The sequence below is a fragment of the Sporosarcina sp. ZBG7A genome, assembly GCF_000813425.1.
Classification (GTDB): Bacteria; Bacillota; Bacilli; order Bacillales_A; family Planococcaceae; genus Sporosarcina.
Map to the genome: position 1 here is coordinate 1 of NZ_JWIB01000019.1, position 57671 is coordinate 57671.

56 protein-coding genes and 1 pseudogene (1 of these 57 running past the window's edge) are annotated in these 57671 nt (G+C 40.1%); 11 read left to right on the forward strand and 46 right to left on the reverse strand.

Going from position 1 to position 57671, the window contains the following annotated elements:
* Positions 1–325: 325 nt before the first annotated feature.
* The 9 genes from RL70_RS17270 to RL70_RS07990 all read right to left on the reverse strand — a co-directional run bounded on the left by RL70_RS17270 (position 326) and on the right by RL70_RS07990 (position 8518).
* Positions 326–1408: an S-layer homology domain-containing protein gene (locus RL70_RS17270; RefSeq protein ID WP_052245854.1), complete on the reverse strand. Its 1083-nt coding sequence runs from the start codon at positions 1406–1408 to the stop codon at positions 326–328.
* 713 nt (positions 1409–2121) lie between these two features.
* The gene (locus tag RL70_RS07955) at positions 2122–2670 is read right to left on the reverse strand and encodes a DUF2441 domain-containing protein (RefSeq protein ID WP_052245866.1); all 549 of its coding nucleotides are present in this window, start codon (positions 2668–2670) and stop codon (positions 2122–2124) included.
* 382 nt (positions 2671–3052) lie between these two features.
* Positions 3053–3751 carry a peptidase E gene (locus RL70_RS07960; RefSeq protein ID WP_039042890.1) on the reverse strand — a complete coding sequence of 233 codons (699 nt, stop codon included), beginning with the start codon at positions 3749–3751 and terminating at the stop codon, positions 3053–3055.
* A gap of 73 nt (positions 3752–3824) precedes the next feature.
* Positions 3825–4391 (reverse strand): NUDIX hydrolase, encoded by a 567-nt coding sequence (locus RL70_RS07965; RefSeq protein WP_039042891.1) that lies wholly within the window; start codon positions 4389–4391, stop codon positions 3825–3827.
* A gap of 129 nt (positions 4392–4520) precedes the next feature.
* The gene (locus tag RL70_RS07970) at positions 4521–5165 is read right to left on the reverse strand and encodes a hypothetical protein (RefSeq protein ID WP_039042892.1); all 645 of its coding nucleotides are present in this window, start codon (positions 5163–5165) and stop codon (positions 4521–4523) included.
* Between the two features lie 169 nt (positions 5166–5334).
* Positions 5335–5769 carry a hypothetical protein gene (locus RL70_RS07975; RefSeq protein WP_039042893.1) on the reverse strand — a complete coding sequence of 145 codons (435 nt, stop codon included), beginning with the start codon at positions 5767–5769 and terminating at the stop codon, positions 5335–5337.
* Between the two features lie 281 nt (positions 5770–6050).
* The gene (locus tag RL70_RS17275) at positions 6051–7127 is read right to left on the reverse strand and encodes an S-layer homology domain-containing protein (protein WP_052245855.1); all 1077 of its coding nucleotides are present in this window, start codon (positions 7125–7127) and stop codon (positions 6051–6053) included.
* A 98-nt stretch (positions 7128–7225) separates the two neighbouring features.
* Positions 7226–7798, reverse strand: coding sequence for a hypothetical protein (locus RL70_RS07985; RefSeq protein ID WP_039042894.1), 573 nt, complete (start codon positions 7796–7798; stop codon positions 7226–7228).
* Between the two features lie 195 nt (positions 7799–7993).
* The gene (locus tag RL70_RS07990) at positions 7994–8518 is read right to left on the reverse strand and encodes a hypothetical protein (protein ID WP_039042895.1); all 525 of its coding nucleotides are present in this window, start codon (positions 8516–8518) and stop codon (positions 7994–7996) included.
* Between the two features lie 275 nt (positions 8519–8793).
* Between RL70_RS07990 and RL70_RS07995 the strand changes: the two genes are divergently transcribed.
* Both RL70_RS07995 and RL70_RS18195 read left to right on the forward strand, forming a co-directional pair.
* Positions 8794–9843, forward strand: a complete 1050-nt coding sequence (locus RL70_RS07995) for an aromatic acid exporter family protein (protein WP_039042896.1) — start codon at positions 8794–8796, stop codon at positions 9841–9843.
* 564 nt (positions 9844–10407) lie between these two features.
* Positions 10408–10518 carry a putative holin-like toxin gene (locus RL70_RS18195; protein WP_231567254.1) on the forward strand — a complete coding sequence of 37 codons (111 nt, stop codon included), beginning with the start codon at positions 10408–10410 and terminating at the stop codon, positions 10516–10518.
* A 267-nt stretch (positions 10519–10785) separates the two neighbouring features.
* On the opposite strand, the gene RL70_RS08000 is transcribed toward RL70_RS18195, so the two are convergent.
* The 8 genes from RL70_RS08000 to RL70_RS08035 form a co-directional block, all read right to left on the reverse strand.
* A complete protein-coding gene (locus tag RL70_RS08000; protein WP_039042897.1) occupies positions 10786–11502 on the reverse strand; it encodes a bifunctional nitric oxide dioxygenase/dihydropteridine reductase 2 in 717 nt (238 codons plus the stop codon).
* 314 nt (positions 11503–11816) lie between these two features.
* Positions 11817–13307 carry an aldehyde dehydrogenase family protein gene (locus tag RL70_RS08005; protein WP_039042898.1) on the reverse strand — a complete coding sequence of 497 codons (1491 nt, stop codon included), beginning with the start codon at positions 13305–13307 and terminating at the stop codon, positions 11817–11819.
* A 282-nt stretch (positions 13308–13589) separates the two neighbouring features.
* Positions 13590–14252, reverse strand: a complete 663-nt coding sequence (locus RL70_RS08010; protein ID WP_052245856.1) for a lysoplasmalogenase — start codon at positions 14250–14252, stop codon at positions 13590–13592.
* 94 nt (positions 14253–14346) lie between these two features.
* On the reverse strand, positions 14347–16233 hold the full coding sequence (locus tag RL70_RS08015; protein WP_197054098.1) for a bifunctional UDP-sugar hydrolase/5'-nucleotidase: 1887 nt from the start codon (positions 16231–16233) through the stop codon (positions 14347–14349).
* Between the two features lie 109 nt (positions 16234–16342).
* The gene (locus RL70_RS08020) at positions 16343–17056 is read right to left on the reverse strand and encodes a GntR family transcriptional regulator (RefSeq protein WP_039042900.1); all 714 of its coding nucleotides are present in this window, start codon (positions 17054–17056) and stop codon (positions 16343–16345) included.
* Positions 17057–17118: 62 nt separating this feature from the next.
* Positions 17119–17733 (reverse strand): sterol desaturase family protein, encoded by a 615-nt coding sequence (locus tag RL70_RS08025; RefSeq protein ID WP_039042901.1) that lies wholly within the window; start codon positions 17731–17733, stop codon positions 17119–17121.
* 406 nt (positions 17734–18139) lie between these two features.
* Complete coding sequence (locus RL70_RS08030) at positions 18140–19303, reverse strand: MFS transporter (RefSeq protein WP_082003368.1); 1164 nt, start codon at positions 19301–19303, stop codon at positions 18140–18142.
* Between the two features lie 62 nt (positions 19304–19365).
* Positions 19366–20055, reverse strand: coding sequence for a FadR/GntR family transcriptional regulator (locus RL70_RS08035; RefSeq protein WP_039042903.1), 690 nt, complete (start codon positions 20053–20055; stop codon positions 19366–19368).
* Between the two features lie 397 nt (positions 20056–20452).
* Here RL70_RS08035 and RL70_RS08040 point away from each other — a divergent pair, with 397 nt between their 5' ends.
* Positions 20453–21088: a 2OG-Fe(II) oxygenase gene (locus RL70_RS08040; RefSeq protein ID WP_039042904.1), complete on the forward strand. Its 636-nt coding sequence runs from the start codon at positions 20453–20455 to the stop codon at positions 21086–21088.
* A 165-nt stretch (positions 21089–21253) separates the two neighbouring features.
* On the opposite strand, the gene RL70_RS18385 is transcribed toward RL70_RS08040, so the two are convergent.
* The 8 genes from RL70_RS18385 to RL70_RS08075 form a co-directional block, all read right to left on the reverse strand.
* Positions 21254–21556, reverse strand: coding sequence for a DUF2691 family protein (locus RL70_RS18385; protein ID WP_082003363.1), 303 nt, complete (start codon positions 21554–21556; stop codon positions 21254–21256).
* Positions 21526–21711 carry a DUF2691 family protein gene (locus RL70_RS18030; protein WP_039042905.1) on the reverse strand — a complete coding sequence of 62 codons (186 nt, stop codon included), beginning with the start codon at positions 21709–21711 and terminating at the stop codon, positions 21526–21528. Before RL70_RS18030 ends, RL70_RS18385 begins: the two co-directional genes overlap by 31 nt.
* A 123-nt stretch (positions 21712–21834) precedes the next feature.
* Positions 21835–22452, reverse strand: coding sequence for a hypothetical protein (locus tag RL70_RS08050; protein ID WP_039042906.1), 618 nt, complete (start codon positions 22450–22452; stop codon positions 21835–21837).
* Positions 22430–22945, reverse strand: coding sequence for an RNA polymerase sigma factor (locus RL70_RS08055; protein WP_039042907.1), 516 nt, complete (start codon positions 22943–22945; stop codon positions 22430–22432). The genes RL70_RS08050 and RL70_RS08055 overlap by 23 nt, the downstream gene beginning before the upstream one ends.
* 287 nt (positions 22946–23232) lie before the next feature.
* A complete protein-coding gene (locus RL70_RS08060) occupies positions 23233–23661 on the reverse strand; it encodes a hypothetical protein (RefSeq protein ID WP_039042908.1) in 429 nt (142 codons plus the stop codon).
* Positions 23662–23707: 46 nt separating this feature from the next.
* The gene (locus RL70_RS08065; RefSeq protein WP_039042909.1) at positions 23708–24397 is read right to left on the reverse strand and encodes a hypothetical protein; all 690 of its coding nucleotides are present in this window, start codon (positions 24395–24397) and stop codon (positions 23708–23710) included.
* A 381-nt stretch (positions 24398–24778) separates the two neighbouring features.
* Positions 24779–25540: an AAA family ATPase gene (locus tag RL70_RS08070; RefSeq protein WP_039042910.1), complete on the reverse strand. Its 762-nt coding sequence runs from the start codon at positions 25538–25540 to the stop codon at positions 24779–24781.
* A 46-nt stretch (positions 25541–25586) separates the two neighbouring features.
* Positions 25587–26207 (reverse strand): hypothetical protein, encoded by a 621-nt coding sequence (locus tag RL70_RS08075; protein ID WP_039042911.1) that lies wholly within the window; start codon positions 26205–26207, stop codon positions 25587–25589.
* Between the two features lie 423 nt (positions 26208–26630).
* On the opposite strand from RL70_RS08075, the gene RL70_RS08080 reads away from it, so the two are divergent.
* From RL70_RS08080 to RL70_RS08090, 3 genes are all read left to right on the forward strand, one after another.
* Entirely contained in the window at positions 26631–27167 is a 537-nt protein-coding gene (locus RL70_RS08080) for a hypothetical protein (protein ID WP_039042912.1), read from the forward strand.
* Between the two features lie 249 nt (positions 27168–27416).
* Positions 27417–28394 (forward strand): hypothetical protein, encoded by a 978-nt coding sequence (locus RL70_RS08085; RefSeq protein WP_039042913.1) that lies wholly within the window; start codon positions 27417–27419, stop codon positions 28392–28394.
* A gap of 174 nt (positions 28395–28568) precedes the next feature.
* A complete protein-coding gene (locus tag RL70_RS08090) occupies positions 28569–29417 on the forward strand; it encodes an aldo/keto reductase (protein ID WP_039042914.1) in 849 nt (282 codons plus the stop codon).
* Positions 29418–29721: 304 nt separating this feature from the next.
* On the opposite strand, the gene RL70_RS08095 is transcribed toward RL70_RS08090, so the two are convergent.
* The 6 genes from RL70_RS08095 to RL70_RS18200 form a co-directional block, all read right to left on the reverse strand.
* Positions 29722–30354: a vWA domain-containing protein gene (locus tag RL70_RS08095; protein ID WP_039042915.1), complete on the reverse strand. Its 633-nt coding sequence runs from the start codon at positions 30352–30354 to the stop codon at positions 29722–29724.
* An 80-nt stretch (positions 30355–30434) separates the two neighbouring features.
* Positions 30435–30941, reverse strand: a complete 507-nt coding sequence (locus tag RL70_RS08100; RefSeq protein ID WP_052245858.1) for a hypothetical protein — start codon at positions 30939–30941, stop codon at positions 30435–30437.
* 93 nt (positions 30942–31034) lie between these two features.
* Positions 31035–31454, reverse strand: coding sequence for a YkvA family protein (locus RL70_RS08105; RefSeq protein WP_039042916.1), 420 nt, complete (start codon positions 31452–31454; stop codon positions 31035–31037).
* Positions 31455–31587: 133 nt separating this feature from the next.
* Positions 31588–33636, reverse strand: a complete 2049-nt coding sequence (locus tag RL70_RS08110) for a transglycosylase domain-containing protein (protein ID WP_052245859.1) — start codon at positions 33634–33636, stop codon at positions 31588–31590.
* A gap of 349 nt (positions 33637–33985) precedes the next feature.
* The gene (locus RL70_RS08115) at positions 33986–34387 is read right to left on the reverse strand and encodes a DUF4362 domain-containing protein (RefSeq protein ID WP_039042917.1); all 402 of its coding nucleotides are present in this window, start codon (positions 34385–34387) and stop codon (positions 33986–33988) included.
* A 475-nt stretch (positions 34388–34862) separates the two neighbouring features.
* Positions 34863–34973 carry a putative holin-like toxin gene (locus tag RL70_RS18200; protein WP_231567255.1) on the reverse strand — a complete coding sequence of 37 codons (111 nt, stop codon included), beginning with the start codon at positions 34971–34973 and terminating at the stop codon, positions 34863–34865.
* A 305-nt stretch (positions 34974–35278) separates the two neighbouring features.
* Here RL70_RS18200 and RL70_RS08120 point away from each other — a divergent pair, with 305 nt between their 5' ends.
* The 3 genes from RL70_RS08120 to RL70_RS08130 all read left to right on the forward strand — a co-directional run bounded on the left by RL70_RS08120 (position 35279) and on the right by RL70_RS08130 (position 37247).
* A complete protein-coding gene (locus RL70_RS08120) occupies positions 35279–36130 on the forward strand; it encodes a DegV family protein (RefSeq protein ID WP_039042918.1) in 852 nt (283 codons plus the stop codon).
* Between the two features lie 138 nt (positions 36131–36268).
* Positions 36269–36883: a hypothetical protein gene (locus RL70_RS08125; RefSeq protein WP_039042919.1), complete on the forward strand. Its 615-nt coding sequence runs from the start codon at positions 36269–36271 to the stop codon at positions 36881–36883.
* An 88-nt stretch (positions 36884–36971) separates the two neighbouring features.
* Entirely contained in the window at positions 36972–37247 is a 276-nt protein-coding gene (locus tag RL70_RS08130) for a hypothetical protein (RefSeq protein WP_039042920.1), read from the forward strand.
* 492 nt (positions 37248–37739) lie between these two features.
* Here the strand turns inward: RL70_RS08130 and RL70_RS08135 are convergent, their stop codons facing one another.
* The 14 genes and pseudogenes from RL70_RS08135 to RL70_RS08200 all read right to left on the reverse strand — a co-directional run bounded on the left by RL70_RS08135 (position 37740) and on the right by RL70_RS08200 (position 56286).
* The gene (locus tag RL70_RS08135; protein WP_039042921.1) at positions 37740–39041 is read right to left on the reverse strand and encodes a hypothetical protein; all 1302 of its coding nucleotides are present in this window, start codon (positions 39039–39041) and stop codon (positions 37740–37742) included.
* A gap of 681 nt (positions 39042–39722) precedes the next feature.
* Positions 39723–40628: a restriction endonuclease gene (locus RL70_RS08140; RefSeq protein ID WP_039042922.1), complete on the reverse strand. Its 906-nt coding sequence runs from the start codon at positions 40626–40628 to the stop codon at positions 39723–39725.
* A gap of 219 nt (positions 40629–40847) precedes the next feature.
* Positions 40848–40964: pseudogene (locus tag RL70_RS18390) on the reverse strand (hypothetical protein); the annotation flags it as partial.
* 125 nt (positions 40965–41089) lie between these two features.
* Positions 41090–41971 carry a GIY-YIG nuclease family protein gene (locus RL70_RS08150; RefSeq protein ID WP_039042924.1) on the reverse strand — a complete coding sequence of 294 codons (882 nt, stop codon included), beginning with the start codon at positions 41969–41971 and terminating at the stop codon, positions 41090–41092.
* A 578-nt stretch (positions 41972–42549) separates the two neighbouring features.
* Positions 42550–43080 (reverse strand): hypothetical protein, encoded by a 531-nt coding sequence (locus tag RL70_RS08155; protein ID WP_039042925.1) that lies wholly within the window; start codon positions 43078–43080, stop codon positions 42550–42552.
* On the reverse strand, positions 43073–44071 hold the full coding sequence (locus RL70_RS08160; protein ID WP_039042926.1) for an ATP/GTP-binding protein: 999 nt from the start codon (positions 44069–44071) through the stop codon (positions 43073–43075). Before RL70_RS08160 ends, RL70_RS08155 begins: the two co-directional genes overlap by 8 nt.
* Before the next feature lie 97 nt (positions 44072–44168).
* Entirely contained in the window at positions 44169–47336 is a 3168-nt protein-coding gene (locus RL70_RS08165; protein WP_039042927.1) for a type I restriction endonuclease subunit R, read from the reverse strand.
* A 23-nt stretch (positions 47337–47359) separates the two neighbouring features.
* On the reverse strand, positions 47360–48523 hold the full coding sequence (locus RL70_RS08170) for a restriction endonuclease subunit S (protein WP_039042928.1): 1164 nt from the start codon (positions 48521–48523) through the stop codon (positions 47360–47362).
* Entirely contained in the window at positions 48513–50105 is a 1593-nt protein-coding gene (locus tag RL70_RS08175) for a type I restriction-modification system subunit M (protein WP_039042929.1), read from the reverse strand. Before RL70_RS08175 ends, RL70_RS08170 begins: the two co-directional genes overlap by 11 nt.
* A 248-nt stretch (positions 50106–50353) precedes the next feature.
* Positions 50354–51061: a Crp/Fnr family transcriptional regulator gene (locus tag RL70_RS08180; RefSeq protein WP_039042930.1), complete on the reverse strand. Its 708-nt coding sequence runs from the start codon at positions 51059–51061 to the stop codon at positions 50354–50356.
* 13 nt (positions 51062–51074) lie between these two features.
* A complete protein-coding gene (locus tag RL70_RS08185) occupies positions 51075–52961 on the reverse strand; it encodes a cation-translocating P-type ATPase (RefSeq protein ID WP_039042931.1) in 1887 nt (628 codons plus the stop codon).
* Between the two features lie 28 nt (positions 52962–52989).
* Positions 52990–53211 carry a heavy-metal-associated domain-containing protein gene (locus RL70_RS08190; RefSeq protein ID WP_039042932.1) on the reverse strand — a complete coding sequence of 74 codons (222 nt, stop codon included), beginning with the start codon at positions 53209–53211 and terminating at the stop codon, positions 52990–52992.
* A gap of 311 nt (positions 53212–53522) precedes the next feature.
* Positions 53523–54761 carry a serine/threonine transporter SstT gene (gene sstT / locus RL70_RS08195; protein ID WP_039042933.1) on the reverse strand — a complete coding sequence of 413 codons (1239 nt, stop codon included), beginning with the start codon at positions 54759–54761 and terminating at the stop codon, positions 53523–53525.
* A 364-nt stretch (positions 54762–55125) separates the two neighbouring features.
* Positions 55126–56286: a DUF3221 domain-containing protein gene (locus RL70_RS08200; RefSeq protein WP_039042934.1), complete on the reverse strand. Its 1161-nt coding sequence runs from the start codon at positions 56284–56286 to the stop codon at positions 55126–55128.
* Positions 56287–56423: 137 nt separating this feature from the next.
* On the opposite strand from RL70_RS08200, the gene RL70_RS08205 reads away from it, so the two are divergent.
* Both RL70_RS08205 and RL70_RS08215 read left to right on the forward strand, forming a co-directional pair.
* Positions 56424–56669 carry a hypothetical protein gene (locus RL70_RS08205; protein WP_039042935.1) on the forward strand — a complete coding sequence of 82 codons (246 nt, stop codon included), beginning with the start codon at positions 56424–56426 and terminating at the stop codon, positions 56667–56669.
* 222 nt (positions 56670–56891) lie between these two features.
* Complete coding sequence (locus RL70_RS08215) at positions 56892–57221, forward strand: hypothetical protein (RefSeq protein ID WP_156137952.1); 330 nt, start codon at positions 56892–56894, stop codon at positions 57219–57221.
* Between the two features lie 312 nt (positions 57222–57533).
* On the opposite strand, the gene RL70_RS08220 is transcribed toward RL70_RS08215, so the two are convergent.
* Positions 57534–57671 carry the end of a serine hydrolase gene (locus RL70_RS08220; protein WP_039042938.1) on the reverse strand. 897 nt of this gene lie beyond the right edge of the window, so 138 of the gene's 1035 nt are visible here — the last part of the coding sequence; its start codon lies off the right edge, out of view; it ends in the stop codon at positions 57534–57536.

Below are 57671 nucleotides of genomic sequence, written 5' to 3' on the forward strand. Positions count from 1 at the left end.
TTCTGTTGATTGTAGCGGAGGGCGGCGACTCCTGAGGGATCAGCGAAGCTTGAAGACCCTGGACTGAGCAAAGCGAGGGAAGCGGCTGAGAGCAAACCCCCTCGGAAAGCGTCCGCCCGCAGCGCAAATCAACTTTTTCTAGTTAATACTATTGTAAAAAAAAAAAAAAAAGACTGTAGGCAAACCCCGTGATTACTGGAGTTTGTCTACAGTCTGAAACCTTCTAACTAAGGGGTTAGAAGGTTTGAAAATCAAATTATTAGTAAAAATAACGGATGGATATTTGGTCGCCTAAAGAATATCCGACCGATGGTTAGACGTTCTTTTATCGAATTGACTTCAATTCACTTACCAATTTCCCAGTAGGGTCAACCGTCTTCACATGACCTACGCCTTTGACATAGTAATGTTTATATCCTTTCTCGCTCACTTCTACAGCATTTGTGAATGTTTTATATGGTGTTTTTATCGTTTTATTAACTCCTGTAATTTTAAAAGCATCAGTTTCAGATAGACCATAACCACTCCAAGTAGTCCCTACCTTCACAGGGTACTTCAGCGCTATTTCGTAATTGGAGAACGGATAAGATCCAATCAGCATCTCATCTGTTTCTTCTTGTTGTACGTACCAGATATCTCCCGATTTTGGACCTTGAATGACCCAGAAGAAGCCAGCATAGTGAAGTTCACCAAATTGCCCCATCGTTTTTTTGTACTCCATACGGATATCCCCATTTGGAGAGCTGAATACATATTTTTTAGTCATATCTCGAGAATAGCCATCCTTTTTGACCGTTCTTTGTTTATATTCAGGGCTAAGTCCCCGGGCTAGAAATGCAGAAAACTGTTCTCGAGTCACTTTGCTAGTCGGACGGAATGTGCCGTCTGAATAACCTGTTGTAATGAAATCCCCGGCTATATTTCGTATAGAAGAATATGCTTTCATCTGTTCACGGACATCTTTGAACTCCCTAATCGAGCCTGTCTCTATTTCAAATGCACGTGCTAAAAATATCGCCATATCGCCTCGTGTGATGTACTCATTCGGACGGAATGTGCGATCTGGATAACCCGAAATAATTCCATAGACGGCAGCTTCAGAAATATATCCACTTGCTCCGTTTTTAGCAGTAACATCTTTAAACCGCGTGGCACGTGGTCTTCCATCATAGCCTAGCGTACGGCCGATCATAATCGCCGCTTCTCCTCGAGTGACATTACGCTTTGGTTGAAACTTCCCATTGGAATAGCCGCTAATGATCTCTCTATTGACTAAGTACTGAATTTCATCATGGAATCGATTGTTTTCTGGAACATCAGGAAAACTAGTTGCCGCTGCGGCAGCAGGTTGTACAGCTAAAATACACACAATTCCCCATAAAACTAAAAATGATAGAATTCTTTTCATTGTACCTCTCCTTGTTATTGTAGATGTAAATTACTCTCTTGCTTGTGAAGACTCGTTCTATCTAGCATATGGAATAGTTTACAATTACATGACAGTTTTTTTTTAATATCGTTTCCCCCACATATACAAGAAGCATCGCCAGTGTATGGTACTACTTAAATTCAAATCAGAATGGTGTCCAAGTTATGCCATGCACAGGCATTGGTTTTTCCAACGTACAAATCCGACTCTGTTTTCATATTACAAATCTATCTCCTTCAGCATCTCATAAGCTCCCTTGGATTCTTTGGAACAAACGAACTGTAGTAAGGTCCTCAAAACAAAATTCATGTCTTTTTCTTCTAAGTAGACAGAGCTGTTTACTGTATTTATGCTAATTCCTCGTGTATTGCATTTTTTATTTTATTACACAGGAATCTCTTTTCATCTCTATCATGGCTCATTTACAAAGGAAATTTGTCGCAATAACCGATAAATTCCTAGGTATCTATTCCAGTCGCTGATGGTATTTTCATCAAAAAAATCCAGACCTGTTTTAATACTTTACAGTTCTGGACTCTATAGGTATTTGCTTACTTTTAACTTACAACTCTTCTTATACTATTTCAAATACAGCTTGAACTTTCATAATAGTCTCTCACACAGGTACATTCTGTGATATTTTACATACTGCGTACCATAATCCAATGCTTGTTGAGCGCACAGATAACTTTTTATAGTGTTAGAAACTCATCAATGATTTCCACAACCTCGATTTCCCCGTTAATTAGAAGCTCAGGAAGATCGTTTTTCACATTACCCTCCCAATACGCTCTTGCTTGTTCAACTTTTTGAGCAAAAGCAACACCATCTGTTTTCGGTAAAAGTTCTCCGTCACCCTCGAAATAATTCCCAACAACCTTTAGTTTAACAATCTGCAAGACGTTCCGATTGTACGAAACAAATAATTCTTTCCATTTGAGTGCTTCTTCATAGCTTTTCGCTGCGTATAAGCAAGATAGCCTTGATGGATACTTTGGAAATTCCTGCAGTCTGACCATTTCTGTTATCACTTCTCGAATAGCTCTAATCGTTTGATTTGCATAATCAACAACTACTTCTGCATTCTCTTTATCTAAGTCTAATCCTTTATCTGTAAAATGTTCGTACAAAATCTGCATAAAGTCTTCACCAGATGACGATAATCGTTCCTTTTCAAAAAAGAAGCGATATAAGGTGTTTTTTTGATCCTCGTCAAAACAAAGTTTCTGTCCAAGACTCATCCTTTGACTAGTAACAATGTGATATGCAAAGAATTCTTCTTGTTCAAGATTATACTTAATCTTCTTTTTGAGCTGTTCGTTTTCATGCTGTAAGCTTTCTACCTTCTTGGCCTGCTTAACAAGCCATTTAAACTGGTCAGCTTTTATTTCTGTTCTCTTTATTAAATCCGCACTATCATCGTGCCTAGCTCCCTCTTCAATGATTTCTATGTATGCTTTCTTAGTCATGTAGTCCATTTTTCAGCCTCCCTAAACGATTTGTATGTCGGGATCGAATTTAACGCGAGAATGATAATTGATGAGGTATATGAAATCTCAACATTTATGAATGTTTCATACAGTACACCTTTAACTAAATTATGCTCCACTCCTACATATTTTTTTAATAAGAACCTAAAAACTCTGTTTGAAGCTCCGTCTCTATCACGGTCTTTTCAAAAGAAACACGATATGCTTTAGCATTAAGTCTGGAGCTAACTATTTTGTTAATTTCTTGGTCCTTATAATGAATGGCAACTCCATCGTCTGCCGCAAACCCTGATTGTATTTTATTTGATTCAATAAGTTTGTGATATGCAGGTCTTCTTTCTATTTCGCCATCGTAATGAGGACAATTACTCCCTTTTAAAAAACCCAAACATTGGATTGGTTCAAGTCCATCCCCATACGAATCAGTAATCCCTTCTTCAAACCAGCAAATGGAACCCGCACTTAATCCAGTTAAAATAACTCCCTGATTCCACGCTTTTCTTAATATCTCGTCTAAGCCCCATTCTTTCCACAAAGCTAAAAGATTTTTAGTATTCCCTCCACCAACATAAACAATGTCTTTCTCTAAAATAAAGCTCTCAAAATCCCTTGTCGGAGGTTCAAATAAAGATAAATGAGATGGTTGACACTCTTGTTGATTGAAAAAGTGATAATACCTAGAAATATAATTATCAGAATCTCCACTTGCAGTAGGGATGAAGCAAATATGCGGATTAGACCACTTTGCTTGTTTTAATATATACAAATCTAACAAAGGGTTATCTGGTTCCATTGAAAACCCGCCACCACCAAGAGCAATTATTTGTCTCATTCACGTTCTCCTTTCAAAAAAAGTAATAAGAAATAAGTTCTACAAATAAGTCTTGTAGAACTTGGCTTGTCATTTAGGTTAATCTTCCAGATTCGTTTTCAAGAATATAGTTCTTAGCCATAAAATAAGCTGTTGCCGTAAATAACTGTGTATTAATTTTGTTTGCCACTATTTCATTTCCAAAATTATCAAAGTCACATAATCTAACTTTTATTTCTTCAGTATCATCTAAATCTTGCTCATATGCGCTAAATGCATCAAGGATCAGAAAGGTCCTAACTTTATTGTTTTGTGTTGCTGGATTCACCATAAATTCACCTAAGAAAATAGGGTTTTTCAAAGAAGTATAACCTGTCTCCTCTTTTACCTCTCTCATTAAGCCTTCCTCATGCGTTTCGTGCCCTTCTTTTTTCCCAGCAGGAACTTCTAAGAAGAAATCTTCCCCTCCATAACGATATTGTTCAACCAGAACAATCTGATTTTCTTTCGTAATGACAACCGCATTTACCCAATCAGAATATTCATTAACGCAATAATCATTAATCACTTTACCGTTCGGAAGCTCACAACTATCTATTCTAATATTCCCAAATGGACTTTCATGTAAATACTTTGATTTTATCGTTTTCCACTTGTTCATCGTTAACCTCCGAGATACACTTCATTTTTCTACCTTACTTTAGAATCTACGTTGTTTTTATGATATTCCTTTTAAGTCCAAGACTAATTCAAGATTGACGAACTTTTGCAGAATATAATTACCTTTTCCTTAGAAATCCCTCCACCATTCATCGTCCTCTAAAATCACACCATTCTCAGCAATATAGGCAACCAGAACGGTACCGTGTAGCATTTTATCATTTGTTTTCAAATATGATATAAACTCGTTAAAAACTCTCTCATCATCGGAATTCTTTTTTCTAGGTATCGTCAAACGAATAGTTGCCTCGACATTGAAATCTTTATAACTATTAGAGCCATTAGGATCAATTCCTAAATCATTTCCAATCCTGTCATTAAAGAAGGCGTAGACATCGATGTTCTCTCCGAGTTTCTCTGAAAGAAAAGGATGTATTTCACCCTCTAGTTCCTTTCTCCACTTACTTGCAATGTACGTATCCACCATTTTGTCAGTTTCATCGTAAAAATAAATTAAAAATTGTGTTTGTGTGTTCTCATTTCTTGCTTTTGCAGCATATTCAAATTCGAAGTTTCCCATATTGTCGTACAATGCATCATAGACTTCAAAATCCTCATTAAAATTTTCCTTTAAATATTGCTCAGCTTGGATTTTTATTGCTTCTTCTTTATCTTTATCCGGCTTCATACTTTGAATAAAGGCGAATACAAGTAGTGCAATGCCTAAAATGATAACCCCTAACACAACAAACGAAATTTTCAGGAATTTCTTCACTTCGTTCCCCCTCTATAAATACTTGAATATGCGTGTCTGTCTCATATAATAGTTAGATTTACCACTCTTACTTAAAAATAAATAGTTAACGAGGTATTTGTGTAGCTAAATTTCATGGTTGTTCCCGGGAACAGGAATTTTTATGATTTTATTTCTACATTAGGTTTCCTCATTGTATTTTACTTAGAGTCATTAGTAGACTCTCTATATATCCAATATCCCTTAAGTATAGAAAGTATAATAGAATAGCCATTACAATTCCTATTGAGCTTGATGTTATCAATATTGCTCTTTTTTTATTTTCAAAGTAATGGCTTATACCAATTAGAATAGCTCCTACTGAGATAACACGTATCAACCAGTCTGTTTTTAAGTTCTTAATGGAAGTGTCTAACCATGCGATTTGGAGTTCATTTTTTGTAGTTGAAGGAAGGCTGTAGGTTTCTTTCTTAAAGACACCCTTTTCAACAATGACTCTATTTTCAACTTCCTTAAAAGAATATCCACCAGGATAAAAATCTATTAAATAGGCCAGCAATACTAAACCAATAGTAATTGCTAAGATACAAATAGGAGCCCGTTTGATCCTTTTACTAGTACCCAATTCGCTATTCTTCTCGATCCTATCCAGCTCCTACTTTTATAAATTTTATAAACTATCAAACAACCTAAATGATAGTGAAGAAAACATTGACTTAACTACAGATATGATAATTGATGCGCTCAAAGATGCAGACATAGATATTAGATAAACAAGAAGAAGTTGTAATCGTATTGAATCGTTTCATACGATTACTTCTTTTATTACGAGGCATGACTGGTATACCAAATTTATCCACCAATATTAAAAGAACGCCGGCTTATCACCGACGTTTAGACGTTCTCTTATTGAATTGACTTCAATTCACTTACCACTTTACCTGTTGGGTTAACTGTCTTAACGCTACCTATACCTTTTACATAATAAAGTTTAAATCCATTTACGGTCACTTCTACAGCATTCGTAAAAGTTTTACATGGTGTTTTGACTGTTTTATTAATTCCCGTTATTTTAGACATATCACTTGGTGATGGTCCTACCCAAGACTTTCCTACCTCCACAGGATACTTTAGGTCTGTGTAGTACTCGGAGAACGGATAAGATTCAATCAGCTTTTCATCCGTCTCTTCTTGCTGTAAGTATGAGATGTCTCCAGATTTTGGACCTTCACTCACCCAGAAGAACCCAGCGTAGTGAACCTCAGCAAATTTCCCCGTCGTTTTTTTGTATTCCATGCGGATATCTCCATTTGGAGAGTTGAAGACGTATTTCTTTGTCATATCACGAGAATAACCATCTTTTTTAACCGTTCTTTGCTTATATTCGGAGCTAAGACCTCGTGCTAGAAATGCAGAAAACTGTTCCCGAGACACTTTGCTAGCCGGACGGAATGTGCCATCAGAATAACCTGTTGTGATGAAATTCCCTGCAATTCCTTTAATAGAAGAATATGCTTTCATCTGTTCACTGACATCTTTAAACTTCCGAACTGATCCAGTTTCAATATCAAATGCACGTGCCAGAATTATCGCCATATCGCCTCTTGAGATGTACTCATTCGGACGGAATGTGCGATCTGGATAGCCAGAAATCACTTTATAGACGGCAGCTTCCGAAATATATCCACTTGCTCCATTTTGCGCTGTGACATCTGTAAACTGCGTAGCACGTGGCTTTCCATCATAGCCTAGCATGCGGCCAATCATAATTGCCGCTTCCGCTCGAGTGACATTACGCTTTGGTTGGAATTTCCCATTGGAATAGCCGCTAATGATCTCCTTATTGACTAAATATTGAATTTCATCATGAAATCGATTGCTTTCTGGAACATCAGGAAAACTAGTTGTTGCTGCGGCTACTGGTTGCACAGCTACTATAAATGTTATTCCCCATACAGCAAAAAATAATAGAACTCTTTTCATAGTACATCTCCTCGTTTGTGTCTAATTATGTTACTTTCTTGCTCATGACAAATCGAAATATCCAGCTTATGAATTAGTTTACAATTCTATGTAATTTATTACTCCCACATATCATAGTCAGCAATTTTCAATCCCTTCATTTGCTGGATGTTTTTCTTCAATTCCACATAATCTCCACCATATCCAATTAGCATATAGTTGAGATGAATCTCCTCATTGTCCATTTTCTGAATGACTGCAAGTAGGTTCTCAAGCCCTACTTTTTTATCCTCATCAGATATGAAGAAAGGCATATCGATATATACCGTCCAGTAAGTGTGCGAAAGATGATCCAAAACGTCTTTCCCTCTAGGTAAAGGTTCATCAAAAGTAACGTTCGCTGAGATTCCTAATGCTTTTGGGAAATATGGTTTTAACAGAGAATCTCCATAAATTGACCAATGTTCGTAACCGTAACCATCATCGAACTCACCGCTCCTCGAAATCCCTACAGAAAAAGTAACGCCAGTAGAAGCAGCTGTCGCATCACTGTAATAACTTCTTTCATGAAGGATATCAAAATGGACTGCCCCTAATGTGAACTCGTCTAAATACCGGGACTCCAAGTAATTCGTCATTTCTTTCTTCATATAAGTATATTTCCACGGCAGTCCATACTTAGCATAGAGCATGAAAAGTGATCCTCAGACAAACAAAATTAGTCCTAGAACTATAAAGAATCGCTTAGCGTTTTTCATAGATCACTTCCCTTTTCGATGTCCCTTCACTTTAGTGACCCTCAAGCTAATGTCTAGGACCAACGATTCGAAACTCCTCATAAAATCATTTTCAAACCAGCAAAGAATCTTCAAATAATAAAGTGACTTCTAATTCGAACCTCGCTCCGGAAGCCAGAAACCCATAACGTTAAAAGCTTTCAAGGAGATGGAGTCTGTTTCGAGTTCTCCTTTTGCCCAAAAGAAATACGAGGCTAGGTGATAAGATTGTATTGCGGAACGTTCAGACTTCATGCCAGGAACATCCTCATTTTCAGAAACCTGCAGACATTCAATTCCTGCACAATAAATTCCATGTTCTTCTTTCAAATAGCTACCGAATTCAGTTGTTCCAGATGGTACACGAAAAAGAGACACAAAGATTAACATGCTCAGTATTTGCACACTCTTTTTAATGAGTGAGGAATCCAAATAGAGTATGATCCCTACTACACAGAACAAAAATAGAACCATCCACACGACTGACTTGGACTGAAAGATTAAATGAAAAAAGAATGACATAACCATGAAATATACTAAATACCTTGTCAGAAATTCTTCTTTCGATTTAAAGAACAAGCTAAAAAACAATACAAACGCTATTATTGCGAAAAACACAACTTGAAAGACACCCACTGTCGGCCTCCTTTTTACAGCAAGGTATTCCTATTTCAAAACTTCGTGATTGTTTACCTTAAATATAGTTTTATGAATCAATTGCACTTCACCCACTATATCCACATCTTACCAGAAATCAATAATTATCTCAATACTTGATAAATAATAACAAGCTCTATTTTCGCATTTCAAATTAGGTCATTATATTTGTAATAACCCAGTATTCAGAGGTATATCGTACTCAGACGTTTGTATTTCTATGTTAAAATTAATGTGTTAGGGGACAAGAATATATGCGAAACTTTCATTTCCATGGCATCCGAATTGTAAAAACAGGGATTGCTATATTTTTAACAGCTATTATTTGTGAATGGTTTCACTGGCCGCCTGTATTTGCAGTTATAACGGCAATTGTAACGATTGAACCGACCGTCAGTGATTCCATTAAAAAAGGCATCGTTCGATTTCCGGCATCTGCTATTGGTTCAGCATATGCTGTTTTTTTCATTGCACTTTTTGGAAACTCACCGATTACATATACTTTGGCTGCAGTTTTCACCATTTTAACCTGCTACAAATTGAAGCTCCATGCGGGGCTTCTTGTTGCAACATTGACAGCTGTCGCTATGGTTGAGGTCATCCACAGCAATTATTTAATCTCCTTTTTCATCCGTCTAGGTACAACCACCACAGGTCTATTGGTGTCTACCGCTGTAAACATGATCGTCTTCCGCCCAGATTATCGGAAGGATATTTTAGATAGTCTCCAGAAAATCGGGGCACGGGCCGGAACCATTATGGAACAAACCTTCCAAACGATTCTTTATGACGAACAACTAGATCGCAAAATAGATGGAGTAATCATTCACCAACTGAATAAGGAAATTCTAAAAACAGAAACATTAATTCGTTTTCAACAGGATGAATCGAACTTGCATCCTTTAATGGGTGGAGATCGAGAGGGACTTCTTATGGCTGAAAAGCAATTATCCTATTTGCATAATCTCGATTATCATTTGGGGAATTTACGCTATTTACCCTTAAATAAAATTTCTTGGTCGGAATCTGAGCGTGATATCATAATGGACGCTGTAACAGAACTTTCGAATGACTTGCAGCATGCAGAGGACTATAATTCACAAAAGCATCAGCTGCAATTGAAAAACATCACCGATCTTTTCTGGGAAGACAATGAAGAGATCACAAAAAACAATGAAATCCATCCAACTCAATTTCCACCGGAGTTAATTATCCTTTATGAACTCGTGACGATTTATAATTTAGTGGATCGATTTTACAATCCAGATCTTATAAACTCATCCCAGAAAGTAGAACGCAAATGATAAAACAGATTGATCGACACTCCCCCTTCTCTTTGAATGACCTTATTCTGAATAGCCTTCATGATATGGACCAACAACTTTTCAAATTTTTCCGTGCTATCAATTAAGACGGTAATGACGAACGAGATGGTAAGTGAAATGTTAGCTGAGATGCTAAAACTAGTTAAACTCAATAAACACAAAGGCTTCAGTCTCATCATCCGACTGAAGCCTTTCTGTTATATATATTATTGAATTCCTGCACTTGAAACTTACTTAATTTCAAAACTCTTCATGATTGTTTTTCATAAAGACATCGCATTTATTATGAGTCGTAATCCTGAATAGCTTCTACACCAAGTAATGTGCTAATGCTAGTGTTGTTGCCGAATTTGATGAAATAAAGAGAAGAGAAAGGCAATTAATTTGGCTGTTGTGTATCACTTTAATGTAAATAATAATTTCTAAATTTTCCCGCAAAATGAAACATACGTTTGGTTTTATACTTCATAAATGGTATAATAATAAGGTAGCGATATATAGCGGATGGACGGTTGGCACTCCCTTGAGAAAGGGGGTGTTACAATGGTGACCTACGAAGCAATTAACATGTTATTCCAATTTGGAATGTTTCTCGTAGCAACTGTAGCAGCGGTTGTATCGATGATTGCTCTATACACCAAGCAAAAAAAGTAACCACCCTCCGCTACCACGCTAAGTAGATGAGATGGTTACTTTTAACACTCTTATTCCACTGGCTAACCGCACTTCATGCGGATGTCAGCTACATTGACTGGGTGTTCTAGCACCCTGTCTTTTTTAGTATATGTTTATCTTACCACATTCATACGATTTCTTCACTTGAGTAATCGCTGCCTGTGCACCGCAATACTCGAACACTATTCAGAATACTCCTGAAGTTGAGCTCTGCACAGGCAGGCATCACTAAGTATATTGCCTCACTTAAATTAGCAAATCTACTGACAAAAACTCAGAAAGAGATTGTTCACGTTTATCAAGCATAATCTGTTCCGGTTTGACACCCTGATCACGTAGTACTTTAATATTCTGTACCAGGAATTCATCGCTGCCGACAACATAGAAAAGCCCATTCTTGTCTGAAGCAAGTTGCTTCACTTCTTCATAGTAGTCTTCTCGGTTATCGACGAACTGTGAGGTGAACTTTTTATCAGGCGCGGATTCAAATATAGTAGGGAATAAAAAATTCTTTGACGAGTCAATGTTCAGTGAATGGATTTGATTGACATTGTCTGCACGTTCAAAATAATCAAGTACCAACGGTCTGAACGTTGCCAAACCTACACCTGAAGACAGCAAATAAACATTTTTATCTTCTCTTTTAAGTGGTACATTTGAATGTGTTTTAAATATTGCAACTTCATCGCCGACACCTAGATTTCTTAAAATCGTTTTAAACTCGGAGCACTGTTCTTTGATTCGGGTTGTAATTCCAATCGAATTTTCATGAGGCAAAGTGGAGATGGACATATGACGAATCAGGCTACGATTCGGTTTCTCTCCAGCATTAAAACCTTCCAGTGCAAAGTGGGTGTGAGAACCTTCTTCCCATGTAAAGTCTTCAGGACAATCGAGTAAATAGGTTTTCACCTCAGACGTTTCTTCTATAATCTCATTTATTTTAGTCCAATATATTTGCATTTTAAATCCCCCTTTAGTAATTATAAGTATCATTCTTTCTCTAATATACTATAGCTGATAATAATTCTCAATTAAATATCTCTTAGTTAGAGCTACCTTTTTAAGTAGTTTTCTCTTCATACAAACATTTATGATTGGTTCTAATACAAATTTTGATATTAAAAAAGAAGCAACCACCAAAAAATGATGATCGCTTCTCTTTACTAACTTCTCTCAATTTCATTACAATCTTCATATACCCATTGACTCTACCTATGCACCGAACAACTTCGAATCAACTCAAGATCACATCGTGAACAGACACCAGTTTTTCATTAATACATGCCATCGGTTTCTTCACTAGTATTAATAAAAATATTCTTTGTTTGGGTATAAGCGTCTAAGATACTCTTGTAAGTTTCACGACCGATACCTGATTTTTTATACCCTCCAAATGGAGCACCGGCAGTAACGTTTGTGAATTGGTTAACCCACATCCTTCCTGTGTGAACGCCACGAGAAACGCGAAGCGCTTTATTAATATCTCGTGTGAACACGCCTCCTGCAAGTCCATAGTCGGAATCATTTGCTAGCTGAATGACCTCGTCTTCGTCTTTAAATTTAATGACTGTTGCGACTGGTCCAAAGATTTCTTCCTGAGCGATGCGCATTTTATTGTCGGCATCTGCTAAAATAGTTGGTGCCATAAAAGCACCATCGCCTAATTCATCTTCTTTGAGTTGATAACCGCCTGTAACGACTTTAGCCCCTTCTTCCTTACCAATCTCAACGTATTCCAAGATTTTATCTAGTTGTTTTTGATTAATTTGCGCACCCATTTGGACGCCTTCTTTCCATGGAAGTCCTACTTTAACTTTTTCAAATGCTTCTTTCATTGCTTTTAAGAAATCGTCGTAAATATCTTCCTGGACAAAGATACGTGAACCTGCACTACAAACCTGTCCTTGGTTTAAAAGGATACCCATTTGAACTCCTTCAATCGCACGCTCCCAAGGTGCATCATTAAAAATAATATTAGCAGATTTACCACCTAACTCTAAAGTAGAAGGGATTAAACGATTAGCGGCTGCTTTAGCAACCTTATAACCTACTTCCGTAGAACCCGTAAATGCCAATTTAGAGATACCTTCATGGTTAAGGAGATAATCACCAGATTCTGATCCTTTACCTGTAATGATATTGACTACACCTTTAGGTAATAGGGGATCAAATAACTTAGCAAACTCTAGTAGACTCAATGATGTTGAAGAAGACGGTGTAATGACAATTGTATTACCTGCAGCTAAGGCAGGTGCAAGTTTCCAAGCAGCCATAAGAATTGGGAAATTCCACGGAACAATTTGTCCAACAACACCAAGAGGCTCTTTGAGAACGATAGTTAGGTTGTTTTCGTCTAGTTGTTGAGCTGTCCCTTCTTCTGAACGAATCACACCGGCAAAGTAACGGAAATGGTCAACAGCTAACCGAAGATCCGCACCATTTGTTTCTCTCAATGGTTTTCCGTTATCAAGCGTTTCTATCATAGCTAAATGATCAATATTTTCTTCCATAACATCAGCAATCTTTAGTAGAATATTACTTCTTTCCTCAATGCCTACTTTTGACCATTCAGGAAATGCTTTTTGTGCAGCGTCAACAGCAGCGTCAACGTCGGCATGCGATGCGTTTATAAATTCCGATAGTTTTTCACCGTTAGAGGGATTGATTGAATCGAGTTTTTCACCTTTTGAACCTTCTGTCCACTCCCCATTTATATAGAGCTTATAAGACGGATCAATATACTGTTTTACATTTACAGAACTCATTTTTATTCGTCCTCCTTTGTATATCTATTTCATTTATTTTCCCGTAATAGTCTAACAACAAACATATTAAGTCTACTGTCCATACATAACCTTCGACAAAAAATGATAGACTGTGCACTACAAACCTTCAGCACAATATAGTTATGTCGTGCACTGGTAACCACTTTCCGCTATTTTCGTAAAGGAAAAAGCAACCATCTCATCTACCAGACTTAGTAGAAGAGATGGTTGCTTTTAATGGATTCTAGTATACAAATTGTGTAGCAATCTTATCTTTTTTCCTTACCTAGGTATCGTCGCTTCCTTGTCAGGACCTAGCTTCACATACTGTCTGCCAATGCTTGCGGCAAAAAAGACTTGCGCAGCGTAGTAAGTAATCATGACGAGTGCATCACGACCTGGAAGCGGGGTGACAAATCGATCGATCGCAAGGAATGAATCCGAGCAAATAAACAGAAGTGCCCCTATTATCACCAGTGGCAAGCGTGTTCGAATCGCTTCCCACCCCATCAGCAAAATGACCCCCATATAAGCAATGATTGCTACGCCGAGCACCACTTCTCCTGAAGCGATTTGCGGAACCGCAATCCAAAACACCATAAAAATCCCGTAAAGGATAAGCGGTATTGCAGCAATCAGAGGAACAGACTTGCGGCGGGCTGTCCGGAAAGCAGCGATATAAAACAAATGAGCGACTAAAAATGTAGCAAGGCCAGCCATGAACCAATAAATTGCCGCATCCGCTACCATACTGACCGCAAGACCGATGAGAACAATCTTTTTATAAAGAGGAGTTACAAGAGACGTGTTCGTAGCCGCGTACAGGATAATCAACGTCATTGGAACTAGTTTAAACGCGATTTTGATGCCTACTGGTTCTTCCGGAATTAGAAAAATATAGACAAGCCCCATTATGGTTATTAAGGCCAATAGTACTTTACTCAAGCAACTCAACTCCTTCATAATCGCTGTTTGTGCACCACACAACTTCAACACTAGTAGAGCTGTTTCAGAGTTGTGCCGTGCTAAGACAGCGGCTTTAAACTGCAGTTCCCTTCTTACGCTTTCTCCTTTTCACAATATAGGTAATCAGTAAAGCAAGGATTCCAACGAAAGCTAGCACGATCCCGTATGCAGTTAGGATAATGCCATTCGGATTTTTAAGGATCGCAAAAATACTTGCATCATGAACTACGACTTTTCTATCTTTCAGTTGATTATAATAGGCGGGCACTTGTGCGACGCCGTCTACTTTTTCAAACGATTTCATGTAATTGGCGATGGCGTACCATTCTTTCACTTCCTGGTGATCATTCATATAAATAATATGGTCTTCAAAATCTGTCACAGGCTTCCCCTCTTTTGTCTTTGGCACAACAGAAAGGATTCCAAAAGACTTTTCATTTACATAAGGGAGCATTTGAACTGAATATAATCCGCCTACGACACGGTAGAGTTTTTTATCATCGATTTCTTCCTTTGTGCCATTCTGAGACTGCAAGCTGATATCTGTCACTTTATTGAAAATGAGACGATTTGTATTAAACGTATAGCTTAAACCAGCGATATACAATTGAACCTCGTTCATAATTGGCGTAATCGAAGCATCAACTTCAGCAACCGTCTTTAACTCTTTCCCTGTCAAATAAATATCTAGCAGAGGATACCCAGAAATCCCATCGGGACCGATGCCTAAAGAATTCACATTGAATACATTTGAAACCGTGATGTTCCCCTTATTAAATGAATTTCTAATCGTACCAACAGGGACAACAGCTGCAGCAATCGGCTCATACTCGCTCCCTTCCAATTGTTGAATGGTATGAACAAAGGAGTCCCCTATCAAATTCCCTAATGGTTCTTCTTTTTGATCGATCCCTAACTCTGTAAAAGGAGTGAAATCGAAGGGTGTGTAAGCAAGCACTTCATCAAATTCCATCCTAAATTGACGAAGGTAGTTTTCCTGAATCACCTGTTTATACTCCTCAATTGTTTTGGTAATCTCTGAATCTAAAGGAAGTGAATCATCGATTAACTGTAGTTCATAATTATTGACTGTCCATTTGTCATTTTCATTCTGTGAAATAGTTAACACACCTAAATGTTCTCCATATTCGCCGGCTGAACCTAAAATTGTATCTCCTATAATAATTGGTTCTTCTAGAGTTGTGTGGCTATGACCACTAATAATGACATCAATGTCCGGAACCTTTTTTGCAATGAGTTCATCTTCTGATTGGGACGGGTCTTCGGACGTACCTGAATGGGAAAGAGCAATGACAAGGTCAACTTTCTCGTCATTCTTTAGCGTAGCTACCGTTGACTTGGCACTTTCTATCGCATTATTAAAAGTAACACCGGACATAGGAGCATTGCCAGCTGCTTCTTCTCCCATCAACCCTAAAATGCCAATTCTAATCCCTTTACGCTCGATGACCATATAATCTTTCACATCGTACTCATTCATCGCTTCTTTTAAAGCTTTTATATTATCGGGTAACTCGCCATCCTCATCTGTCGGAAAGATCGTATTTGAAGCAACAATGCTAGGGAGTTCTTCGCCACTGTCCTTTGCGGCGCGTAAACTTCTCGCTAACCCTTCCGCTCTAAAGTCAAACTCATGATTCCCTATTGTGGTTACATCATATCCCATTTGTCCCATCATTTTTAGACCTGGCGCGTCCGTTTGGTAAATCGTTTGGAACAATGTCCCCATTGCGAAATCACCCGCATCGACTAATAGGGCATCCGGATCTTTTTCTCTTTGCTCTTGAATCGCACTATGTAATCTAGCATATCCGCCAACTGTCACTTCCCCTTGCCCTCTATCGATTTCAAACGGAAGGAAATTGTCATGTAAATCATGCGTGAAAAGGATGGTGATGGATTCGTCAGCTGAATCCGCGTTCCCTTTTGGAACATCCATCATGAAGACTGTAGCTATGAGTAGAACGTATGAAAGAAACCTGACTAGTAATTTAGTAATTGTAATCTCTCTCCCCCCTTATGTATCTGTGCAAAGCACAACTCACTTATTACATGTCTTCGAACCTAAATCTCACACCGATTTTTTCATCAGATGATAATTGGTTTGCCCATAACGTATAGCTTTTTTCCATCATCGCATGGGCGAGCTCTTCTGCTTGCTGATCATCACCATTTAATGCAACGGCCATTAATTTCTTATAATAGTTCAACGATGCCTCTCGGCGAAAAGAGGTTTCGAAGTATTTCATTGCCATTTTTACATAAGCTGGCTCAAAGCTATTAAGCACGAGTACAAAAAGAGGGTTCTCGGATAATCTAGCTAACTCTTTTTGCACCTTCCAATCATAAGACGCGAAAGCTTCCGGAGTGTCTGGTAACTCATCGAATTCGGATAGCAAGCCTACTACTTTAGGGTGATTCAGCCTAATTGCTTTTTTTACATATTGGGGTGTTAGCGCAATACGCAGTTCTAAAAAGTAGAGAACAAAAGCATCAGGTACTTGGTCAAAGTACTCAATAATATCGACGATCGTTGTAATATTTCCGCCATACCAATAATCATTCACAACAGCGCGTTGGCCTTTTCTAAGCGTCAGCCAACCGCCATGACTTAGGCGCTGTAAAATTTCTCGAATCGCAGGACGCCCTATATTATAGATAGTGGCCAATTCTCTTTCCGTCTCAATTTGGCTGCCTGTTAGATATTCTCCTTGAAGGATTGCTTTAATGAGTTCTTTTTCAACAGATGCTGTTCGATTCATAGCAAGGTCTCCTTTTGGCAACGTATACATAAAGAGCGTGGAATACGTCTATACCTTTCCACTCAAGTGCGCTTCTCTAAATTCTTTGCAGTCTCACTTTTTTCGACCAATTTTTGATCTCTATAAGTTCCGAACGTTTTATCAACAGAGGTATGCGTCACACCAAACCAGTAGTTTTCATTTTTAAAATGATGCCAAAGATGGGCTTTCTTAATCTTTCTCCCTATCTCCGTTAGCGGTTGAACAGGTCGATGTGCAATGTAGTGCTTCCATTCGTAATACATAAAATAGACTACGATTCCTGCGAGATAAGCAATCATTAATTGGAAGTTTCCTGTTATTAAGTAGAAAATGAGCGCAAAGATTGAGAAGCCAGGCAAACTGAACCAAAGCGGTAAGAATAACAGTTTTAAATTGTTAGGATCAGCGTGGTGATCAAAATGTAAGCGCTTAATCCATTTCAGTAAAAAAGGATTAGTTGGAGTCTTCATATGAAATAAAAATCGGTGGATTACATACTCACTCATTGCATAAGTAGCCATCCCAATAATGAAAGCAATCCACGTACCAATGTAGAGAGCATTTAATAAAGTATAACCCATGAGCGGAATAAACAGAATAAGCATAATAGCGATATCTGGATACGTGATAAACTCTTTCATGTACTTAGTATTCATTTACATTCCTCCTATCGTATGGTTGAAAAATTCCCGAGGTGGTCTAGCCTATGAAAATGTCGCGTTTAGTATGACCAGTTTAATCATTGGTCTTACCAAACTATATAGTTTTCTAAAAAGATAGTCAATTAAATTCGAGAGTTGCAGATAGGCTCAATCAATGAATAGGATCATCATTTCAAAAGTGAGCCCTTCTTACAATTCGGTAATGGAAACAAATTCGTGCAAAACCCGCAAATGAGTGGTGAGACAGAAAGTCGTCTTCGAATCCTCTATATAAATAAAAGCTAGATGAGAGCTACAAAATAGCTTTCATCTAGCTTTTATTTTTCCGCTGCATATGTTTCGACAACCTTCAGAATTTCTGTAGCGTTGTGCCATACACGGTTAACGGCTTCTTGTGATTCTAGTTCTCTGAAATTGTATTTCCAATTACTCTATCTCTTCCAGCAGCAATACCAACTATTAAGATGACAACAGCTAAAGCAATTAACATGATAAGTGGCATTGTCCAACTATCTGTTATATCGTGTAAACCACCAAATACAATTGGTCCTGTTGCTGCCAGTAAATAACCAAACGACTGTGCCATACCTGACATATCAGATGCTTCAACAGCAGTGCTTGTTCTCATGCTGAAAAACATCATTGATAGGCTAAATGCGCTACCTGCGCCCATACCAATCATAATGACTGCTACAGGCATCAAAGTCTGATTCCCAATTAAAACGCCTGTTATACCAAGTATAAACAGCACCGCAGTGGCCCCACTTAGGACGATTTGATTTTTCATGCGTTCAGCAAGTACAGGAATTATAAATGTAAATGGAATTATAGCAAACTGCATTAAAAATAACATCCATCCAGCTGCACTCATACTATACCCCATGCCTTGCAGGATTTCTGGCAACCACGTCACTAACGTGTAAAAAATTAGAGACTGTAATCCCATAAATACCGTAATCGACCACGCTAGCGGAGAACGAGCTAACGATAATTTCTCTTTTGGTGTGGCCATCGAATATCCAGTTGGATCTTTACCCTTTTTCAATTGGGGAGCCCAAACCGCAATGGCAATGAAAACAGGAATCGCCCAAAATGCGAGTGATCCTTCCCAGCCAATTTTACCGATAGATGTTAAAGGTACACTTAAGCCGGACCCTAGCGCTGCAAAGATGTTCATAAACACACCGTACATACCAGTCATAATCCCAACTTTTAATGGAAAGTTCATTTTAATAAACCCAGGTAGCAATACGTTACCAAACGCAATCGCAACCCCGATTAAAATAGTTCCTGCGAATAATGCGCCTGTTCCAAATAATGATCGTAAGACAATACCAATTGCCAAGACAACTAATGAAAGGAAAATAGTCCTTTCCATCGTTATTTTATGCGCTATTTTCGGTGCAAAAGGCGAAAGAAGAGCAAATGCGAGTAAAGGAAGTGTTGTAATCGTCCCCGCCAACGCATGACTAATACCTAAATCCGTTCGTATTAATGTGATTAAAGAACCAATCGATGTAAGTGGCGCCCTTAAATTGGCAGCAATTAAGATGACCCCAATCATTAAAAGCCATTTTTTCTTAGAATCTATTTTTGTTTGTTGTAATTTTGTATCTTTTTGCAAGTTTAGTCCTCCTGAATGCGTTTAATCTTCTTTCTGAAATCGTTTATGTATGTATTTACATAACTAATAGCTGCTTGCACATCTTGCTTCTTAATGGCTTCTAGTAATTCATAGTGAATCTCTTCACTATAGTTAAAGTAGGCATCTGCCACCATTATTTCTTCGATTGAAGACTGCAGTGGTTCAGTTATATGTTCATAAAGACGTTCTAACATCTTATTATGTGATGCTTTAACCATTGCTTTATGAAATATAATATCTGCTTGTAAAAATTCTTGTACATCTCCTTTTTCAGATGCCAATTTACATAACTGAATAGACTCGGTCATTGCTTCTAAATCAAGATCATTACGCCGGATGGCTGCAAGCTGTGCTGCTTCTCTTTCTAAAGCAAGACGCACCTCTAACGTTTCCATGATGCTCGACTTTTCAACTTGTCTATGAAGCGCTACACCAAAGGCACTAGATGATTTTACAACCGTACCGCTCCCTTGTTTGGTCTCAAGTAAACCCGCATGAACTAGAGCACGAATTGCTTCTCTTAGTGTATTCCGACTCACGTCAAATTCCTTCATTAATTGCATCTCTGCAGGCAATTGATCGCCAATTTGCCAATGGCCACTTTCGATAAGATGTTCAATTTGAATCACCACTTGCTCAACCAACGACAAACGTTCTGTCTTTTTCAGCATGAGTGCACCTCCGAAGGTTTTTTTGAAAAGTTGTAGGATGATTGGACTTAATCAATATATCACTAAATTTATTATAAGTAAATATGAGAAGTCGTTGCAGGTGTCTGATCAAGAAACTATCGTTTTGTTTAAACAATGAAGATTGTTTCTTCATAAATATTTGTGAAGTCTAGTTAGATATGACTAAACGGCAAACACATTAGTAAAAACAGGAATATATAACTACCTTTTTGACTACATTCCTAATTTACGATTCTTATTCCAGCATGATAAAATAAATTAACTTTACATCCAAAGAGGAAGTGTGAACCGTACAAGAAGTCCGACATTAGCTGTACACTCATAGCCACAGGGCGTATTTGATTTGAAAATCAAACTATTGAAGAGGTGTTCGAAGTTGATAGCGGAGAATAAAGAGCAAACGATATTTAATCACGTTGGTAAAAAGATACTGACGGATAGAGAGATTGACATAGTCGCGAAAATCGAAGAACCAATGATCGTCGTTTTAGGCAATATGTTAAGTGATGAAGAGTGCGATGAACTAATCAGATTGTCCACAGACAAGATGAAACGTTCAAAAATCGGCACCACACGTGAAGAAAATCAGTTAAGAACGAGTAGCAGTATGTTTATTGAAGAAAGCGAAAACCTAATTGTTGCGAGAATCGAAAAAAGAATTGAAGCGGTTATGAATATCCCGATTGAACATGGAGAAGGTCTGCAAATCCTTCAGTACAAGCCGGGTCAAGAATACCGAGCACATCACGATTTCTTCTCGTCGACTAGTAAGGTAACAAACAACCGAATTAGTACGCTGGTCATGTACTTGAATGATGTAGAGGAAGGTGGCGAAACGTTCTTCCCCCACCTGAACTTCTCCGTATCGCCGAGAAAAGGGATGGCCGTCTACTTTGAGTATTTCTATAATGATCCAATGTTAAATGATGTAACGCTTCATGGCGGAGCGCCTGTGGTAACTGGGGAAAAGTGGGTAGCGACACAATGGATGCGGAAACAGAGGGTACGGTGAGTGTGAGGTTTTACTGAATTAATTTGTTAGTTCCTTTTTCTGAATACTGTAAATATATAGATCTTTAATCCATAGTTTTGGTGCCTGCGCAAGAAACAATCATGTTTGTTTAAACATTCATGATTGTTTTCGCACAGGCACCTTTTACGTTTTTTATATGGCAAGCTACTCTCCCCACACTGAGTAAAGAAGCCCTTTTAGCTCGTCACCCTTCAGTGGTTCAATACTTGTGTACCCAAGTATTCTTGCCCGCTTAGAAAGATGTGAAATCAACTGGTTATTTTTAGCGATGGCGATGACCTGGACAGAGTCAATTACCAGAAGTGAAAACAGGCAGGAGCTCTCCATGAATTCTTTGTAATTATTTATCTCTCTTACTGTATCTAAGGATGGAAATGCTTTCAAGTCGACAAAGATTAGGTAGTGCTGGCCAGTTGCTAAATGAGTGATGAAATCTCGGTCCTCCATAACGGTATCAGCGAAAAAAAACGTTTCTCATACCCGGCAAAATACGATTCACCGGGACCTGTCCTCCAATACCATGAAGGTTCAGTCATGCCATTCAGCAATTCATACAGCTGGTTTCCGGTTCCGTTCCGGATATCAAAAATAATACCTTGCACACGACCACTCCTTTATTAGTGAAAGCCTGTTCAAGAAACTTTCGTGTTTGTGTAAACATTCATGATTGTTTCGCGAACAGGCATTCAAACATTTCAGTTGGTGATTTTTGGTTTTGCTGCGATTTAGTCGATGTAGTTGTTCACGCTGTAACGAATGCCGTCCTCCCCAACATATTGTCGTGGGGCGGTTTTCTCCAATGTGTAAGAGAAGTTATTTTCGCCGGGTACGGTGATGGTATACAGATCTTTTTTCTTTTTAACGGTATAGTTTTTATAGTCGCCCTCTTGCAGCTTCATTTTGGCCAGCTTTGCTTGATAGTTCTCAGATGCTCCCCTGATTTCCGATTCACTCTGTTCTGTTCCCATGAAGGAATCTCCCATAAAATTGTTTTGAATGTACATTGTTTTCCCATCGAAAGCAATATAGTAATTTGTCACTTCAAACGAATCCTGCTGTTTCATAATGGTGCCTTCCCAAGAATCCGTTACATCTTTAGCGAATAATCCGGAACTAAGCGAGTTTGGTTTGCCGATCAGGATTGTCACAGTGAATGCGATTGAAACGAGCAATAGCAAAGAAATAATCGCAGGCTTCCAATGAAACTTACGATACCTATCCTGTACACTTTTCCCGTGGAAGACCGATTGGTGCATCGCCCTTTTTTGTTCCTCTGTAGGCTGAAACGGCTCGCAAAGGGCTCCGAGTTTTTGAGTCAGTTCATCGTCGGTATAGGGTTTCATGAGACATTCCTCCTTTCTCGAGTTCTTTTTTGAATGCGTCCAGTGCGCGTTTCAGTCTCATCTTCACTTTACCTTCAGAGCTCCCAAGTATTTCGGCTGTATCTTTCGTGGAGAACCCCTGGATATGCCGTAGTAGGATGACTTGCTTCTGATTCTTATTAAGGCAGTGGAGCGCTTCATAAAATTCGGTCTCCTGCGCGTTAAGTTCGGCCATTTCTTCGGAGGACGGGTGGCTACCGAACACATGGAAGTCCTTATCGAAAAAGTGAGTCAGAGGATGTTTTTTTCTGAAGTGGTTCAATGTTGTCGTGTAGGCGATTCGGAAAATCCATGTCTTCACCGCGGCACGACCGTCGAACTGATGCGCCTTTTCCACGACTTTCACGAACGTTTCCTGTGTCAGTTCTTCTGCTGTGTGCCGGTTCCGCACTTGCATGAAGATATAGCTGTACACAGCACTGGCATAATCCTCAAACCATTGTTCTGCGGACATCATTTCACCTCTCTTCTATATACTTAGACACTATATTTTGTATTTGGTAACGCTAGTTTAGAAAATTATTTCATTGGTCGTGTGTGGCGGATAGGAATGCAAATAGAAAAATGCCCAGTTGCTCCAAGTTTTGTACCGGGAGCAGCTGGGCAAAGTGCTACAGTTTCCACCGCCTGTGCACCGCACAACTTGAACACTATTCAGAGCCGTCCGCGAGTTGCGTCGTGCAAAGCGACAATATAATTTTTGGTTTGTTTTTTTCCTTACCGGTTCCTGCAACTTTACAGTTAATTTTTAATGAACAGGTTTTTCAGGACCTGAGCGCTTTCAGGATTCATCCTGCCATAGCTTTCATCTTCCTTGTTGCTGATGATAGTTGCAGAGTCGTCTTCTTCGAACCAGATCCGATATTGGACAAGTGACTCAGGCATGTTTTTGTCTTTCTCATAGAAGAAAGTTGCCAGAACGTCTTCTGGCCGCGCCATGTCCGCTTTGGTATTTGACTGCCACTCCGTATTAACGAATGCTTTTTGTGCCGCTTCCAAGTCATCGTGTTCCACAAGTATCTTTTCTTCTCCTTTTTTGCCATGCTCATCAACCTGTTGCACGTCAATCCGGACGAGTCGTCCTTTATCCTTTTCTGCAGACTGTCCTGAACAGGCAGTGATAACAAAAACCAATGCCAAAAGGGTAATAACTTTCCATTTCGATTTCATCTCTGTCCACCTCTCATTTTGCACTCTTTATATCCCGCGCACGCCGTCACTCCTTAACGACTGCTTCAATTATCTTCTTCATTTTCTCGTTGCCATGTCCTTCATAACCGATTATATTTTCGTCTTTCATGTAGATTGTATGGAAAGTGGATCCGTCCTCCAGATGGAAGTATATAAAGACCCTGTTGTCCCTATCACTTTTGTTTTCCGGGGTTATTTCTCCTTTATAAGCAAGCGCTAGGTATTCTTTAAGAAACTCCTCAGTCTGTCTGGTGTCTAGTTCACCCAGAAGGGTATCATCTTCATCACTTCGGATGCTGATTTTGGTCACTTTCCCTCGTATGTCGGCAAGGTCCCCGAGCGTTTCTGCATTCGGATTGTCGATCACTTGAAACACACGCCCATCCGCGAAAACACGAAATTCCGGTTTGTAGCCTATTACTTCATACACTGGCGTCCCTACCGACACATACGTTGCCTCTCCATTTTTCAGTTTATGGCTAGAGCATGCATGACCATCTAGCATATACGTTACCTTACCAAGGTTATCTCCTGTTTCGGGAAGAGTAGTCTCTTTATTAATCATGTCACTGCCATATTTAATGTCGTTTATCATGAGGACATCCGCCCAATCAATTTGACCATCCGGACATCCCCGGATCCCATCCCAGACTGAACAGCCCGCGCTCAGTGAAAGCATAGACAAAATCATAGCCAGTAACCACTTCTTCGTCATCCCATCAATCCTCCTGAAGTTTTCAGATGGTTTCAAACTCAATTTATCAGCTAAGCAAGCGCGGATTTGGCTGTGGAGGAGCAAGTCACACTTCACCATAGCAGGTTTATAGTTATTATTTATTCTTAAAGTCAAGTTATTAGATTCATATTATTGTATGAACTATCTGTCATTTCATCATACCTCATTGGTAAACTGCAGTGCATTCTTTTTTCCCACTTTTCCCCTAAATGGCAAAGAGCCACTTGCCAGAGGGCAGCAAGTGGCTTAATTTTCACAGTGACTGTGCAAGAAACTTTCATGTTTGTTTAAACATTCATGATTTTTTCGCCCACCTATTTTTCTCTATTTTAGAATTGATCCACATGTAAATTTTGTCTTTCATCGCTTGAATAGATGATGGAGCAACCGGTCCCGGTCGCTGAAAAATTGATTCATGATCGAAAAGTGTGGAGTGTCTTCCAATTCGACTTCCCTCATCCCTTCGTTTTCCAACTGATAGATAAAAGCTGTTGGATACGCCATCAGGATCGGCGAATGAGTGGAGATGATGAACTGTGAACCTTCTGTCACGAGCTCATGAATCCTTGAAAGCATCGCGAGCTGCCGGGTTGGCGACAATGCTGCTTCCGGCTCGTCCAATATGTACAAACCGTTCCCCTGGAAACGCTCGATGAACGCCGCGAAAAATGATTCCCCATGTGATTGCTCATGGAGAGACTTGCCACCAAAGGAATCAATGATCCTTCGTCCTCCCAAAGGTTCTGAATCCAGTTCTTCTATGTGGGTGGCGACATTGTAAAATGTTTCCGCACGAAAGAAAAACGAATCATTCGCCCGATGAACGCCTTTGACGATTCGAAGATACTTATCCAGATCGGAATGCGAGTCATAGCTCGAAAAATTGAAATTCCGCGTGCCCCCTTCCGGATTAAACCCAAGGCTGACTGCAACTGCCTCCAGCAGCGTGGATTTCCCCATCCCATTTTCCCCGATGATATAGGTGACATTCGGATGGAATGCCAACTCCTCCAAGCCGCAGATGAAAGGAAGATTGAGCGGATAGCGCGCAAAGGACTTAATTTGGTCTCTCTTCAAATAAAGACTTCGTATGTATTGTGTATCCTTTGTCAGAATGGCCATTGGCAAAGCTACCCCTTTCTATATTCGCTGGCGGATATTTCACTGTTCACTTTTTGATAACGCCAATTTCATAACCTTCATACAACTCCTGACTTTCGTTCCTCCAATTCAAATAGAGACTCGCCAAGACTTCAACATTCTCAGCGGGAAACTTTCCAGACCGCGAGCCAGCGCCAATCATTTCGGATCTAACTTTCTCGGGTTTCGGGTCGTATACTACTTTTGTTTCTAGGACTTTTCTAATTAACCCCGACTCAAAATCAATGTCCACGACCATTTGCAGGCGAACCTTTCCCTCTTTCGTTGTAACCTCTCTAAACACCAATTTCTCTTTCCCATGATCTGCCGACTCACCATATGTATATAGCAACTCACCAGTATCTTGAGAAGTGATGTCCACAATGATGTATTTATCCGTTGTTCTTTTTGTTAGCACGATGTCTCTTTTTTGGTAAGGGATCTTCACGTAAAGATCGTTCAGTGCAACTTGATGGTCCGTCAAAGTCGGTGAATCTATATAGTCAGATACCACGCCTGGACCCGATGGCGCCTCATGTTCGATCGTTCTTTCAGAATTAGGATTCGGTTCGTGACCACTATCGATGACTAGCACAGAAATAAAAATGACCGCCGCTAGGAGCACAGCAACTATATAACTTCTCTTCACGCTCATTCCCACTTTCATTTCATTTATTAGCTGCACCTTCATTATTCAGGTTTATTTCATTGAACGTTAGCAGAAAAAGAATGGAATCAATTCTATCGAGTTCTTCCCGCCAAAAGACACGGCTGGTATGTAGTTAAAATAGCGAAGGTCAATAAACTAGAACACTTCTTCTCATACCGCTCACCTGATTTTCCAGCATCTGACTCTTCAATCAGCTTAATATTGATGGAATCGTTCGTCAAGACTCTTTAGAAATGAAACCTGCCGTATTCATAGGATGGTCAATTCCCTCCACATGATGGCAGTCTGCATGTCAAACTCGTGTGTGTTTACACTTCCTTGATATTTACGTGGACAGAGACTCAAATTGATTCGTGTAACTTTCCAGTTGTCTGTTCGTCTAGTTGGCAAAGGAGGGAGCATATGAATAGGCTGACTGTGTTTTTCATGATGAGTATTGTCTTTGTAATGGCGGGCTGTACTTCTGATAAAAACAATACGGAAGAAACTGAGTCGATACAGGCTCAACTGGTTGCTTCTGAAAAGACATTGCCGAGCAATTTTGAAAGCATTAGCAATCAATCTGTACCAAAGGGGATTCAAACTGAGCTTGTTAAAACACAGGATGTGTACGAAGATTCTTGGAAAGAGTTTCAACTTGAAGGTGCAATTCCAGATGTAGATTTTGAGACGAACGATGTTTTGTTTGTCGGAATGACTGAATCCGGCAGTTGTCCCTATATCCTTGATTCACTCAACACCAACATAGAAGAGAGTCAGTTAGTGATTACTTTTGAACCGTTGGATGATGTGTGTACAGCAGATCTGTCACCAAGAAGCTTTTTAATTGCGATTGATAAAAAACTATCTTCCAAGTTAACATCCTTCCGAATTGTGACGGAACAAAAAGAAATTGAAGTCCCAATTTTAGTGAAATCAATTGAGTACGATGGGAAATAATTAGGTTCACGTAAATAATGGATCTACTTTGATGTTTTCTATGCCCTCACAAACCACATGTGTTTCAGTTCGTCTTCGCTGCACTTCAAATTTCGAACAACGTTCAGCGATCGCATCTCCATACTCGTCATACTCGCCATTCCTCTCATTTATATTTCCAGATTAAAATTGTCCTGTTTCCGATATCTCTTGTTCTTTCATTGTCCATTTCGCTATGATAGAACCAATGAAACTACAGGGGTGGCACAAATGGAAACGTTTAAGGAACTAATAGGAATGGCGGCCATTACGATTTTTTTCGGTCTGCTGACGTGGGGTCTTACATCATCATACTTAGAAGAGTATGACTTAATGTCCACAGAGCCGAAGTCAGAAACAGTCGCGAGCATAGTCGGTACAAAAAGTCTGTTCAGACCTCCTGCTTACAATGTGAAAATCGAGCAGCCCGACGGAACACCATCTGAAGAACTGTACCGCATCTCAAAAAAACAGGCGGAAGAACTTACTCGGGGGGATGAAATAGAGGGCTATGCGAACGGTCCGACGGGTTTTTCAACGAGCCGGGATATCCTTATGGACAGCATGTTTTATCTGGCGGGCATAGGCGTACTCGGATTCTTAGCGTTCTGCTGCCTGATCGCTACTATTCTTTCCATTCCCGCAATTGAACAGGCGGAACAGAAGTCCGCATACAAGCGTTATGTAAAAAAGAAACGAAAAAAGCGCAAAAAGAACAGGAATAAGAAACAGCATGATACCGGCTGGGGAATCGCCGGCGCCATCGTCCTATTCTTCATGTTCTTCGCCTCCCGCTTCCTCCTTAATCTCTTCAGGAAAGTAATGCCTTTCGGAAAGACAGAAACGGAAGCAACGATCTTCGACACGTATTCATATATCACCTATCGGAATCACGAAGATTCCATACGCGAATTCACGGTAGCATTTGACGACCAAGACGGCAATACCATACAGGTCATCAAAGATGTGACCCGGAACACCTATGCAAATTACGACATCGGTGACCAACTGCCGATCTCCTATGTTTCCACTAATCCATATGACGTCTTTGTCCGTGGTACTTCCATTCAAGACACCTTTCAAGCTTTGCTTACTTGGGAGATGCTCGTCTATGGCTCAATGCTGGCAGTCAGCGGATTTGTTATCTGGGCTTATTATGATAGCAGGCTGAAGGGGAAATGGAAAAAACGACAGGTGGATGCTCGATGAGGTGGATTAACTAAAAACTTTGGTTGTCTAAAGTCATCTCCAAAACAATTCTGAAGATCACCTTGATTTCGCTGCGCACAGGCAAAGCTTTCAAGGAGGTTTGGCAGCTCTCATGAAGGGAAAATGAGAGAAAGACCTATCAGATAAAATAATTGTAAAAGGAGTATGATAAGTATGAATAACATACAATCGCATCGATTAAACGATGGTACAAGCCTCCCGTCAATTGGCTTTGGAACGGTGAACATCAATGGTGCACAAGGAGTAACGTCCGTTTTATCAGCCATCGAAGCTGGATATAGACTCATTGATACCTCGACGAACTATAACAACGAAGGAATGGTAGGAGAAGCGGTTCGGCAGTCATCTGTCCCAAGAGAAGAACTGATAATCAGCTCAAAACTCCCTGGCCATTCACATGATTACGACAAAGCGATTCTCATGATCCAAGAATCACTGTACCGTATCGGACTTGACTACTTTGATAAATATTTGATTCATTGGCCACTTCCGAAGCAAGGTAAATATGAAGATGCGTGGCAGGCTTTAGTGGATGCGCAGAAATTCGGACTGATCAAGACGATCGGCGTATCGAATTTTTTACCGGAACACCTAGAGCGGATCATTGAAAAAACAGGTGTTACGCCTGAAACTAATCAAATTGAGCGCCATCCATATTTCAACAATAACGAACTGGTAGAGTACAATAAAAGCCGAGGTATTCTAACAGAAGCCTGGAGTCCTTTAGGGCGCGAAATAAATGATGTGTTAACAAACGATACCATTGTATCAATCGCTGAGAAATATAACAGAGAGCCAGCGCAAATTATTATTCGCTGGAACTTGCAAAACGGTGTCTTACCGATCGTAAAATCATCGTCATACAAACATCAAAAAGCAAATCTTAATGTCTTTGACTTCGAATTAAGTGAAGAAGATATCCAAACAATTGATTCCTTGGATAAAGGCGAAGCAGGAAGAGTAGAGGGTCAGCACCCGAACGAATATGAAGAGTTTGAATGATTAGCCTCTTTTACTCATATAATAATGGATGGTTCTGATACCTAAACTAAAAACCTAAAAACCGACTCTATAGAATTTATAGAACCGGTTTTCTTAGGTTTTAAAAATATTCTCTGATTGATTCATCTATTGTGTGTGATCCAGGTCCTTGTCCTTTAATGGGGAATCAGAAATCGTTATCTAACGAAGCGCTTCTTTTTAACTCGCTACGAGTTACCGCATAAGCACCACGCAACTTAAGCACTTTACTGAATCGCTCTGGAGTTGTGTCGGACACTGGCAACCATTATAAATTAATCCTCTTTTATCTTTTAGAACTTCTAGTCGTAAAATCTTCTTCGATTCGTTCTTTCCAATTTTCTCGTATTTCACTATGAAGTCTAAACGAACTGATGGTTTCACTAATCACGTCATAATTTAATTCCGTTCCTTCTCCATCCGCGTGAAAATTCGCTGCACGATCTTGAGAAATACCGAATTGACTCGCTGTTGCAATCGCATCGATATTCGCTCCAAGAAAGATGAATTCCCAGCCATGCTCATTTTTGTGCACGTCTATCAGCTTTCGAATCTTATCGTACGTGAATTCACTACTCGCATTTTCCAATCCATCCGTCGTAATCACAAACAGTACATTCTCTGCACGTTCTTCATCAGACGTGTGATTAATCGTTTTCCCTATCGCATCCAACAGAGACGTCATCCCTCGTACATAATACGCATCATTTGTCATCGCTTGGACTGTCTGAAGATCGATTCGGTCATGCAACACTTCATATGCATCGTCAAAAAGAATCGTCGTCACACGTGCGTGACCCTCTTCTTTCTTCTGCTTCTCTAGCATCCCGTTATACCCGCCAATCGTATCCCGTTCAAGCCCACTCATTGAACCACTTCGATCTAGGATAAAAACCAATTCTGTTAGACCTTTACTCATCATAATCTCCTCCTCAACGTTTCTATACATTGAGAATAGCATCTGAATGCAACGACTTGGTCGCCTGCAAAGCGACAAATTCACCCACCAAGTACTTGTTGGTCAAAAGCGAATAACGCTTCATTAATCTGCAAAAGATCATAAATTCCTTCGGTTATGAAAAATTGAATGATGACGTCTGACTTACTACTAGGAGACAAAGCAAATCCGGCCCTTAGCAACAAATCCTGCGTTTCATCCAAATCCAATTCCAACGCAAGCGAGAACGCAAGAACCGTCGACTTACTCGGGCGATACTCTGGATTGATACGAATTTTCGAAAACAACTTTCGATCAATGTGCGCTTTCTTATATATATCGCTATCTACCAAACCTTTTTCATCAATTGTACGCAGCAGCTTCTCTGAAAAGGTTTCATGTACCTGGTTGAGGACGTCTTCCAAGCTGCGTGTATTTTCTGAGATATGCATTTCTGATTCAAGCATTTTGGAGTGTTCTTCTAGCGTAGTATAGAAAACTAATTCAGGTAGGTAGTTGTCATTTAGGTAGTGTTGAATCTCTCTCTTCATTTTGTTTGAAAGTGACATGGACTCTTCCTTTCACTTTTTGGTTAGTATGTAAAAAACGCCAACACCAACCATGTGGAGTTGACGCTTTTCTTGCCTATGCATAAGCACTCATTATGATTTCGCTTCTCGTTTTTTACTCTTCTTTTCAATTTCTTCATCTACAGATACAACATCATCCATTACACTATCACCAAACCATTCCACAACTTTATCTTTAGCCTTTTGTTTGGTTTCCGCGTCTATATACATAGCAATGATGGCTATAGCTCCAAGAAGCATCCCAATATCATCGGCATACCCGACTACTGGAATCACATCTGGAATCATATCTAATGGTAAAATAAAATACCCCAATGCTCCATAAACGATTCCTTTCGCTTTTTTCGGAACTGACGGTTTTTGAATCGTATAGTAAAGAATCATGGCGGTGTACGTTACTTTCACTCCGGCTGTTTTGCCAAACTTCACAACTTTGTCCCAAAATTTCTTATCTGAGTAATGCTTAGAATAATCTTTGCTAACCTCTTCCATGCAAGTAGCTCCTTTCATCACACTCCTGTTTAAAAGAGTTCATGTTATATCTGCTCTAACCTTGAATCCTCTTCCTCAAACCTTTCCTTACAATCTTCATAGTCAGATTAGTTTCTCACACAGGTGCCATTTTTTAATCGTTAAACCACTTCTGTCCCCACTTTTCGATACTCTCCCAAAACTCTTTTCTCTTCCCGTCCTTTTCCTTTTTCTTCTCTTTCTTTTCTCTTTCTTTCTTCGTCTTTTTCTCCTGCTTCTCCAGCTCTTTTAGTTCATCTTTAATTAACGACAAATCAAAGGTCTTCGTAGATAATTCACTGGCTGTTTGTGACACAACCTGCGCGAAAATGGGCGGTGCAGTAAAACTGCTGGTAGAGGTTAAATAATGGTCGGCGTCTGTTTGATCATATCCGAGCCAGACCGCACCGGCAATGTCAGGTGTATAGCCGACGAACCAGTGATCTTTGGAACCATCCCCCCCTTCAAATGGGAGCTGCGTGGTGCCTGTCTTCCCCGCTACGTCCATACCGGAAATTTGTGCTTTTTTCCCAGTTCCTTCTTCTACAGCGCCTTGCAACATATGAGTCATTTGCTCGGCAACTTCCGCATCCGTCACTTGCACGGACTCTCCCTGCCACTTCCCAAGCACTTTTCCTTCCGAATCTTTAATTTCTGTAATCGCATGAGCTTCCTCCATCACGCCATCATTCGCAAACGCGGAAAACGCTTGTGCCATCCGTAAGGGGGAAGTTCCTTTGTCTAGCCCTCCAAGCGCCAATCCAAGCGTACGGTCGTTTTTTGTCAATGAAATCCCAAAACGTTCCACCGCATCCACGCCCTCTTGGACGCCGATCTGATCCAACAGCCAGACGGGAGGAATATTATACGATTGCGCAAGTGCCTCGTACATGGTCACTTCTCCTCTATATTGCTGGTCAAAGTTTTTCGGAGAGTACCCATCCATATCGAGGGGTTCATCCAAAATCAAATCCGACATACGGTACCCGTTCTCGAGTGCCGGAGTATAGACGGCAAGCGGCTTTAGCGCAGATCCGGGCTGCCGGATGAGATCGGTCGCATTGTTGAAGCGTCCCTGCGTATACTCTCCTCTTCCACCGACTAACGCGAGAATTCCACCAGTTTTAGGATTAATGAAAACAGAGGCACTCTGCAACAGCTGATCCGGCGTGCTCTCCGGGAAATTTCTGTTGTCTGCATACACGTCTTCGAGCGCATTCTGGACGACCGGATTGATTTCAGTTGTAATATGCAATCCGCCGGACAGTACTTCATCCTTCGTCAACTGGTACGTATTGACCGCCTCATCTACTACACGATCGATATAATACGGATAGTTCTCTTCATCATGCGGCACTGTCGAATCGGCCAGTTCCAGCTTCTTTCCAATCGCTTCATCATATTCTTCCTGACTAATATACTGTTCACGCAGCATCAGCGACAACACCAGATTGCGCCGCTTCACCGACTTTTCCATATTTTTCGTAGGCGATAAATTCGACGGGGCTTTAATGATCCCTGCGAGTGTCGCAGATTCGCTTAACGTCAATTCGCTGACATCTTTACCGAAATAAGTCTGTGCCGCACGTTGGACACCCCATGCCCCGTCGCCGAAATAGATTTGGTTCAAGTACTGTTCTATGATTTCCTCTTTCGAATACTCGCGTTCAATCTTCTTTGCAAGGATCAGCTCCTTGAACTTACGGGAGAAGGTACGCTCTTGCGTCAAAAACACATTTTTCGCAAGCTGTTGCGTAATCGTACTGCCTCCCGCGGCGATTTTTCCTTTGAACGCATTCTCGACTAAGGCGCGCCCCATCCTCAAATAATTAAGACCATGATGTTTGTAGAACCGCTGATCTTCCACGGAAATGACAGCTTCCATCAGCGTATCTGGAATCTGGTCGATCGATACACCTTCTATTTTCGAATTCGACACCGTGCGGATCACTTCTCCGTTCGGATCGTAAATAACTGTCGATCGCGGTGCGGGTTCTTCGAGTTTACTGACATCGCTGAATGTGATGAAGAGATTCAGTACAAGTAGTACACAAAGGACAGCAAGCACAGCACCGACACACACGAAACGAATGATCTTTTTCTTCAGGCTGCGGCTCTTTTTCATTGTTTTTTTATGTTGTTCTTTATATTCGGATCTTTTCATATCGATTCTCCTGCTTTTTTGACTGCGAAGTTTTAGTCGTAATGTACAGCATACAATTGACGAAAGGGGGTATTTGAAAGTTGCGAGATTCCACTTTCAAGGGGGGTTCGTACGAGTGTATAAATAATAATACTTGCTCGGATTAGGGATGCCTATGTACGAAACTATTGTGTTTGTTTAAACATTCATGATTGTTTCTTATACAGGCACTTACAGCTCTCCCCGCTTACACCCACTTAGTAAATCTAGAAGGCAGCCCGTCCCCCGTTCTTAGATGCCTTGACCTGGCTAAAAAAGAAACAGTCTACCGGTTACAGTAGACTGCTTTTCATTATGGAGATTATCGGTATTAATCATTGGGAATTATAGTTATAGGAAGTCCTTCTTTGTAAATTTCACATCCTCTTAATTGATAAATTATTTGATCGCTTTTTTCTATTATTTTAATACTCTTACATGTATCCTCTATTACTCCTTGATCACCGAACTCATCGAATCTTGTATCAATTTTAGAACTCAACTTTTCATCGGAATACTTCAAGTCGTGAATTACTGGATCACCTTCATCAGTGTAGTTTACTATACGAACTTCACTGTCCTTATTGTTAGAAACATCTTCCGTAAATTTTTCAAGTAGATCAAGATTTTTTATAGTTCCGTGTGAATTGACTACATCATGTTTAGAAGGTGAATATTCACCACACCCAAAAAGAGAGAGTGATATTAAAACAAGCATAGACACTTTTTTCACCAGATCCACTCCCTATATTTTGTTTTATTTTTATATAATCAAAATACCCAGTTAACCGATACGGAGTATACACCTATTAACATATATTACAATAAGGAGCATTACTGTTAGAAGCTTTTTGGAGACTTGAACACAATGAGCCCTCTTGGTATGACGCGGGGTGTCATATCTGCACGAATTGACCCCCAATTTGCATACCAAGGAGGATTCGAGTGAGCGCTGCATGTGCACGAATCTTTATGTTTTTTCAAACATTCGTGATTAGTTCTTATTCCTGCATCTCTATTGTATAGCCCAATAACGAGCGATAGGTGTTATTTTCGAATATTTGTGCTAAACTAAACCTATATTGAAAAGGACTGAGTGCGTCAACACCCAGTCAATGCAGCTGACACCCGCATGAAGTGCGGTTGGCCAGTTGAACAAAGGTGTTAAAAGTAATCACCCTGCTTACTTGGTCGTTAGCGGTGGGTGGTTACTTTTTTCTGTTGGTGTATAAAGCAATCCTCGCTACAATGGTTGTTGCCATTGCTGCGAGGAACAACCCAAATTGGAATAACATGTTCATTGCTTCGTATGTCACCATATTAACACCCCCTTTCTCAAGGGAGTGCCAACCGCCCATCCGCTATATGTCGCTGCGTCTATATCATATCACTGACCGCAATGCGAAACCATACTCCTAATAACCTCGTCGAGCTAATTGTTTGATGTCAATGTAACAAACTTTCGCGTTTATTCAAGCATTCATGAATGTTTCATACACAGCGGCATTTAATACTCGAGAGAACACTTCATTTATTTCATTAATCCAACATCCCACACCCACATATCCTGTATAGTGAAACTACATACACTACCCCACACAATACAAACTGGAGGCGACACATAATGGCAAGAATCATCCTAACAACCGAAAGCGGTGCCGATCTGCCGGAATCTCTAGCGAAGAAGCACAATATACATGTAGTACCGATGCACGTCATCATGGACGGCAAAGACTATTTGGACGGTCATCTGCCTGTAGCAGATATCTTTGATTTTTATAACCGCACGAAAAAAATCCCTTCCACTGCTGCTACGAATACGCATGAGTACCAGGAGTTTTTCAAAACTATCCGGACGGAGTTTCCTGAAAGCGTCATCATTCATATAGGCTATACATCAAAAGCGTCTGTTTCCTATCAGAATGCGTTGACGGCTGCGGAAGATGTAAAGGATATTTATTTACTTGATGCGTTGAACGTCACAGGCGGATTGACTGCAGTTGCGATGTATGCGGCTGACTTGCTTGAGGAAGAGCCTGACATCGATCCTATACGTCTGGTGGAGATGATTGAGGCTAAGGTTCCGAAGTCACGACTGGCCTTCCTTCCCGGTAGCTTGGACTTTCTGCGGGCTGGCGGACGGGTCAGCAATATGGCGTATCTTGGCGGCGCGTTGCTGAAGATCAAGCCGTGTATTGAATTAGTGAACGGTAAGCTTATGTCGACTAGGAAATACCGCGGTAAGATGGAGAAGGTCACTGAAAGTCTGTTTCATGATTATCTACAGCAATACAACATCGACAGACAGCAGATCTATTTCATTTATTCGATTGGACTCAGTGAGACGATCAAACAACGGATCGATGAAATTGCGATGGAACAAGGATTCGAGAATAGTATGTGGATTGAGGCTGGAGCGATGATCTCGACGCATTCCGGTCCTGGAGGATTTGGTATTGCGGGGCTGGAAGTGTAAGTAGCTGCTTCAGTATCATTTTTGGTTGCCTGGGTACCGCACAACTCGAACACTATTCAGAACCGTTCTGGAGTTGTGTAGTGCACAGGCAGCTAATATTAAGATTCAGGGAGCACTCCACTTACACAATTACTTGAATTGCTTCAGCCTATCCTTAGTAAAAACCCGAGTGGTTACGAAGGCGCTCGTCTAAACGAAATTTACGCAAAATGTTTGTATTCGCTTTACGTATTTGAAGAAAATCCTTCTATCACTTGGGAACAATGGCAACCGTATATAGAACGTGCCATCAAAATGTATGAAGAGCTGCAGATGACTTGGCGCGCTATCCGATGTCACAGTTTTCTCGCAGACGTTCAATTTGACCAGGCGAATTATGAGCTCGTCATCGAGATAATAGACGGCATGACTCCTCAGTTGTCAGTTATGGACAGTATCGAAACGAAGTCTGTGTATATCCAACAAATGGCGATGAAATCTTTTGCATTAGAATCATTAGGTCGACACCAACAAGCCCATGCCGAATTAGATGCCGACTTGCAATTTTCTCGCGATCATATCGTCCTCGACAATTATTATTGGCTGCTCAATACAAAAGCATGGTTGTATTATGATGAACACAACTATGAGAACGCACGTCTCTTGATAAAAGAAGCCAAGCCATTCATTCAATTAGTGAACCACGAAGGAATTGAGATGGAATTCGAACTAACTAATATTTTTTTAACAAGAGTTTTTCGAACACAATTATGACCAAGCCCTTGAAATTGCAAATCGTTTGTACGAGAACGTAACAGACTCATCCCACATACCAAGTAACGAAAAAGAAGCGTTTCTTTCCATGATTTTAAATCTAAAAGCACGTGCATTAACTAAGATGGAACACTATGAAGAAGCACTCAGCCTATTCAATTCAAATCCGATTCAATGGAACGATCGAATCCAAATGAACCCAATTGACACTGCAGTTCGTACGTTATCCGGTAGCTACGAAGCGCTATGTCACCACCATCTCGGCTCATCTACAAAAGCACAGGCGCTCGCTCAAAATACCGTAAAACGATTGCAAGTATTTCCTCATTCGCCATTTTATCAATTTGCGTGTAATCAGAGATGAGGTTATAGAGTAGGACAAGCGGATGTGATTCGATTCAATAAATGCAAAACAGCGTGAATCCAAGTGACTTATATCTTGGGTTCACGCTTTCTTTTTAAAAAGATCTAGATAAAATAATATCAATCTTACTTTTTTATAACTAGACTGATTTACTGAAACAAATATTTCTTGATTTCAGTTGAATACGATAAGTTCATTAAACTTATAAATCGAACTTGACTTTAACTTTCCGATCTCAATATTATTAGTCTGATCATTTTTATCTTAATAGTGTCTGAATTGTTCATGGTCCAGGTACCTAGTTTAATATTGGTTTCAATCTAGCACGTGCAGAGCTCGCAGAGATGTTTTAGTCGAATAGTGAATCGAACTAAGGAATACTAACTATTTAATTTTTCAAGAGTGACGAGTTCCTAGGAGAAGGTTGTATGTTCATTTACACATAAATATTGATACTCGCCACATTTTTTATAAGCTGATTTAATTTTTATATTATATATTAAATTCGTTTTCTACTGGATTAATAATTTCTTCTAAAATTTCTTCTTTATTTTTAAAGTTTAAAAAGAACATTAGAGTAGAATCTATAATCCTAAGTCGTCTATTAACTCTATCGTAATCAAATAACGGAGGACTAATCATCTTTTTACTTTGCTTTTCTGCCAATCCATGCAATAAATTTGTCATATCTGACATACGGACATGGTCAGCTTTATGATGTATTCTTTTGATATCTTCATGAAGTTTACTTTTTTGAATACCATCCTTTAATTCCTCAATGTTACTCTCTACTAAAAATCTAATTAGGTAATAAGGTAAATATAAACCATTTACTTGCTGCCCTGTTTCAGCAATACTTTCAAGTGATCTCAAATGACTAGAGGCATATTCTTCTACTTTTCTTTCTATTGCACGCTCTAAATAGTCTTGATTATCAATTAATACAATACGATTTTGAGCATTAATTAATCCTGCTTCTACTAAAACTTCCTTACATAACTCTTGTACGATGCCTATATTCCCGAAAGCTATTTCTTTGATTTGTTTTTTTATGGAGTCTGATATTTGAACTTTTAAAATGTTAGATCCTTTTTCTATAACTTTTTCAAAATCATCTATTGACCAAGGTTCTACAGGAATTTCAATAATTCTATCTATTAGATCCCTATTAAATTGAGTTAATCTGTTCTTCTCTCGCCATATACCTAGTATAACAAATCTTATATCATTTTCTTGAAACAACCTTAAATCAGTAGAAAATAAATCTTGGATTTCTTCTTCTAAATAGTGGAAGTTTTCTATAATAATAATTTTATTAAAATTTATTTTTTTAAGCAACTCACTTACATCTTGTGCTATGTCCAAATTATACTCTACATAACTAAAATTGCTTTTATCAGTTGAATTCCCTAATACTTTTCCTGAGACTTCTGTCCCTCCTTCCCCAAAAAAAGGGAGGATTGCTTTGAAAGTAGTCTTGACAAGGGTTTCTCCAGAGGTTCCTTTAGTATGTTCAGTAGAACTTTCAACTCTTACATCTAATTGTCTTAATAAAGATGAATAGATATCCTTGTTAGTCATTTTCGTACTACAGCCTATTGTAATGCAATCAGACTTGGGAATATGTTTTTGAATCAGTGCAGACTTACCCTGTTTTGAAGAACCATATACAATTATATGCTTATCACCTTTAAGTTCATCTACAAACTTCTGATCTACATTTTCCCTAGATAAATAGCTTAGAACTTCTTCTTTTTTAACGCCAAATACATCCACAACATTTATATTCCCCATAGTTATCCCCCTATATTAATTATTGCTAATCGGTACCTGGACCTCACATAATTTAGACACTATTCTGAATTGTATGTGGTCCAGGTACCTAAATTTATCAACATTAGTCAATAGCTTTTCGGCTGTACTATTCAAGCCATCATAAGAATACTCAGGTTTCCCACTAAACTCATCGGTACCTGGACCAAAAACAATTCAGACACTATTCAGAATCATATGTGGTCCAGGTACGTTATTTCGATATCAACATTAGGTATCGACCTACAAATCTGCCCTTGAATAATTCGCAGCCAGAACAGACATATCCTTGTTGTTCACTCTAAAATCATCACCACGGTAGATAACGAGTTCTATACGTCTCCTCTCTGTTTTCTTACGGACATCTCCTATTCCCGCAAACAGCACGATCTTTGAATCGTTTAACAATCACTCAATAGCCCAAAATTTATTTAAATAGCTAGAGTTCAGTCTATCTGCAGTGAACGCCTCTTCAAACACTATCGAAAGTTTCATGTCGTTGTTTTCTATAGTTAGTCGGTACCTGGACCGCATACAATTCAGACACTATTCCGAATTGTATACGGTCCAGGTACGTTATTATTAAACTTTCATGATTGTTTCTTACACAAGCACTTACTGCGCCAGTTTTTATCAGGCAAGTCCTTTACGCAAGCAGATACCTCACTGATCAAAAAAGTCCAAATCAATCTGCTTCGTAATATATGTTTGTTCATGCGAAACACCGACATCATATGTAAACATCAACTCTGCCAGCCGGCTGCCATCAATTAAGATAATCTTTTTATCGATATAGCGAATATACTCTTCAGCACCTGTTGAAAACGAAGAGGTAGTAATGAAAATTCCTTTCTTAGCACGGAAGCCCTCAAGACTGCCCACAAATTTCTGAATTTCCGGTCTGTGTACTGTATTCTTCCAACGTTTCGCTTGCACGTATATCATATCTAGCCCCAGTGGATCTTCTTTAATAATGCCATCAATGCCTTCGTCACCCGACTTGCCCATCGCTTTGCCTGCATCTTCCACCGAGCCGCCATATCCCATCGCAACAAACAGTTTCACTACTAATCGTTCGAAAAACTCCGGGGAGCACTCAAATACTTTGGCCAACAAATCATCTTGTGTTTCTTCCTTTAATAACTTGTAATTATCTTCGAGAAGCTCTCTTGGCGTTTTTTCTTCAATATTGTTAGGTGGCTTCACATCTTTAGGTGAGTCTGCAGGATTTTTAAACGCGCGAAATGTCTCGTATTTCATTAAAAAATTATTGTCGATTCTATCTATTGCAGGATCAGCCAGCACTATTTTTCCTTTGTCAGTGATTACAAAAGTCGCTCTTCTGACAGTCCTAATCAATTCTCCCTTTTTTAGATATGTGCGTGCCCACCCAATACGGTTGTGTAAAACTAGCTGATTGCCGCTTGGCAGCATCAGCTCTCTTGCCTGATCATCTAATGAAAAGTGATCTGCTAATTTAACATACATCTCTTGCAATGTATGTTCTTCACCGTCGCTCAATATTTCAAGAAATGGATACATGAAGTCTTGATAGCCGGGTACAGTCATGTCGGTCACCTCATCTGTCTATTTTCGATTTCCATATTTAAACCTAAAAAGCACTGGCTAATTTATCAACATCTTATTGAAATCAATCAATTCAGTTGTTCTCTTTTATAACTCAACCAATATAGAGAGCGCTGCCTGTGCACCGCACAACTCGAATACTATTCTGAATCGTCCCAAAGTTGTGTCGTGCACAGGCAACAATTTTTCAGCTTGTTGAACTTGGGCACTGAACCTATACTGTGTACGGTGCGCTTCATCAGCCATTACAATAACGTTACGACGAGTTGTTAAGGCACCCATCTCATTGGTTCCATCCTCAGGAGAGAACTTCTGCATAAATTTCGACGTACCTGTGCATGAAACTAACACGAATGTTTGAAATGTCATGATTGTTTGAACTAACATGATAGTTTGAACTAACATGATAGTTTTTCACGCATGTATCTAAAAAGACTTATGGATTATTCTAGGTTTTCGAGTTTTATCCCGTTCTGATTTTTAAGCTCCGTCAGTCCGTTGGCATGTCCTCCAATGATAAAAGCAGCAGCATATGATGGACTTTTCATGAGAACGTTTTCTTGAAGTACGCCGTCTTCACTTATGTGGGATTGTTCTCTCTTTTGCTTGACTCCAGTAGGTATACTGTCAGAGTCAATGGTCTCTATCATACTTCCTTTTAAGATAACAAACCCTTCTCTAGTCTGTTCACAAGTTGCTTGAATCGTTCTCCCGCTTTTCCGACTCTTTCTCTTTAAATAAAATAGGTTTTTGTTTTCTCGCTCAATTTCAATTTCTTCAGTTTCTCCTTTATCGGTTAATCTCTCAAACACTTTGTGACCCAGCGTCCCCATTACAATTTTGGCATACTCAATAAATTCTTCCATTTCGCTTTTTTTCTCTTCAGTGATATTGCCGATCATTGGATCATTCCCATTTTTCACTTCATATCTTTTTACAGTTTTGGCGATGTTGCAAAAACGGCTTTCCAGATAACTGATTTCAGTAGGGCCAAATGAATTGTTGGACGTAGTGAACACGACAGCCTCAGTCCAATAGTCCTTTTCAGGGTTTTTCTTATGTTCAAGTAATCGATTCAATACCCCTTCTCCGTTTTTGCGTAATCCTGCTTGGCCAACATAAACAACATTTTCACCATTTTCTTCAGATTCACCGAATAAAAAATAGACTCCTGTTTGTGAAAGATCTTCACGATCACGAGATTTTTCTATTTCCGTTCTCGGAATCTTATATGCGACACCTGTCCAATTTGCTAAAGTACACTTAATTCTTCCATTTGACTGGCCATCTATTAAAAAAAGGTTGATGCTTTTTCCTATTGACATTAAAATCTTCCTCTCCAGTCAAAGTGATAATTTAGAATCATCTGCACACGTATTTGATAGTTTCTCACACAAGTATCCTTACTAATCTGTTGTTAAATCTCAATGATTACTCTGTCCATGGTACTTGCTCTATCCTATTCAATTTAATCCAAAAATCAAGGAGCATGTTCTGATATTCTCCTGAATAGTCAGATATATCCAATACTATCAATTCAAAATAAGCAATTCCGATTCTCCAAATACAATACAGTAGAACAATGTTAAGTTTCCTCATTCTTTTCTTCGGATGTACTATTTCAATTCTTACTGATGTAAATAGGCTTGGGCCATTACTATATTTATTTTGAAGTGCTTGTGCACGACACTAACATGAATATTTTAATAAATACGATTGTTAGAACCAATATAATATTTCCTCATATAGGTACCCTACTTACTCAAACATCATACCATTTACCTAAAAACAACACAATACTTCCCAATTCGACACTATTATATATTGATCTATCCACACAAAAAAGCCCCGCTCTGTACAATCACCTACAGATTGGGTCTTCTCATTATTTTTAACAGTCTACCTATCTTTCACTCTGCTCCTCAACCATCCGAACAGAAACAACCGGCACCATTTCTCTCCACTCATTCAAGTCAACCACTTCAAAAGACGTAATTAAATCAACTGAGGGATTATTATTCTTCAATTGAAACGGCAGCTGTTTTCCGATTTTTAGTTTAAGCTGTCGACGGAGTCGCTTGTCAATCAATGGTGCTTCAATCAGCAAAATATACCGAATGGGAAGATCTCGCTCTTGTCCTTGTTCTGCCCAAAATAGAAGCAAACTATCGTAATATTTTCTGGCGACTTTCTGATAAAAATCGCCACTCTTAATTTTCGTAAGCATTGCCTCTGGTTTTACCGCGTCAGCTATGTTTGCATTTTTGTACTCGATAAATAGAATTTCTCGTCCCAGTTTCGCTATAAAATCTACATCGCTCAATGGTAATTGTTTGATTGAGTCGTGCAATTCAATAACATACTCTGCAGTAGAAAAGTCAAATTGGTAAATACCATTTTCTTCAACCAAAATTTTAGATGAAGGATTACTCATTGAATTGCTCTTCAATCACATCATCTAATAGTTTAGCATCCGCTTCAATAATCGGGTTGTTACCTAATTCGCCAAAGTATTGGTTGCTCTCCGACTTTACACCGTTTTTAGTTTTGTACAAATAATGATACAACACGGCATCCTGTTCCGTCTGCTTGACTTCAAAGTATTTTGCCAAGTTATAACTATGTGTTGCTAAAAATATTTGGACACCTTTTCGTTGGAGTTCCAAAAGAATGTCTACGAGGATGGGCATCAATTCAGGATTGATATTTGCTTCTGGTTCATCCCAGAAAAGAATTGTATTAGTTTCAATCAATCCATTTCGGATTAACTTCCATAGCAAACCAAATTTCCTGAGTCCTTCTGCTTCAACGGGAAATTCAATTTTATCTCCATCTGTCTTTAAAACATAAAAAGCTCCATTTTCATGTAGTACTTTCCCATCAATTACTTTAGAGATTGTAGTGAGTAAATTTTCATCTAATGAAGAAATTTCTCTGGCTTCTGGTAATTCAGCGTTGGTTAGTATATCGACATATGTTTTGTCAAATGGGATGTCATACTTATTATTTAACGCTAAAAATCCTTTAGAATGGGATAACATTTCTTTTGCAGGTATAAAAACGGGCTTCAATGCAAAGTCGATATTTGTATACCTTGCACCGTCAGCAGCCAATTTACCGCCTTCATGTTTTATAATCTGGTACGATGAAGAACTCTCTTTAGCAAAATCAACCTTCACTTGAGTTGTTTTCGTCAAATCTTTATTATCCCGGACTAGCTCCATAGGATTTACAGAAAAGTAAGGACGTGAAATATCGTTGCTCTCCTTGCGATTCACTCGTTCACAAACGGCATACAAAGACTTCAACAAATGTGTTTTCCCTGTTCCATTCGTGCCAATCAAGACATTGATGCCCTTAGAAAACTCAATTTGCATGTCCTCAAACACGGTAAAGTTTTGAATATGAGTTTTTTTAATCTGCATAATCGAAAACCAACTCCTTTCGGCTATAGTGAAATCGGTGATTCACAGACTCATCATTCGGTCTATGCAGCAACCTTTTAATCCCCAAACAATTCTTTCACCTTAACTCATCCCCATAAGGCACAATCTCATCTTGCAACATCTTTAACCACTCCCGCTTCATCTGCGGTCCATACTTTAATGGCTTCGCTGTTGGATGAACTTCTTTATACTTGTCGAATTGTTTACTATCCAGAATACCGCTGATATTCGGAATGTCATCAGATCCAGGGACGTATTGGATGGCAGATAGGCGCAACTGCTCCTCATTGACGAACCACGTGTTGGATAGGTTTTCGATTGCTGCTTTTGAAGCCTCTTTGAAGTACTTCCGTTTGATGGCCATAATGTCTTCGTCAGGTTCGACCAATCGTGTATCGATTTCGTTGAGCATATTGTAATAGATATTTTTAACGGCTTCTGGTTTGTTCATCTTTTGCAACGCTCGCTCAATTTCTTCGCGCGTGTCCTTATTATTCGGTGTATACGCTTCTAACAATTGGTCAATGTACGCGGAATCGATGTCGTAGAGCTTCGCTGTGTTATCACCATAAAATTCGATTTCCGAGAAGTCCTCAATCGGATCTCCTGGATCAGCTGGGGCCGGTTCATTTATAATTGAACCTTTCACCGTATTATAAACCCCAACATACTCTTCTAACGTTTTCACTTGTTCTTGCAATGCTTCTGATTTCTCCATGTCATCATTGTAGTCATCGTACGTGACAAGTGCTTCGAACGCATTGTTTAACTCTTGGAACGCCTTCACAAACTCCACACGTTGTTCCAGTGAGGAGTGTTCGTCCACATTTGCAATATCCGGCACACAGGTTTTGAATTCTTGATGTGCCGTGTCAAAGCGCTTTTTAGACTTTTTATAAGACGGATAGACAAGCATCGTTTCTTCCTGTGCTTGTGAGTATAACTTCGTCGCTTCTTCTACGTTTTTCTGCATAGTCGCAGGTTTTCGATACGTGACGATCAATCCTTTGGTCTTATCTGGATACGTCCGATTCGTTCGAGAAAAAGCTTGTATTAGATTCGCATAACTAAGGTTTCGATCGACAAATAACGTTTGAACTGTCGGTGCGTCAAAGCCAGTCAATAAACGATCGACGACAATAACTAAATCGACTTGCTTGCCGACTTCTTTAAACTCCGCTCGTTTTCGTGCGAGTCGATTGTTAATGTCCCCATTGTAACGGTCAATGCCTTCCAACGACCAGGCAGTTCCATAATAGGCATTGTAGTCGTTGATGATTGCTTTCATTTCCTCTTGTGACTCGTTGGCATTCTCTTCGTTTTCTGAAAGGGAATACGTAATCGCAATTCGTGGAAAATCAGGGTCATCCATCGTCCGTCCTTTGCGTAATGGGTGAGCAGCAAATTCAGTATCCATCCAATCTGGATTTGCCGTCATCTTTTTAATGGCGTGATAATAGCGCTTCGCCATATTGATGGAGCTCGTTGTCAAAATAGCTGATTTCGTCGGACGCCCATTTTTAAAATCAAACTTTGTATACGCATTGTCCGGCTTCAATAGTTTATGAAGTACCTCTTGAATGTGATCATCTGTCTCAAACGTCGTGGTCTCCAAAAATTCTTCTTTTTTAATAGGATCCATTTCGTCAATGAATTTGGCTAATTCATCACTCGACAGATTCGCATACTTCTCTTTTTGACGTAGCTGGTCATAAATATTCTCGTAGAGAGAATCTCCGTCAATCGTATCTTCATGCTCGACTTGGAACCCTAATACCGCACCGTCTTCCAATGCATTTTTAATGGTATACGTATGAAGGACTTCCCCATATTGGTCATGAGTCGTACGCGCAAGGCTTCCTTGTGCTTGTTTTTTATTCTCTTCAAATATCGGCGTCCCTGTGAAACCGAACCATGTAGAGTTCGGGAAAAATTCTTGAATCGACTTCATGCCTTCAGCACTTAACGCACGGTGACATTCATCCACAACGAAAACGATATGCTCACCGATTAGCTTTTTAAATCGGTTCGTTCCTCGCTCTTCTTCCACTCGCTTCGCATGCTTCAATGCAGATTCCAGTTTTTGACGTGTCGTGACAATAACCGAATTGGAGTTTGCACTTGATAGCAATGTCTCACTGAGCTCTCTTGAACTTCCCGTACCGACAATGAGGCTATTCGATCTTGCTGTACCGGATGAAATCCCAGTATTGTATTCGGACGCAAACTTCGTGAATTCACTTGTCGTCTGGTTGTCCAAGTCTTTCCGGTCGATCAACATGACCGTACGATCGACACCCGGTTTTCGGGCAAGTAATTTCGTCGACACGAAACTCGTCAGCGTCTTTCCTGAACCTGTCGCATGCCAGACATATCCAGACTCGTGCTTCATGGCAGAGGCAAATAACGCTTCAATCGCATGGATTTGGTACGGATGTAAGACCATCAACACTTTATTGTCTTGATCTTCACTTACGATCGTATAGTTCGCAATGAGACGGTGGGCATCTGGAATGTTGAGTACTTGTTTACAAAAGTCGTACAAGTTGTCCACTTTTTCATTATTAGGCGTGCGCCAGCTAAAGACGAATTTCCGATGAAGATTTTTCGGCATTGCATTTGCGAAGTAACGTGTCGTTTGTTCATTCGAGATAACAAACAACTGAAGCGTTGCAAAGATGTTGTTACGGAATACACCCTCTTCGGCATACTTTTTGATTTGATTGAACGCTTGATAAACGCCATCTTTCGCAGTCACTTGTTTCAACTCAATCTGCACAATCGGCAGTCCATTAATTAGCAACGTAACATCGAATCGGCGATCACGTCCCGTATCGTCTATTTTCTGTTTCGCAATTTGATTCACAACTTCATAGGTTGAGATGCCGCCACCAATATCCTGATTCGAATACAACACGAGTGACATGGAACCAAGTGACACGTCTTCTCGTTCAATCGTAATTCGCGCAATCCCATTTTCACCTTTCAGCCATTTGGCTGCTTCAAACGGCGTCTTCGTCACCTGCATCAATTCTGTCCGAATCGTTTCAAATTCATGGTCCGTAAGCGGTACTTCTCCGATTTCGGATAAATTATTTTGCGTAATGATTTTTCTCAAGTTCATCCACAAATCGTCTTCCGACTTCAAATCCGGTCGATAATTCCACTGATTATGACCTTCACCTAAAATTTCAATCAGGCGGCGTTCCACTTCATCTTCATCGTTATACTGTAGTTTTGTCATCCGTACTCCTCCTTTCCAGCTACTCAGACAAACATCTTTTGCAAAAATGCTTGTTTCGTTTGTTTCAAGGCTTCGAGTTCTTGTTCTTTTAAAGAAATATATTTATCTATATTATCTAAGACAGAAGCAATTTTGTTCTGCTCCTCTATAGAAGGCATAATTATTATCATGTCTGCAATCATATTAAGCCTAACAGAATCAACAGAAGTTTTTGCAGTCATCGCCTGTACTCTTTTATAAAAATTAGATGCAAACCAATGATAAAAGAATTTAGCAGATAATTCTTCATTAAAATCATACATCCTATATACACGCTGATGGATATCGTATTTTCCATTAATATAATGAAATACTTTTCCGGTACCTACTCCATCTCCTACAGTTAAAACTGCTTCTTCATCGTACAAATATTTATCACTTTTTTCTATTGTAGCTGAGCGGACAAAGAAGGGATATGTCCCTTCTTCAATTTTATCTTGTGTGTTACTCTTACCTGTAGAAATTGCGCACAAATTTTTAACAATATTCTTTTTCCATTCTTCGAAAAACCCGGAAAACCGAACTTCCGGCACGGTCTCGCCTGCCTGCGGAAACATCTTTTGCAAGAACCCTTGTTTTGTTTGTTTGAGGATGGCTAGTTCTTGTTGGTTTTTAGAAATGAGCTTATCTAGCTGTACAAATAAAAAACCGATTTTAGATTGTTCTTCTTTAGATGGAATTAATAATCTATAAGTTTTTAAAACTTTGAAGTATAAACGAACTCTTGTTCCACCCTTCTTTTGCATATGTGAAAAACTTGCAAACTTAGGCGAATGATTGAGAATTTTTAATATAAATTCATCATTAGCTTTATTATTAGTAGTGAACACAGGGTATTCTTTACTTACTAAAATAGGTTCACCCATGTTATTTTTATTAAAATGAAAAGTGGAATCATCTGACATATGACGATAAGTTATATAATTTTCGGGTACTAGACTAAACTTCAATGACTTGTTTATACCACTTCGTTCACCGTCAAAGTATTCTTTCTGTAAATATAAACCTTTTCTTGATGATGTCGCAATTGGATAGTTATCTCCGAATACAATTTCATTGTATTCTAATAAGAGATCACCGAGCTTATTGACTTCCCACTCTTCACTAAACTCCGAAAATCGAACTTCCGGTACATTCTTATTCCCCACGATTAAACACCTCTAATGCACCTTTAATCCACTCTTCATTCTCTTCGCCATACTCCAATGAAGAAATCATTTCATACAGACTATTTTCTAATTCAGCTTTCTCTTTACGGATGTCTTTAATTGAAGCACCCACTGCCGCCATATCTATAGGTTCTTCTTCTTTAAACGTATCAACATATCTAGGTATGTTCAAGTTGAATTCATTCTCTTTGATTTCTTCAAAACTCGCAACGTGCGAATACTTTTCAACGTTTTCTCGCTTCTCATACGTTTCAACGATTTTATCAAGGTTATCAAGTGATAACTTATTTTGATTCTTACCTTTTACAAATTCGCTACTTGCATCGATGAATAAAACATCACGTGTTATTCGGTTTTTCTTCAAGATGATCACTGTCGTAGGAATCGATGTTCCAAAGAATAGATTCGATGGCATGCCAATGACTGCGTCAATGCTGCCATCTTCGAGTAATTTCTTTCGAATGATGCCTTCCGCTGCACCGCGGAATAACACACCATGTGGCAAAACGATTGCCATCGTCCCAGAGTCTTTCAAGTGATACAGTCCGTGCAACAGAAATGCAAAGTCTGCTTTTGACTTTGGCGCTAGACGGCCATACCGATTGAATCGAGAATCGTCTAAGAACGTATCATCTGATGACCACTTTGCTGAATACGGCGGGTTCATTAACACGGAATCGAATGTATACGGCTCATCTGTCGGCCAGTCTTTGTTCAATGTATCGCCGTTGCTCAGACGGATATCTTCGTTATCAACTCCGTGCAAAATCAGGTTCATCTTTGCTAAGTTGAACGTGGTCGTGTTCAGTTCCTGTCCGTGATACTTCACATTTTCGGGATGATTGATGTAATTTCGAATATTTAGCATCAGTGAACCTGATCCCATCGTTGGGTCATAGACGCTGAACAGCTGTTTGTCTTCTTGTCCCATTGCGGCAATACGCGCCATCATGACGGACACTTCGTGTGGGGTATAGAATTCCCCCGCTTTTTTGCCGGCTTCTGATGCGAATTGGCTGATGAGGTACTCGTATGCATCCCCGATCACGTCCCCGCCATGACCTAATAGATTGATGGGATTGAGTTTTTTAATGACTTCTGAAATCGTAATGTTTCGTTGCTGGGGATCTGATCCTAGCTTTTTTGACGTCAAATCAACGTCATCGAACAACCCAGAAAATTGTAAGTATCTCGTGGATAGATCCGTAAACGCTTTCGTTAATTCATTTAACTGAAACGTGTTTTGCTTTGCTTGCTCCGTTAAATAACTGAACAAGTATTCCGGCTGAATGTCATACCCTACTGTGTCGACTAACGTCTCAATCAAGTCGCTCTTCACATCATCATCCGCCAACAGCTCGCGATACAATTTTGTCTGTTTTTCCGCTGTGTCGAATTCTTCTATGTATTCGTCCGCCAGCTCTACAACTTTTACAAGCAACCGGTCGGATAGATATTTGTAGAAAATCAATCCTAATAAGTAGTTTTTGTATTCGGATGCATCCATTTTGCTGCGCAGATTGTCTGCTGCACTGAATAATCTTGAGTTTAACTCGGACATATTTTGTTCCTCACTTTTCTGTATGTAATTGTTCGTTGGTAGAATTCATCGTACGATTACTTCATTTCTAAGTTACTGTAAAAAAGATGGTTCTACCTCTGATTGTATCATATCTGTACCTTGCCGCTATATCAGAAAACCAACTAGCTCCCTCCTAAATAGGAAGGAGCTAGTTTAGGCTCTTACTCAATAATTTTTTATGTTTGAATCTCACCGACACTTGTATACATTTCGCTATCCCGAAAATCTCAAGCCACCAGCAAAGCATCCAAATCCAACACCCGAATCTTCCTCCGCCTCTCCTGTTCAATCCATCCCGCGTCTTCAAACTCGGCCAACTTACGACTCACCGTTTCAGGTGTCGTCCCTAAATGTGACGCCAAGTCTTTACGCGTCATAGGCAATGTGATCAATTGAGTGCTTTGCTCTTCAGTTTGATCAGCCAGATACATGGCGATTCGTGTTTCAACGGTTTCCATTGCGATACTGGCCGATTGCTGTTCGGATTTTAACAGTCGTGAGGTAAACTCGGTTAACATTTTCAGTGAGATGGCTGGATATTTTAATAGAAACTGTTGGAGGGTTTCTCGATTCATGGCACATATTTCTACAGGTTCTAGGGCTTCTGCGTACGCATCGTTCACGGATTCGCTGAATAGCGACAGTTCCCCTGTGAAGTCTCCTGGACCGAGTATGCGAACCAATTGTTCTTTTCCTGTTTCCGATAATCGATAGATTTTGAGCCGGCCTTTGTGCACGATTTGCAGTCCGATGGATGGTTCACCTGCGTGATATATGGTTTCTCCTTTTGCATACGAGACGGAGTTGGTCGTTTTTACAATTTCGTTCATTTCCTCTGCAGTTAAATGGTTGAAGATCGGTACAGTCGCGATACAAGAATGACGCATCTCTACGTTGCTTGCCGCTTCATGTCCGCAGGAATTGTGTTCAGTCATTGGAATTCTCCCTTCACTCCGGTTGTAGTACTCTATTCGGTACATTTGGCTTCCTTTCCTTCTTCGTATACCGCATTAAGCGAACTGCGTTGAGGATGACGAGTAATACACTCACTTCGTGGATGAGCATGCCTGAAGCAAGAAATACTTTTCCAAACAGCACTCCCGCAAGTAGAATGAACACCGTTCCGACTGCAAAATAAGTGTTTTGCTTCATATTTAGGATGGTTGCTTTCGCTAGTCTTTGCGCATGAGAGAACTGGTCGAGTCGGTCTGCCATAAGGACAACGTCGGCCGTTTCCATCGAGATGTCAGAGCCGCCTTCCCCCATGGCGAGCCCAATGTCTGCTGTCGCGATTGCCGGTGCGTCGTTTATGCCGTCCCCTGCCATAGCGACGACGTGGCCATCTGCTTTTAACTGCTTGATCCACGCTACTTTGTCTTCCGGTAGTAACTCTGCGTGAATGTGATCGAGTCCAAGCTGGTTGCCAACCAATTCCGCTGTATGACGATTGTCACCCGTTAACATGATGACTTGTTTGACACCATTGTCTCTCAACTCTTGAATCGCTTCCTTTGCTTCTGGACGAATCTGATCTGCAATGGAGATAATCCCTTGCACGACTCCGTCAACTGCCGCAAAGATGGCTGTGCTTCCTGCTTTTTCTCGTTGGACGGCATACGCTTCCATGGATTTTTCTATGACAATGCCTTTCGCCGCCATCAGTTTACGATTGCCGACTGTTAGGATTTTATCTTCAATATTTACATGGACACCATTGCCTTCAATGATTTCAGCGTCCTCGGGTTGATTGACCAAAGTAATTCCACGTTTTTGTGCTTCTTTGACGATTGTTTGACCCAAATGGTGTTCAGAAATAAGTTCGGCTTCTGCAACTAAGCGCAATAATTCGTCTTCATCTCCAGAAACGATGTGAATGTTTGTCACTTCAGGACGTCCTTTTGTGAGTGTTCCTGTTTTGTCGAACACAACGGTGTCGACTTTTGCTAGATTCTCCATGATTTCGCCACCTTTGACGAGCACACCATGTCGAGCTCCGTTTCCAATGCCCGCAACAATCGATACAGGAGCAGAGATCACAAGTGCACCGGGACACGCGACGACCAGAAATGTCAGTGTCATTTCGATATTTCGAGTAAAAATGTAAACGAGTATAGATAATAGAACGATGGCTGGAGTGTACACTGTTGCAAAACGATCGAGGAACTTTTGTGTTTGCGATTTCGTTTCCTGTGCTTCCTCTACGAGTTCAATGATGCGTGCGAAAGTTGTGTCGTCACCTACGCGGTCCGCGATTACCTCAATAAATCCGTTATTAACGATACTTCCACTAAATACCCGGTCATCAATCGCTTTTAGCGCTGGCACAGATTCTCCAGTAATTGCTGATTCATTCACTGTAGCGTTTCCAGTGACGATTACGCCGTCCGTTGCGACTTTTTCTCCAGAGCGGATGATCACGCGGTCGCCTTCTATGACGTCGTCGATTGCAATAGTCATGGTTTCGCCTTCACGGATGACCGTTGCGTCACTAGGTGCCATGTCAATGAGTGATTTGAGTGACGAGCGAGTTTTTTCGAGTGTCCGAACTTCGAGAAAAGCCCCGAACAAGAACAGAAATGTAACCGCAGCGGACTCAACGTATTCTCCGATGAATAAGGCACCGATGACTGCGATGGTTACGAGCAGTTCAATACTGAACGCTTTCATTCGAAGTGCTTGAATTGCTTTCCATGCGATAGGTGTTCCTGCGATGACCGTCGCTATAATGAGCGTCCATTGTTTCGCGTCTGTGAAGCCAGTAAAATGAAATCCGATTGCTATGACGAGCAGTATCGCTGTTACCGCTGTAATTTGAGACGTTCTTTTGGCATTCATGATGGGTCCTCCTTTCCTGAGTAGTCGTTCAAGATACTTTTTGTGAGAGCACTGGATAGCCTAGCTTTGAAATCGTTTGTTGGATTTCATCCGCAGTGACTTGGTCTTCATTAAACTGAGTACGAACTTTACTTGAGTTAAATAGGACGTTCACTTCCTGGATACCTTCCATTTTTCCTAATGCACGTTCAATCTTCTTAATACACGACGGGCAGCTAAGCGGTTCTAACGTAAATACACCTTTTCTCATGATTTTCATCCTCCTATGTGTTGGTTACTGATCTTCTACCTGTAGTATAAGAGGGTTTCTGATTTAAAACCTTGACGCGCATCAAGATTCAATGTTGGATTTCCATTTTTATAAAAAAAGACTATCCAACCAGGTGATGTCACCCATTGGATAGTCTGTCACAGCTTATTTTCGACTTTCATATCCTGCCTTACTCTTTAAGAAAAGTCTAACGAGAACTCATATGGTGGTCTTACTCACCAACATTCGCAAAAAAACTGCAATCACCAGATCATCTCCGGTAATTGCAGCTTCTTTTATTTCGATGAACCTTAAGATTTCAAAGCAGCAGCGTTACCTACTTTACTTTCCTTATACTCTTTAGCATACTCAGCTGTAGCCGTGAACAATACGTCAGTCGATGAGTTCAATGCAGTTTCACAAGAGTCTTGAACAACCCCGATGATAAAGCCTACACCTACAACTTGCATCGCAATCTCATTCGGTACTCCGAACAAACTACATGCCAGTGGAATCAATAGAAGGGATCCGCCTGCAACTCCTGAAGCACCAGCTGCAGAAACAGCTGCAATGACAGAAAGCAAAAGAGCTGTCATGAAGTCCACTTGAATATCAAGTGTGTTGACTGCCGCGAGTGTGAGTACAGCGATTGTAACGGCTGCACCCGCCATATTAATCGTAGCCCCTAAAGGAATGGATACTGCGTACGTATCTTCATCCAAGCCAAGCTCTTCACACAATTTCATATTTACAGGGATGTTTGCAGCTGAACTGCGTGTAAAGAATGCTGTGAGACCGCTTTCTTTTAACACTCTGAACACTAATGGATATGGATTTCTGCGTATATAGATATAGACGATCAATGGATTCACAACAAGTGCAATGAACAACATACAACCCACTAAGATTAAAACGAGTTTTCCGTATACGAGTAAAGCAGAAAGACCAGTTGTTACAATTGCATCAAACACAAGACCCATAATACCAATCGGTGCTAGATTGATGACCCATTGTACAACTTTAGTAATTGCATCTGAAAAACTGCCCAACATGTCTTTCGTGTTTTGATTCGCACTTTTTAGTGCAAGACCTAGAACAACTGCCCACATTAAAATACCTAGATAGTTCGCATTCAGTAAAGCATCTACTGGATTGGATATCATATTAAAGAGTAACGTTTGAAGAACCTCGACAATACCTTCAGGTGGAGTAAGTCCTTCCGCTCCTTTAGTCAATGTTAGTGTAACTGGGAATATAAAACTTACTGCGACAGCGACAAACCCTGCGAGGAGTGTACCAATTGCATAAAGTGCAAGAACCGTTTTCATATTTGTTTTCGTTCCGCGTTTATGCGCAGCAAGTGCGTACATGACTAAAAATAAGACTAGAACTGGCGCAACTGCTTTTAATGCACCTACGAATAATGAACCAAAAATAGTGATCCCACTTGCAGCAGGAACTGTTAAGGCTAAAATAATACCAAGAATAATACCAATACCAATTCTTTTTACTAGACTAATTCGATTCCATTTAGCAATTAGATTCTTCATAGCTATCCCCCTTAAACTTTTTTCAAACCCCTCCGATAAAAACGTACATTCGTCCCTTACTACCTGAGTAAACATATGCAAATCTTTCATCAAAGTTGACTGAGGATTAATTTTAACACAAGTTTTTATAATTGAGTAATAGTTTTTTACTATCAGAATATTTATGAGTTTTTTTGTAGTATCCTATCTATCATTTATGCGTGTAGAGATAGTTATATACTAAAAAAGCTGAAATTACTATTTGTTCTTTAGTAATTTCAGCTTATAGGCTTTATAAATCAAAGTGCTGAACCATGCATTTCAGAAAAAATTCCGAACCTTTCCTGAGTTGTGTCGTGCGAAGGTACAGTTATCTATTCCTCTTTCACCGGTCTTCAATCTCCAACACCCTCTCATCGTTCAGTATTAGCGTCCAAACGCTGCGTACTGGTTCATAGCTCACTTTTTCGATGACAATAAAATCGTTTGCATTCTCCTGAATCGCTTTCTCAACAACTTGTGATTCCGAAAGCATAGCACCTGCAGGGCGATAATCAGGAAGTATTTCGACGAACTTCGCTGTACCTTGCGCAGGATATGACTCGGCAAGTGCGCCGGTCGCTTCCACTTTTACTCGCTGCCCGACTGTTAGCTGATCGGCTTCGGGGAATGAATAGCTCACCGCACCTTCTGTTCCTCCTGCGACCAAAAAACTGCCGTTTGAAGTCTCCAAGACAAATCCGCCTTCTTCCACAGGTGTCTCAGTTCCGAATTTTTTGGGTTTGATAACCGAAGACTGTCCTGGCTCTGCAACCATGCTACCTTCCTGATTAAAATTCAACGCATAATCAGGGAATTGTTTTTCCAGTTTCTGCTGCTGTTCAGTTTTCAAAAAGTCGTGACCTATTGAAATTTCTCCTGAAATCGTATCTACGGAAACTGAATAGGAACCACGGCCGTCGAATAGTTCATCCACCGCTTTCGCAACTTTATCTTGCTGAACATATAGTTCATGCTGCGTATGCGGACTGCGGAAAATATAAATCGGTTCCGCCAAGATTTCTCCCGCATCGACCTTCTGCTGCAAGATGTCGAGGACCTGTTGCAATCGCGAGTCAGGGTCTTTCAGCCCAATCCAAATCCCCGACTGCGCAGCGCCATCCTGCTGATTTTCAAAGAAGAGCACCCCCTCCTTATCAAGTCCTCCATCGGCACCGTACACTTCTTCGACCGCGTTAATTGCAACAGGACCTTCAATCGCCTGGACCGCCATGTCCTCTTCCAATTCTTTTGACGGGTTCCCGAAATAACCTTCCGTGTAATCCGTACTCGTCAGTTGCTCCTGAGCTATCAAATCGCGCTGAGACGACTCTTCGACAGACTGTTTCAGTTCTGCAATAATATCACGGCCGCCTACGGTTTTGATCACCCGCCAGCTATCCTGCTTAACGGAACTGGTGTCTGTTGCCCGGTCAGTCCCCTCTGTTCCGCATCCACCTAGCAATAATGCAATGGTTATGCCAGCCATAAAGATCATATTTCTCATCGTTCAGTCTCCTTTGACAAGTTAGACGGCGGTGGTGGTGGAATGTTACAGTTTTAAGCATTCAAACAATTTGAGTCCTGTTCATCCGGTAAGCAATCCGCTACGATAAGGGTAATCAGCATTCGGGAGTGTGGCAAATGGAGAGGATAAAAGAAATTGCTGGACTCGCAGCCGTCACGTTACTGTTAAGCTTGCTGACGTGGGGGCTGGCGTCGTCCTACCTGGAAGAATTCAACTTATTCTCAGCAGATCCGACGTCAGTGACGGTTACTGAAAAGACAGGAGCGAAGGGATTATTCACGCCACCCTTATATTACGTGAGGGTCATACTGCCGAACGGTAAAGAATCACAGAATCTCAACCGATTTCTAAAAGGCAGATGATGGAGATCGAGAAGGTTGATTCACTAGGTGGGTACTCATCAGGTCCGTCTGATTTTTCGACGATACACGATATTATCATGGACAGTATCTTTTACTCGGCCGGTATTCTCATCCTAGGGTTTTTTTGCGTTCTGTTGCCTGATCGCAACGGTGCTTTCCATTCCAGCACTGGATCGGTTGGAGCAAAATAGATCATACAAGCGAAACGTGAAACGCAAACGGATGAAACGGAAGAAACCGGAGAAAGAAGGAAAAGGCTGGGGGATCGTAAGTGTTATACTTCTGTTTTTTTTATTCTTCTTAGGGCGTTTTGGTTGGAACTTGATACGAAAATTTCTGCCGTTCGGAAAGACGGACACAGATGCCATGATCTTTGACCGATATTCAGATGTCACCTACCGCAAATACCAAGACTCGATTTGTAAACTGACCGTTTCCTTCGAAAATCAGGCTGGACAAAATATCCAGGTTATCAAAAATGTCACACGGACACTTACCAGCAATACGATATTGGAGACAACTGCCGATCACTTTCAACCATGCAAATCCTAACGATGTGTTTGTCCAGGCCACTTCTATCAAGGACGCGTTCCAGCTGGCCATGACCTGGGAATCATTCGTCTACGGAGTGCTATTGGCTGTCAGCGCTTTTGTGGGATGGGCGTTCTATGATAGCCGGCTGAAGAAAAAGTGGCAGAAGAGTCGGGACCAATAAAATCCTTATAGTGTACCTGGTAACTTTGAAACAGTTCCAAATCTTGTCTGATAATAAACGATTTATTATTGAAAAGTATGATGGCGGTTTAAAAAGGCTACCAGAAAAAGTCAATGTGACTTTCCCCAATAGCCCTAAGTACGTTCTTTTTATATTTTCAACTCTAGTACTCCCTCAATCTCCTTCAACATCTCAAACGCACCTTCAGATTTATTGGAGCACACGACAATCATCGCTTCTTCTTTAGGTACATAAACGGCGCGGAAGTTGACGCCGGGGTCGTAACC

Excerpts from the sequence above, each read along its gene's own strand:
- RL70_RS17270 (WP_052245854.1), bottom strand. The coding sequence starts at position 1,408 with ATGAAAAGAATTCTATCATTTTTAGTTTTATGGGGAATTGTGTGTATT.
- RL70_RS07955 (WP_052245866.1), bottom strand. The coding sequence starts at position 2,670 with ATGAGTCTTGGACAGAAACTTTGTTTTGACGAGGATCAAAAAAACACC.
- RL70_RS07960 (WP_039042890.1), bottom strand. The coding sequence starts at position 3,751 with ATGAGACAAATAATTGCTCTTGGTGGTGGCGGGTTTTCAATGGAACCA.
- RL70_RS07965 (WP_039042891.1), bottom strand. The coding sequence starts at position 4,391 with ATGAACAAGTGGAAAACGATAAAATCAAAGTATTTACATGAAAGTCCA.
- RL70_RS17275 (WP_052245855.1), bottom strand. The coding sequence starts at position 7,127 with ATGAAAAGAGTTCTATTATTTTTTGCTGTATGGGGAATAACATTTATA.
- RL70_RS07985 (WP_039042894.1), bottom strand. The coding sequence starts at position 7,798 with ATGCTCTATGCTAAGTATGGACTGCCGTGGAAATATACTTATATGAAG.
- RL70_RS07995 (WP_039042896.1), top strand. The coding sequence starts at position 8,794 with ATGCGAAACTTTCATTTCCATGGCATCCGAATTGTAAAAACAGGGATT.
- RL70_RS18195 (WP_231567254.1), top strand. The coding sequence starts at position 10,408 with ATGGTGACCTACGAAGCAATTAACATGTTATTCCAATTTGGAATGTTT.
- RL70_RS08000 (WP_039042897.1), bottom strand. The coding sequence starts at position 11,502 with ATGCAAATATATTGGACTAAAATAAATGAGATTATAGAAGAAACGTCT.
- RL70_RS08005 (WP_039042898.1), bottom strand. The coding sequence starts at position 13,307 with ATGAGTTCTGTAAATGTAAAACAGTATATTGATCCGTCTTATAAGCTC.
- RL70_RS08015 (WP_197054098.1), bottom strand. The coding sequence starts at position 16,233 with ATGGATGTTCCAAAAGGGAACGCGGATTCAGCTGACGAATCCATCACC.
- RL70_RS08020 (WP_039042900.1), bottom strand. The coding sequence starts at position 17,056 with ATGAATCGAACAGCATCTGTTGAAAAAGAACTCATTAAAGCAATCCTT.
- RL70_RS08025 (WP_039042901.1), bottom strand. The coding sequence starts at position 17,733 with ATGAATACTAAGTACATGAAAGAGTTTATCACGTATCCAGATATCGCT.
- RL70_RS08030 (WP_082003368.1), bottom strand. The coding sequence starts at position 19,303 with ATGATTGGGGTCATCTTAATTGCTGCCAATTTAAGGGCGCCACTTACA.
- RL70_RS08035 (WP_039042903.1), bottom strand. The coding sequence starts at position 20,055 with ATGCTGAAAAAGACAGAACGTTTGTCGTTGGTTGAGCAAGTGGTGATT.
- RL70_RS18385 (WP_082003363.1), bottom strand. The coding sequence starts at position 21,556 with ATGGAGGACCGAGATTTCATCACTCATTTAGCAACTGGCCAGCACTAC.
- RL70_RS08050 (WP_039042906.1), bottom strand. The coding sequence starts at position 22,452 with ATGAAACCCTATACCGACGATGAACTGACTCAAAAACTCGGAGCCCTT.
- RL70_RS08055 (WP_039042907.1), bottom strand. The coding sequence starts at position 22,945 with ATGTCCGCAGAACAATGGTTTGAGGATTATGCCAGTGCTGTGTACAGC.
- RL70_RS08060 (WP_039042908.1), bottom strand. The coding sequence starts at position 23,661 with ATGAAATCGAAATGGAAAGTTATTACCCTTTTGGCATTGGTTTTTGTT.
- RL70_RS08065 (WP_039042909.1), bottom strand. The coding sequence starts at position 24,397 with ATGACGAAGAAGTGGTTACTGGCTATGATTTTGTCTATGCTTTCACTG.
- RL70_RS08070 (WP_039042910.1), bottom strand. The coding sequence starts at position 25,540 with ATGGCCATTCTGACAAAGGATACACAATACATACGAAGTCTTTATTTG.
- RL70_RS08080 (WP_039042912.1), top strand. The coding sequence starts at position 26,631 with ATGAATAGGCTGACTGTGTTTTTCATGATGAGTATTGTCTTTGTAATG.
- RL70_RS08085 (WP_039042913.1), top strand. The coding sequence starts at position 27,417 with ATGGAAACGTTTAAGGAACTAATAGGAATGGCGGCCATTACGATTTTT.
- RL70_RS08090 (WP_039042914.1), top strand. The coding sequence starts at position 28,569 with ATGAATAACATACAATCGCATCGATTAAACGATGGTACAAGCCTCCCG.
- RL70_RS08095 (WP_039042915.1), bottom strand. The coding sequence starts at position 30,354 with ATGAGTAAAGGTCTAACAGAATTGGTTTTTATCCTAGATCGAAGTGGT.
- RL70_RS08100 (WP_052245858.1), bottom strand. The coding sequence starts at position 30,941 with ATGTCACTTTCAAACAAAATGAAGAGAGAGATTCAACACTACCTAAAT.
- RL70_RS08105 (WP_039042916.1), bottom strand. The coding sequence starts at position 31,454 with ATGGAAGAGGTTAGCAAAGATTATTCTAAGCATTACTCAGATAAGAAA.
- RL70_RS08110 (WP_052245859.1), bottom strand. The coding sequence starts at position 33,636 with ATGAAAAGATCCGAATATAAAGAACAACATAAAAAAACAATGAAAAAG.
- RL70_RS18200 (WP_231567255.1), bottom strand. The coding sequence starts at position 34,973 with ATGGTGACATACGAAGCAATGAACATGTTATTCCAATTTGGGTTGTTC.
- RL70_RS08120 (WP_039042918.1), top strand. The coding sequence starts at position 35,279 with ATGGCAAGAATCATCCTAACAACCGAAAGCGGTGCCGATCTGCCGGAA.
- RL70_RS08130 (WP_039042920.1), top strand. The coding sequence starts at position 36,972 with ATGATTTTAAATCTAAAAGCACGTGCATTAACTAAGATGGAACACTAT.
- RL70_RS08135 (WP_039042921.1), bottom strand. The coding sequence starts at position 39,041 with ATGGGGAATATAAATGTTGTGGATGTATTTGGCGTTAAAAAAGAAGAA.
- RL70_RS08140 (WP_039042922.1), bottom strand. The coding sequence starts at position 40,628 with ATGACTGTACCCGGCTATCAAGACTTCATGTATCCATTTCTTGAAATA.
- RL70_RS08150 (WP_039042924.1), bottom strand. The coding sequence starts at position 41,971 with ATGTCAATAGGAAAAAGCATCAACCTTTTTTTAATAGATGGCCAGTCA.
- RL70_RS08155 (WP_039042925.1), bottom strand. The coding sequence starts at position 43,080 with ATGAGTAATCCTTCATCTAAAATTTTGGTTGAAGAAAATGGTATTTAC.
- RL70_RS08160 (WP_039042926.1), bottom strand. The coding sequence starts at position 44,071 with ATGCAGATTAAAAAAACTCATATTCAAAACTTTACCGTGTTTGAGGAC.
- RL70_RS08165 (WP_039042927.1), bottom strand. The coding sequence starts at position 47,336 with ATGACAAAACTACAGTATAACGATGAAGATGAAGTGGAACGCCGCCTG.
- RL70_RS08175 (WP_039042929.1), bottom strand. The coding sequence starts at position 50,105 with ATGTCCGAGTTAAACTCAAGATTATTCAGTGCAGCAGACAATCTGCGC.
- RL70_RS08180 (WP_039042930.1), bottom strand. The coding sequence starts at position 51,061 with ATGACTGAACACAATTCCTGCGGACATGAAGCGGCAAGCAACGTAGAG.
- RL70_RS08185 (WP_039042931.1), bottom strand. The coding sequence starts at position 52,961 with ATGAATGCCAAAAGAACGTCTCAAATTACAGCGGTAACAGCGATACTG.
- RL70_RS08190 (WP_039042932.1), bottom strand. The coding sequence starts at position 53,211 with ATGAGAAAAGGTGTATTTACGTTAGAACCGCTTAGCTGCCCGTCGTGT.
- sstT (WP_039042933.1), bottom strand. The coding sequence starts at position 54,761 with ATGAAGAATCTAATTGCTAAATGGAATCGAATTAGTCTAGTAAAAAGA.
- RL70_RS08200 (WP_039042934.1), bottom strand. The coding sequence starts at position 56,286 with ATGAGAAATATGATCTTTATGGCTGGCATAACCATTGCATTATTGCTA.
- RL70_RS08205 (WP_039042935.1), top strand. The coding sequence starts at position 56,424 with ATGGAGAGGATAAAAGAAATTGCTGGACTCGCAGCCGTCACGTTACTG.
- RL70_RS08215 (WP_156137952.1), top strand. The coding sequence starts at position 56,892 with ATGAAACGGAAGAAACCGGAGAAAGAAGGAAAAGGCTGGGGGATCGTA.